General features: G+C 40.8%; 60 protein-coding genes, 6 pseudogenes and 1 riboswitch (1 of these 67 only partly in view). Of the genes and pseudogenes, 24 read left to right on the top strand and 42 right to left on the bottom strand.

Annotation, left to right across the window (positions count from 1 at the left end):
* From P4S65_RS11750 to P4S65_RS11695, 13 genes are all read right to left on the bottom strand, one after another.
* Positions 1-1,443 carry the 5' portion of a phage tail tape measure protein gene (locus P4S65_RS11750; protein ID WP_337120212.1) on the bottom strand. It extends 1,239 nt beyond the left edge of the window, so 1,443 of the gene's 2,682 nt are visible here — the first part of the coding sequence; the start codon lies at positions 1,441-1,443; its stop codon lies off the left edge, out of view.
* A gap of 3 nt (positions 1,444-1,446) precedes the next feature.
* On the bottom strand, positions 1,447-1,590 hold the full coding sequence (locus P4S65_RS21915; protein WP_404936135.1) for a DUF6890 family protein: 144 nt from the start codon (positions 1,588-1,590) through the stop codon (positions 1,447-1,449).
* A 23-nt stretch (positions 1,591-1,613) separates the two neighbouring features.
* Positions 1,614-1,901 carry a putative phage tail assembly chaperone gene (locus P4S65_RS11745; protein WP_007378140.1) on the bottom strand — a complete coding sequence of 96 codons (288 nt, stop codon included), beginning with the start codon at positions 1,899-1,901 and terminating at the stop codon, positions 1,614-1,616.
* Positions 1,891-2,523 carry a hypothetical protein gene (locus P4S65_RS11740; protein WP_337120211.1) on the bottom strand — a complete coding sequence of 211 codons (633 nt, stop codon included), beginning with the start codon at positions 2,521-2,523 and terminating at the stop codon, positions 1,891-1,893. Before P4S65_RS11740 ends, P4S65_RS11745 begins: the two co-directional genes overlap by 11 nt.
* A complete protein-coding gene (locus P4S65_RS11735) occupies positions 2,523-2,972 on the bottom strand; it encodes a phage protein (protein WP_033040793.1) in 450 nt (149 codons plus the stop codon). Before P4S65_RS11735 ends, P4S65_RS11740 begins: the two co-directional genes overlap by 1 nt.
* A gap of 10 nt (positions 2,973-2,982) precedes the next feature.
* The gene (locus P4S65_RS11730) at positions 2,983-4,083 is read right to left on the bottom strand and encodes a DUF2586 domain-containing protein (protein ID WP_337120210.1); all 1,101 of its coding nucleotides are present in this window, start codon (positions 4,081-4,083) and stop codon (positions 2,983-2,985) included.
* Between the two features lie 21 nt (positions 4,084-4,104).
* A complete protein-coding gene (locus P4S65_RS11725) occupies positions 4,105-4,542 on the bottom strand; it encodes a hypothetical protein (protein ID WP_337120209.1) in 438 nt (145 codons plus the stop codon).
* Positions 4,515-4,736, bottom strand: a complete 222-nt coding sequence (locus P4S65_RS11720; protein ID WP_337120208.1) for a hypothetical protein — start codon at positions 4,734-4,736, stop codon at positions 4,515-4,517. Before P4S65_RS11720 ends, P4S65_RS11725 begins: the two co-directional genes overlap by 28 nt.
* Positions 4,729-5,202 (bottom strand): phage tail protein, encoded by a 474-nt coding sequence (locus P4S65_RS11715; protein ID WP_337120207.1) that lies wholly within the window; start codon positions 5,200-5,202, stop codon positions 4,729-4,731. The genes P4S65_RS11720 and P4S65_RS11715 overlap by 8 nt, the downstream gene beginning before the upstream one ends.
* Positions 5,199-5,636, bottom strand: coding sequence for a phage head protein (locus tag P4S65_RS11710; RefSeq protein WP_337120206.1), 438 nt, complete (start codon positions 5,634-5,636; stop codon positions 5,199-5,201). Before P4S65_RS11710 ends, P4S65_RS11715 begins: the two co-directional genes overlap by 4 nt.
* A 111-nt stretch (positions 5,637-5,747) precedes the next feature.
* Positions 5,748-6,476 (bottom strand): phage terminase small subunit, encoded by a 729-nt coding sequence (gpM, locus tag P4S65_RS11705; protein WP_337120205.1) that lies wholly within the window; start codon positions 6,474-6,476, stop codon positions 5,748-5,750.
* A gap of 84 nt (positions 6,477-6,560) precedes the next feature.
* On the bottom strand, positions 6,561-7,598 hold the full coding sequence (locus P4S65_RS11700; protein WP_337120204.1) for a phage major capsid protein, P2 family: 1,038 nt from the start codon (positions 7,596-7,598) through the stop codon (positions 6,561-6,563).
* Positions 7,599-7,641: 43 nt separating this feature from the next.
* Positions 7,642-8,523: a GPO family capsid scaffolding protein gene (locus P4S65_RS11695; protein WP_337120203.1), complete on the bottom strand. Its 882-nt coding sequence runs from the start codon at positions 8,521-8,523 to the stop codon at positions 7,642-7,644.
* A gap of 205 nt (positions 8,524-8,728) precedes the next feature.
* On the opposite strand from P4S65_RS11695, the pseudogene P4S65_RS11690 reads away from it, so the two are divergent.
* From P4S65_RS11690 to P4S65_RS11675, 4 genes and pseudogenes are all read left to right on the top strand, one after another.
* Positions 8,729-10,502 (top strand): annotated as a pseudogene (locus tag P4S65_RS11690) (terminase large subunit domain-containing protein).
* Positions 10,502-11,569, top strand: a complete 1,068-nt coding sequence (locus P4S65_RS11685; protein WP_008135637.1) for a phage portal protein — start codon at positions 10,502-10,504, stop codon at positions 11,567-11,569. The pseudogene P4S65_RS11690 and the gene P4S65_RS11685 overlap by 1 nt, the downstream one beginning before the upstream one ends.
* A complete protein-coding gene (locus P4S65_RS11680; protein ID WP_337120202.1) occupies positions 11,566-11,892 on the top strand; it encodes a phage holin family protein in 327 nt (108 codons plus the stop codon). The genes P4S65_RS11685 and P4S65_RS11680 overlap by 4 nt, the downstream gene beginning before the upstream one ends.
* Positions 11,892-12,350, top strand: a complete 459-nt coding sequence (locus tag P4S65_RS11675) for a hypothetical protein (RefSeq protein WP_337120201.1) — start codon at positions 11,892-11,894, stop codon at positions 12,348-12,350. The genes P4S65_RS11680 and P4S65_RS11675 overlap by 1 nt, the downstream gene beginning before the upstream one ends.
* 15 nt (positions 12,351-12,365) lie before the next feature.
* On the opposite strand, the gene P4S65_RS11670 is transcribed toward P4S65_RS11675, so the two are convergent.
* The 3 genes from P4S65_RS11670 to P4S65_RS11660 form a co-directional block, all read right to left on the bottom strand.
* On the bottom strand, positions 12,366-12,539 hold the full coding sequence (locus P4S65_RS11670) for a hypothetical protein (RefSeq protein ID WP_337120200.1): 174 nt from the start codon (positions 12,537-12,539) through the stop codon (positions 12,366-12,368).
* Positions 12,540-12,541: 2 nt separating this feature from the next.
* The gene (locus P4S65_RS11665; RefSeq protein ID WP_337120199.1) at positions 12,542-12,964 is read right to left on the bottom strand and encodes a hypothetical protein; all 423 of its coding nucleotides are present in this window, start codon (positions 12,962-12,964) and stop codon (positions 12,542-12,544) included.
* 115 nt (positions 12,965-13,079) lie between these two features.
* Entirely contained in the window at positions 13,080-13,316 is a 237-nt protein-coding gene (locus P4S65_RS11660; RefSeq protein ID WP_337120198.1) for a hypothetical protein, read from the bottom strand.
* Positions 13,317-13,567: 251 nt separating this feature from the next.
* On the opposite strand from P4S65_RS11660, the gene P4S65_RS11655 reads away from it, so the two are divergent.
* A complete protein-coding gene (locus tag P4S65_RS11655) occupies positions 13,568-13,741 on the top strand; it encodes a hypothetical protein (RefSeq protein WP_337120197.1) in 174 nt (57 codons plus the stop codon).
* Between the two features lie 107 nt (positions 13,742-13,848).
* Here the strand turns inward: P4S65_RS11655 and P4S65_RS11650 are convergent, their stop codons facing one another.
* A complete protein-coding gene (locus tag P4S65_RS11650) occupies positions 13,849-14,115 on the bottom strand; it encodes a DUF6953 family protein (RefSeq protein ID WP_337120196.1) in 267 nt (88 codons plus the stop codon).
* Positions 14,116-14,117: 2 nt separating this feature from the next.
* Positions 14,118-14,285: a YodC family protein gene (locus P4S65_RS11645; protein ID WP_337120195.1), complete on the bottom strand. Its 168-nt coding sequence runs from the start codon at positions 14,283-14,285 to the stop codon at positions 14,118-14,120.
* Positions 14,286-14,524: 239 nt separating this feature from the next.
* Between P4S65_RS11645 and P4S65_RS11640 the strand changes: the two genes are divergently transcribed.
* On the top strand, positions 14,525-14,770 hold the full coding sequence (locus P4S65_RS11640; RefSeq protein ID WP_337120194.1) for an ogr/Delta-like zinc finger family protein: 246 nt from the start codon (positions 14,525-14,527) through the stop codon (positions 14,768-14,770).
* A gap of 58 nt (positions 14,771-14,828) precedes the next feature.
* Here the strand turns inward: P4S65_RS11640 and P4S65_RS11635 are convergent, their stop codons facing one another.
* The 13 genes and pseudogenes from P4S65_RS11635 to P4S65_RS11575 all read right to left on the bottom strand — a co-directional run bounded on the left by P4S65_RS11635 (position 14,829) and on the right by P4S65_RS11575 (position 21,555).
* Positions 14,829-15,122, bottom strand: coding sequence for a helix-turn-helix transcriptional regulator (locus P4S65_RS11635; RefSeq protein ID WP_337120193.1), 294 nt, complete (start codon positions 15,120-15,122; stop codon positions 14,829-14,831).
* Between the two features lie 107 nt (positions 15,123-15,229).
* A complete protein-coding gene (locus tag P4S65_RS11630; protein ID WP_337120192.1) occupies positions 15,230-15,499 on the bottom strand; it encodes a hypothetical protein in 270 nt (89 codons plus the stop codon).
* A 91-nt stretch (positions 15,500-15,590) separates the two neighbouring features.
* Positions 15,591-16,217 carry a KilA-N domain-containing protein gene (locus P4S65_RS11625; protein WP_337120191.1) on the bottom strand — a complete coding sequence of 209 codons (627 nt, stop codon included), beginning with the start codon at positions 16,215-16,217 and terminating at the stop codon, positions 15,591-15,593.
* Between the two features lie 365 nt (positions 16,218-16,582).
* Positions 16,583-17,569, bottom strand: a complete 987-nt coding sequence (locus tag P4S65_RS11620; protein ID WP_337120190.1) for a hypothetical protein — start codon at positions 17,567-17,569, stop codon at positions 16,583-16,585.
* Between the two features lie 60 nt (positions 17,570-17,629).
* Positions 17,630-17,770 (bottom strand): annotated as a pseudogene (locus tag P4S65_RS11615) (hypothetical protein); the annotation flags it as partial.
* 2 nt (positions 17,771-17,772) lie between these two features.
* On the bottom strand, positions 17,773-18,867 hold the full coding sequence (locus P4S65_RS11610; protein ID WP_337120189.1) for a replication endonuclease: 1,095 nt from the start codon (positions 18,865-18,867) through the stop codon (positions 17,773-17,775).
* Between the two features lie 38 nt (positions 18,868-18,905).
* Positions 18,906-19,142 (bottom strand): hypothetical protein, encoded by a 237-nt coding sequence (locus P4S65_RS11605; protein WP_337120188.1) that lies wholly within the window; start codon positions 19,140-19,142, stop codon positions 18,906-18,908.
* A complete protein-coding gene (locus P4S65_RS11600; protein ID WP_337120187.1) occupies positions 19,142-19,693 on the bottom strand; it encodes a 3'-5' exoribonuclease domain-containing protein in 552 nt (183 codons plus the stop codon). The genes P4S65_RS11605 and P4S65_RS11600 overlap by 1 nt, the downstream gene beginning before the upstream one ends.
* The gene (locus P4S65_RS11595) at positions 19,690-19,983 is read right to left on the bottom strand and encodes a hypothetical protein (RefSeq protein ID WP_337120186.1); all 294 of its coding nucleotides are present in this window, start codon (positions 19,981-19,983) and stop codon (positions 19,690-19,692) included. The genes P4S65_RS11600 and P4S65_RS11595 overlap by 4 nt, the downstream gene beginning before the upstream one ends.
* Positions 19,984-20,015: 32 nt before the next feature.
* Positions 20,016-20,615 (bottom strand): DNA N-6-adenine-methyltransferase, encoded by a 600-nt coding sequence (locus P4S65_RS11590; RefSeq protein ID WP_337120185.1) that lies wholly within the window; start codon positions 20,613-20,615, stop codon positions 20,016-20,018.
* Between the two features lie 9 nt (positions 20,616-20,624).
* Complete coding sequence (locus tag P4S65_RS11585) at positions 20,625-21,038, bottom strand: hypothetical protein (protein WP_337120184.1); 414 nt, start codon at positions 21,036-21,038, stop codon at positions 20,625-20,627.
* Positions 21,039-21,047: 9 nt separating this feature from the next.
* Positions 21,048-21,341, bottom strand: a complete 294-nt coding sequence (locus P4S65_RS11580; protein WP_337120183.1) for a helix-turn-helix transcriptional regulator — start codon at positions 21,339-21,341, stop codon at positions 21,048-21,050.
* Positions 21,244-21,555: a YdaS family helix-turn-helix protein gene (locus P4S65_RS11575; RefSeq protein ID WP_337120182.1), complete on the bottom strand. Its 312-nt coding sequence runs from the start codon at positions 21,553-21,555 to the stop codon at positions 21,244-21,246. Before P4S65_RS11575 ends, P4S65_RS11580 begins: the two co-directional genes overlap by 98 nt.
* 152 nt (positions 21,556-21,707) lie before the next feature.
* Here P4S65_RS11575 and P4S65_RS11570 point away from each other — a divergent pair, with 152 nt between their 5' ends.
* From P4S65_RS11570 to P4S65_RS11555, 4 genes are all read left to right on the top strand, one after another.
* Entirely contained in the window at positions 21,708-22,346 is a 639-nt protein-coding gene (locus P4S65_RS11570) for a LexA family protein (protein WP_337120181.1), read from the top strand.
* A gap of 13 nt (positions 22,347-22,359) precedes the next feature.
* A complete protein-coding gene (locus tag P4S65_RS11565) occupies positions 22,360-23,295 on the top strand; it encodes a hypothetical protein (RefSeq protein WP_157823349.1) in 936 nt (311 codons plus the stop codon).
* Positions 23,296-23,588: 293 nt separating this feature from the next.
* Entirely contained in the window at positions 23,589-24,473 is an 885-nt protein-coding gene (locus tag P4S65_RS11560; protein WP_337120180.1) for an NAD-dependent DNA ligase, read from the top strand.
* Between the two features lie 16 nt (positions 24,474-24,489).
* Positions 24,490-24,777: a hypothetical protein gene (locus P4S65_RS11555; protein ID WP_337120179.1), complete on the top strand. Its 288-nt coding sequence runs from the start codon at positions 24,490-24,492 to the stop codon at positions 24,775-24,777.
* 44 nt (positions 24,778-24,821) lie between these two features.
* Here the strand turns inward: P4S65_RS11555 and P4S65_RS11550 are convergent, their stop codons facing one another.
* Together P4S65_RS11550 and P4S65_RS11545 are read right to left on the bottom strand one after the other, a co-directional pair.
* The gene (locus P4S65_RS11550; RefSeq protein ID WP_337120178.1) at positions 24,822-25,277 is read right to left on the bottom strand and encodes a hypothetical protein; all 456 of its coding nucleotides are present in this window, start codon (positions 25,275-25,277) and stop codon (positions 24,822-24,824) included.
* 111 nt (positions 25,278-25,388) lie between these two features.
* Positions 25,389-26,606, bottom strand: a complete 1,218-nt coding sequence (locus P4S65_RS11545; protein ID WP_337120177.1) for a tyrosine-type recombinase/integrase — start codon at positions 26,604-26,606, stop codon at positions 25,389-25,391.
* A 138-nt stretch (positions 26,607-26,744) separates the two neighbouring features.
* Between P4S65_RS11545 and sbcB the strand changes: the two are divergent.
* Positions 26,745-28,195, top strand: a pseudogene (gene sbcB / locus P4S65_RS11540) (exodeoxyribonuclease I).
* A 600-nt stretch (positions 28,196-28,795) separates the two neighbouring features.
* On the opposite strand, the gene P4S65_RS11535 reads toward sbcB, so the two are convergent.
* Complete coding sequence (locus P4S65_RS11535; protein WP_149605605.1) at positions 28,796-29,677, bottom strand: NAD(P)-dependent oxidoreductase; 882 nt, start codon at positions 29,675-29,677, stop codon at positions 28,796-28,798.
* A gap of 121 nt (positions 29,678-29,798) precedes the next feature.
* Between P4S65_RS11535 and P4S65_RS11530 the strand changes: the two genes are divergently transcribed.
* Both P4S65_RS11530 and P4S65_RS11525 read left to right on the top strand, forming a co-directional pair.
* On the top strand, positions 29,799-30,359 hold the full coding sequence (locus P4S65_RS11530) for a glutathione peroxidase (RefSeq protein ID WP_008134532.1): 561 nt from the start codon (positions 29,799-29,801) through the stop codon (positions 30,357-30,359).
* 87 nt (positions 30,360-30,446) lie between these two features.
* Positions 30,447-31,426 (top strand): annotated as a pseudogene (locus P4S65_RS11525) (2-hydroxyacid dehydrogenase).
* A gap of 95 nt (positions 31,427-31,521) precedes the next feature.
* Here P4S65_RS11525 and P4S65_RS11520 read toward each other — a convergent pair.
* Complete coding sequence (locus tag P4S65_RS11520) at positions 31,522-32,844, bottom strand: sodium-dependent transporter (RefSeq protein ID WP_337120176.1); 1,323 nt, start codon at positions 32,842-32,844, stop codon at positions 31,522-31,524.
* A gap of 141 nt (positions 32,845-32,985) precedes the next feature.
* Here P4S65_RS11520 and P4S65_RS11515 point away from each other — a divergent pair, with 141 nt between their 5' ends.
* A complete protein-coding gene (locus tag P4S65_RS11515) occupies positions 32,986-33,744 on the top strand; it encodes a 4'-phosphopantetheinyl transferase family protein (RefSeq protein ID WP_337120175.1) in 759 nt (252 codons plus the stop codon).
* Positions 33,745-33,790: 46 nt separating this feature from the next.
* Here P4S65_RS11515 and lysC read toward each other — a convergent pair whose 3' ends face one another.
* Both lysC and nhaD read right to left on the bottom strand, forming a co-directional pair.
* Positions 33,791-35,182, bottom strand: coding sequence for a lysine-sensitive aspartokinase 3 (lysC, locus tag P4S65_RS11510; protein ID WP_096792875.1), 1,392 nt, complete (start codon positions 35,180-35,182; stop codon positions 33,791-33,793).
* A gap of 75 nt (positions 35,183-35,257) precedes the next feature.
* Positions 35,258-35,430, bottom strand: a riboswitch (Lysine riboswitch).
* A gap of 101 nt (positions 35,431-35,531) precedes the next feature.
* Positions 35,532-36,778, bottom strand: a pseudogene (nhaD, locus tag P4S65_RS11505) (sodium:proton antiporter NhaD).
* Between the two features lie 222 nt (positions 36,779-37,000).
* Here nhaD and P4S65_RS11500 point away from each other — a divergent pair.
* From P4S65_RS11500 to P4S65_RS11485, 4 genes are all read left to right on the top strand, one after another.
* Positions 37,001-38,272, top strand: coding sequence for a hypothetical protein (locus tag P4S65_RS11500; protein WP_337120174.1), 1,272 nt, complete (start codon positions 37,001-37,003; stop codon positions 38,270-38,272).
* A gap of 3 nt (positions 38,273-38,275) precedes the next feature.
* Complete coding sequence (locus P4S65_RS11495; protein ID WP_024605891.1) at positions 38,276-38,824, top strand: condensin complex protein MksE; 549 nt, start codon at positions 38,276-38,278, stop codon at positions 38,822-38,824.
* Entirely contained in the window at positions 38,821-41,598 is a 2,778-nt protein-coding gene (locus tag P4S65_RS11490; RefSeq protein ID WP_337120173.1) for an ATPase, read from the top strand. The genes P4S65_RS11495 and P4S65_RS11490 overlap by 4 nt, the downstream gene beginning before the upstream one ends.
* 108 nt (positions 41,599-41,706) lie before the next feature.
* Positions 41,707-42,258 carry a DUF4136 domain-containing protein gene (locus P4S65_RS11485; protein WP_337120172.1) on the top strand — a complete coding sequence of 184 codons (552 nt, stop codon included), beginning with the start codon at positions 41,707-41,709 and terminating at the stop codon, positions 42,256-42,258.
* A 544-nt stretch (positions 42,259-42,802) separates the two neighbouring features.
* Here P4S65_RS11485 and P4S65_RS11480 read toward each other — a convergent pair.
* Positions 42,803-43,291, bottom strand: coding sequence for a peptide-methionine (S)-S-oxide reductase (locus P4S65_RS11480; RefSeq protein WP_337120171.1), 489 nt, complete (start codon positions 43,289-43,291; stop codon positions 42,803-42,805).
* Positions 43,292-43,631: 340 nt separating this feature from the next.
* Here P4S65_RS11480 and P4S65_RS11475 point away from each other — a divergent pair, with 340 nt between their 5' ends.
* Positions 43,632-45,485, top strand: a complete 1,854-nt coding sequence (locus P4S65_RS11475) for a TonB-dependent receptor plug domain-containing protein (protein ID WP_096792870.1) — start codon at positions 43,632-43,634, stop codon at positions 45,483-45,485.
* A 619-nt stretch (positions 45,486-46,104) separates the two neighbouring features.
* On the opposite strand, the gene P4S65_RS11470 is transcribed toward P4S65_RS11475, so the two are convergent.
* Positions 46,105-46,368 (bottom strand): YkgJ family cysteine cluster protein, encoded by a 264-nt coding sequence (locus P4S65_RS11470; RefSeq protein WP_008134548.1) that lies wholly within the window; start codon positions 46,366-46,368, stop codon positions 46,105-46,107.
* Positions 46,369-46,537: 169 nt separating this feature from the next.
* Here P4S65_RS11470 and P4S65_RS11465 point away from each other — a divergent pair, with 169 nt between their 5' ends.
* The 3 genes from P4S65_RS11465 to P4S65_RS11455 all read left to right on the top strand — a co-directional run bounded on the left by P4S65_RS11465 (position 46,538) and on the right by P4S65_RS11455 (position 51,988).
* On the top strand, positions 46,538-47,716 hold the full coding sequence (locus P4S65_RS11465) for an efflux RND transporter periplasmic adaptor subunit (protein WP_337120170.1): 1,179 nt from the start codon (positions 46,538-46,540) through the stop codon (positions 47,714-47,716).
* 2 nt (positions 47,717-47,718) lie between these two features.
* On the top strand, positions 47,719-50,868 hold the full coding sequence (locus P4S65_RS11460) for an efflux RND transporter permease subunit (protein WP_337120169.1): 3,150 nt from the start codon (positions 47,719-47,721) through the stop codon (positions 50,866-50,868).
* A gap of 229 nt (positions 50,869-51,097) precedes the next feature.
* Positions 51,098-51,988, top strand: coding sequence for a dienelactone hydrolase family protein (locus P4S65_RS11455; protein ID WP_337120168.1), 891 nt, complete (start codon positions 51,098-51,100; stop codon positions 51,986-51,988).
* A 12-nt stretch (positions 51,989-52,000) separates the two neighbouring features.
* Here P4S65_RS11455 and P4S65_RS11450 read toward each other — a convergent pair.
* Positions 52,001-52,938: pseudogene (locus P4S65_RS11450) on the bottom strand (LysR family transcriptional regulator).
* A gap of 133 nt (positions 52,939-53,071) precedes the next feature.
* Between P4S65_RS11450 and P4S65_RS11445 the strand changes: the two are divergent.
* Positions 53,072-54,097 (top strand): zinc-binding alcohol dehydrogenase family protein, encoded by a 1,026-nt coding sequence (locus tag P4S65_RS11445; protein WP_337120167.1) that lies wholly within the window; start codon positions 53,072-53,074, stop codon positions 54,095-54,097.
* A gap of 362 nt (positions 54,098-54,459) precedes the next feature.
* Positions 54,460-55,116 carry a nitroreductase family protein gene (locus tag P4S65_RS11440; RefSeq protein WP_182715806.1) on the top strand — a complete coding sequence of 219 codons (657 nt, stop codon included), beginning with the start codon at positions 54,460-54,462 and terminating at the stop codon, positions 55,114-55,116.
* 113 nt (positions 55,117-55,229) lie between these two features.
* On the opposite strand, the gene P4S65_RS11435 is transcribed toward P4S65_RS11440, so the two are convergent.
* Positions 55,230-55,631, bottom strand: coding sequence for a hypothetical protein (locus P4S65_RS11435; protein WP_096792864.1), 402 nt, complete (start codon positions 55,629-55,631; stop codon positions 55,230-55,232).
* Complete coding sequence (locus tag P4S65_RS11430) at positions 55,628-56,068, bottom strand: T6SS effector amidase Tae4 family protein (RefSeq protein ID WP_232525520.1); 441 nt, start codon at positions 56,066-56,068, stop codon at positions 55,628-55,630. Before P4S65_RS11430 ends, P4S65_RS11435 begins: the two co-directional genes overlap by 4 nt.
* Positions 56,069-56,236 lie beyond the last annotated feature (168 nt).

Here is a 56,236-nt window from a genome sequence, read left to right as displayed (position 1 = left end):
AATTGGGTTTGCCCAAAGCGCGGCATTGAATAACCATGTAGCCGCTTGGCCTGCGAGCATAACCGCTTTAAATGTACCCAAGGCAATGGCCGCCGCGCCCATCGTTGCAATGAGTGATAAAAAACCCAATACACGTAACGCAATGAGTGCGCCCTGCCATAATTTAGTTATCACAGTTAAACCCATTGTGAGCGCACCACTTGTTATCAGCGCCATTTTGTATAGGCCCATCATGAACATGACCACGCCATAAATAGAGATAAGCGCCACAATGCCCACTACAAGTGTTGCAATCACACTGGATAAAATCGGAAAACGCTCAGTTAACGAGACAATACCCGCAAAGCCTGCTGAGAGTAATTCTATAAAGGGTTCCACAACGGGAAGTAAACGACTGCCCATTGCCGTAGCGGCCGCATTAAACGAACCGCCTAATCTATCCCAAGGGCTGGCAATAATATTGGCCATTTCGATTGCTTTGGAGCTGTCTTGCACGTTTTCAAAAACGGTGATGCCGTCTTTTAGCTTATCAACTTTGGTACTCAATACATCAACGGCTTTTGCACCTTGCTTACCAAATATTTGAGTGAGTACGTCGCCACGCGCTACAGAACCCAGTGAGGATAAGCGGTTATTAATGCGCCCCAGCACTACGTCTATTGCTAGCATATCGCCGTTATCTGTGGTTAATTTTATGCCCAATGCATCTTGTGCTTTACCAATGCCTTGTAATAATGAGGCCGCTTGCGTGCCAGCCACAGAGCCTGATTTAGCAACCAGTTGCAGTTCACCCACTAACGCGAATTGTTGAGCTGAACTTAAGCCAATGTTTGTCGCGGTCGCCCCAAGGTTTGAAAACGCGGCTTGCATTTCTGCACCGGTAGTTTTGTAAAGCTGTACGGCGGTGGCGGTTTGCCCTGCGATTTGGTTTACCCAATTCGCTTTACCCATTTTATTGGCGGTCTTTTCGAAGATGCCATACATGGTGCCCATATAGCTGGTAATAGTGGCTGCGTCGGCTTTGGTTGCTACCGCTAGTATGTTTGACGTTTTGGTAAATTCAGATACCTCAAACCCATTTAAGCCGGCAATAGCTGATTGAATATCGTAAGCACTGCGGACGAACTCGGCCGAGTTACCCCCAAATTGAAAACCAAACTTATAGGCTGTTTTAGTCAGCTTTTGCAAGGCGTCGTCGGTAACGCCCAGTGATTGCACCTCGCCCAAAGCTGCTACGTGGTCAATTGCAGGCGCGAGCGATTTAGCAAGGGCGTAACCTCCACCCACGGCCGTGGTTGCTCCACGCATCATTTGATCTTGTGCAGCGGCGGTTTGCTGGCTCAGCTGATTAATTTTAGCCATGACTTTATTAACCGGGCCAGTGACTTTGTCAATGATCCCGATTGAATAAGTAAGCTTGTCTAATTTGCTGAGTGTTGCCATTAATTACTCGCCGCCTAATGCTGTGCAAATACCGTTATTTACGGCTGTTACAAAGTTTTCTTGCTGTGATGTTTCAAGGTAAAGCGCCTGTGCCAAGCTCTCGTCAGTGACTGGTACATTGCCAAAGTATTTAGCGTGGTATGCCAGTAACTGATCGAGCCTGCTTTTGCCTATTTGCTTGGCTCGGCTTTCGATTTTTTTACCGTAAAATTAAACTCAGGTTGGTATTCTTCAACAATTGCACCCACTAAAAATAACGCTGCACCCGGTTGCTGTACCAGCTCTTTGAGCTTTTTAGCGTCGGCTTCAACCACTGTGTTTAATAAAAAGTTAGTTGCTGGCTGCACCTTGTTATTTGGCTGAGTCGAGTTAATGTATTTGTTGTAGTCGGCGCCATTTACATTAAATGTGATTTCGCCAACGGGGGTTTCTAATGTGATTTTTTTCTCAAACGCCATGATCAATACTCTCTTTAATATCTGCTTGTTCTAGCAGTGTGTAGGTAAAATAAGGGCCGTACTTAGCTGCTGATTGCTCGCACAAAGCAATAAATTCATCAAAGTCATTGGGGTTTGCAAACACCTGGCAACCGGCTGACCACTTATCAACTTGGGTTGATGTGGTTTTGCTGTTTGCACGGTGGCAATTAATGCCAAAGTAACCTTGCTGTAGCTCTGCTTGGGGTGTGACGTCCGTGTCTAACTCGGTGTCTTTGTTGTTGTCACGTAGAACAACAACCGGTTTATGCTGTACAAGGGCGAGATACTTGCCCTGGTGATAACCCAACGTCCATAAGCTTTTATGCTGCCCTGCAACTAGCACTGCTGTGCCGTCTATGTTCATTGGGTTTTTACGCCAGTAAATACCGGCATCTGTTGTGGCTTTATACTGCTTTAACTGCCATTCGCTGTTTTGCTGATACAACACACAAATTGCATCGTTAAACGTGTTGGCACGGGTGTTTGTATGGCGAATGCCTATAATGTTTAGGTTTAATTCACCCTCAAATACTTTATGCCCACATGCTTGCAGGGTGCTTAGTAATGTTGTGGCAGTTAGTGTGCGAATGGCTTTAGTCATTACAAATCTCTCACTTCATCGTCAGTTAGGTATGGCACACCGTTAATTTTGACAAAATCAGGGCTAGTAATTGGACACTTGATTGATGTGGTGTCTTCTTCGCCACCATCGGCTTTAATGTTTAAAATTTCGTCCAGCTGCGGCAGGCAACCAAACGCTTCAACGTTCTTTTTACCTGCAGCTACTTCTGCATTAAACGCAATATCAAACGGTTCAATACCTTTCCAACTGCCTGCTTTTTCAGCTTGCGATTGCACGATTAACCAATTTTCATGATCAAGCTTTAGTGTTACTTCGCCTTCAACATCGCCATCAATAAAGCCCTTTGGAATACCGCGCACTTTTTTAACGGTGCGCCCATCAGTAATTTTGCAAGTCGCTTCCATAACATGAACCATCGAATCACCAATGAAGATATCGAAGTCTTTACCGCCTAGTACTTTTTGCATGTTTGCGCTCCTACTCTGCGTTATCTAACATGATCCCAACAATGATGGTGTTGGGTGAATCGATTGGTTTAACTTTAAGTACGACTTGTAAGGTGGTCGCATTCATAAACGTTAGGTTGATACTGTCGTCTTTTGGTGCGCGAATTAAACCAGGGAACTTATCGGCACCAATATTGATAGAGCGTGCCATGTCGCGCAGCGGTTTACCCATAATGCGTTTACCAAATTCAATCCCGGTGCTGCTGTTGTTTAAGCGACGATTCTTAACGTTTTGAATTCCAATAATGCGCACAGCACGTGCAGCCATATCAACAATGCGGCCAATTTCAATTTTTTGAAAATCACCGCCTTCAGCGTCCAGCATGTTTACATCGCCAAAATACGTACCATCAAAATCAGCATAAAACTGTGTACAACTAAAACGCAGCGCATCAAGTGTCGCCGTGGTTGAGTTGGTTAAGGGGTTGCCGGCGGCATCTTCTGGGTGTGGCATCAATGACATTGCCCCCGTAAGCACACGCATTGGGCTATCAGCAATAGTGACTGCGCTTTTACATAAACGCCCTGTTACTGCGCCTAGTTCATCACCGAATAGAAGCGGGATAACAGCCACACGATCGCCTACTACGCCATCGGTTAACGGTTGTAATGAAGTCACTAAATCAGGCCAACTTTGCTCAGCCGTTAAGCCAGGTGCTGCAAGTAAAAAGCGAACACGACGAGCAAGGCTCGATAAAATTTCAAGCGCTTTGGCTTGGTAGCTTTCAATGTCGGCTTTGCCTGTAACTGGCGTACAAATAACAATAATTTCAGGGCTAACATCCTGATCCATTGCTTTATCAATAAGGGCCATTACGTTATCGCCTGCGCCATGCGGGATAGCATAACCACTCACTAAGTCATCACCGTTGCGTTGCCATGCTTTTACTTGTGTTTTTAGTGGGGAGTCGGCGGCGCCGAACTCAACATCAAAATCACTTTGTGCATTAATAGATAAAATTTTGCCGTTGTTCTCACTCGCTTGACCGATAAACAACACACTGCGTTCAATCTGTTTCGTAGCGCCACTGCCTGTTTGTATGGCGGCAACGGTTACTTTACCTTGTGCCATGATCGTTCCTTTTGCTTTGCGCTACGCAACGTGCATAGCCTGGTTTAAAATAAAATTCATTTGCTGCTTTTCTTCGCCCTGCGTTTGCCCTAAAAATGAGCGGGCCGGCAAGTCAATTTGCCATGTACTCTTACTTGAGCTGCCCTTTAAATCGCGAAGTAAAAACCCTGCTTGGTTAATGCTTAAATTCTCTGTTATCCATTTAATGCTTGGGCGTTTACTGCCCTTGCCTTTACGACGCGGTATTTTGTAACCCTCGGCTATTAATGCCCTGGCTAAATTTCGCGTGGCTGGCCCTTCTTTATTTTGAGCCGCTTTACCTTTTGGCTTGCCTGCATCTAGGCTTATTCCCTCTTGGTGGGCGCGGGCTATTTTTCCGCTGTTGCCCCCTGAAAAATAAACACTGGCGTCGTTTGCACTGTGGCGAACCTTCATAAACTTTTTAAGCTTAGTGAGCATTTTCTTTTTTTACCACTTGCTCTGCCTTGCCATGTTTTGCCTGCTAAATCCGTTTGCTTGGTGATCCGCTCTTTACTGCTTTTATTCGTTGTTCGAATAACACGACGTAATATATTGCGCCGCTTATTAGGCTTGAGCTGTAAAAACGCTAATTGTTCTTTGCTGCGCCCTTCGTCAAATTTAACGTTAAGCACGGCTTACAGTGCCTTGCAGTAAAAATGATTCAGCAACCCATAGGCTTTGCTCGCCAAAGTCGTAACGGTTACCGTTTAACTCAAAAGGGCCGTTGTCTGTTTGTATTAGTTCTATGTCTTCACACAGCTGGTTAATAGTCAGCTCGACTTCATTGCTGTTGTCGTCGTTTACATCGGCGCTAAATTCAATATCGGTGCTGTCATAACGCCCGCCATTGTTTTGCAACCAAAACGATGCAAAGGCACAAATTAACGCAGCCGGCGCAAAGCATGGATTAATGCTGATCACCCCTGAGTAATAAAACCGCGCTGCCAATAACCCGTTACCATTCATTGTTTTACTACTTGGCTCTATGCGCCCGCCTTCTATCCAGCTATCAAACTGGGTATTAAGTGCCAACTTATGGCCTTGGTATTCAACGCTGGCTAAATGCTGTTTAAGCTGCTCGATTTTGCTTTTGCTCATAACAGCTCTACCGATAAATTAGGGCTTAGTGCTTGCAGTAAGCGCATGGCGTTTATGCTTTCGCGTTGCCAGTGTTCAAAGTTATCAATGGCTGATTGCGACTGTGCTGTTGCGTTTTCACGGTGTGTACTGCCAAGCTTGGATACCAATAAATTAGCTTTGGTTTTGCTATACACTGCATCGTTATAAAAAATGACTTGCTGTGCGTTTAGTGGCTCGCCATTGGTAAGCACTGCGCTTGCCAGCTCTTGGTTAATTTCGGTCTGTGCGCGCTTTAGCTTTTCAACAAGCAGCTCACTTTTGCTGGCGTATTCTTGGGCAACGGCGTAATGCTCTATAAAATAAGCCGTGCTTAATGTCGGGTAATAGCCATTGCCTGGCACATCAACATTAATGCTTTGTAAATCTGCTTGTGGCATACCGCTTAAATTCATATTGCACCTGTAAAAACACACACATTAAATTGGGTGCGGGCGCCACTTAGTCACACTGGCGACATAATTAATACTCGCACTGTGCTAAGTTGCCCGCTGGCGTTGGAGCTGTTACTCGTTAACCGTTGCTTTTAATTGCTTTGTTAACTTATCGACTAAACCTTTAACTCCAGCTTTGTCGTTAATGGCTTGGGCGTGCTCTGCAAATAACAGAGCATTACCATAGTTGTGCTGGGCTGCATCAACCTTGGCAGCAATGGCGTACAATTTACCGCCCACCACTTCAAGGCCGTTCCAGTCTTGGTTTTTTACGGTATTGATTAAGCCGCGTAGTACGTAGCTAATATCAAATAAGCCTTGCTGCTTTGATTCTGTTAGGTAGTAATTAGCGTCATCGTAGAGTTGGTCGATAACGAATGCAGGCCAATGTTTGGTATTAAATACCGTTGGCAGTGGTTGCTTTTGCTCAATCATAAACGGCAATAATTCAAGTGCTGCATCCCAGCGTTTTAAGTCAACCAACCAAATAAACACCCATGCTAAAACCGTGTTCGGGTGGCACTGGCCGCTTAGTCGATATTGATTGATATACCCTAAATAGTCTTGGCGTTCTAACGCTTCAGACTTGTAAGTTGCTTTATCTGCTATATCAGTAAATGTTTTTAATTGAGCTAAGTCAGATTCGATGGCTGCTGCATAAAGCTGGTACTCGGTTTGCTTAGTGATAGTGGTTGGCGCATGGGTACTCGTGGCTGTTGCCGCGACCGTTGGCGCTTTTTTGTCAGTGCTTGTTGGTACGCTGCTTGCTGCTTTGGCTAATGATTTTTTGACTAAGCTCATTTAAAAACACTCTTTAATGTGGTTAAAAAGACCGGCTCGAAAATTGGATTAAACAAGCCGGCCAAATGGGAATTTACCGAATATTTAAACCCAGGCGCTACCGTCTGAATTTGGTAACTTGATACTGGTTGATTCGAAATACATGACTTTTTCAAGGTCTTCTACGTAGTAGCAATCGTTTCGTGATAAGTAGTCTTCAACGCGTTTTTTCTTAGCGTTGTTTTCTACACTGGTACGCGTTGATCCTGTTTGTACGTAGTGACTTAAGTTGTCAAAGCTGGTGACTAAAATGCCACGAGCAGGGAAAAACGGAATTTTATATGTCATTAAACCGCCATAGGTATCAATCACCTGTTGCAGCTCAATCTTGGTTTTTTCACTTGGGGTATGTGCTTGCTTGGCGTACAGCTTATTTTTGTCTTGTGCTAAAAGCTCGTCGCCAATAATAGCCACCATGTTTGCACGTTTGTGCTCTGGAATACCTTGCAATGCATCGTGCACCGCTTGGTCTAAGTTTTCGTAATCGCCGCCAGCACCAATACGAATTTCGCCAGCGGTTGCGCCTTCACTAATTGCGCGCTCGGGTGCATCGCGGCGAATTAGTTGTAGCCAGCCAATGTTTACATCGTTCATCATTGGATAGGCTGTAATATCTGTGGTATCAGCTACGCGCGTACCATTCCAACCAATTTTAATAATGTCGAGCGCAATAGCCTGGCGTACGTGATTGCGATAACGATTATGAAAATCAGGGAACTTAGACCACTGATCCATTTTTACCCATGTGATATGAATGTCGCATTCAACGGGGTAACAACGGTATTCACGTTTAGCGAGCTTTGATACGTCGCGAGTTTGTCGCTCTTTGGTGTCGTCGGTTTCAACGCCTGCACGACCTGTAACGCCACCGTCTACACTCATGATCACCGATTGACCAACTAAGTCGTCTACCGGTACGGTGTTGATCATCTGTAAAAATTCAGCCGATTCATAAACAGCATCATATAAATGCTGCTCAGTTGTAGGCTCAACGTTGAACTGTTCACTCATTGATGTAACGCCGTAATTAACGGCCATGCCTGCCATAATGGCGACAAATAATTCTCTAGTTCTGGTTTTCATATTCTTTCCTGCGTTTAGCTAAGTTAAGTTAGGGTGAGTGTAATTAGTACAAATTACTGTATTTACCCTCTTCGCCTTCGGGTTCTTCGTCGGCGTCAGTGGTATCACCCGCAGGTGTTTTCAACGCTTTGGTAAACTTGTCGTTTAGTTCGTCCAATGCTGTTTTTGTTTTTAATAGCTCTTCTTTTACTTGAGCTAATTCAGTGTTTTCATCATCAGCTGGCGGCGTTTCTTCACCTTCCACTTTTGTGGTTGAAAACGAATCAAGCTTTGTGGCTAAGCCGTCTAGTTTTTTAGCAAACTCACTAAGCGGTGTGCCCAGCGCATCTTTTAATGCAGTGGCTAATTGTGTTTCGTTCATGTCGGGTTCTTCCTTTGCGAATAGTCGTTTAAAAAATGGTTTTTTAGGTGCGGCGTCGATAGGCTCACATGATCCTAAATCAACTTTTAATAAAGAGACGTCCGTGTCATCTGGCTTACTCTTACTACTGAAATGGATACGGTCGGTATAACAACTGGCTGGGTAGTCGGTCACGGCTAAACCGGTTAGGTAGGTTTTACCTGTGCCCATAAAATCGCGGCTAATTTCGATACTAAAATAAACAGCTTGATCTGCTTTGTTCAGCTCTACAAACCCTTGATTGGGCGCAAGCACTGCGTATAAGCACACAACGCCCTCTTCGTTTTCATAGGCTGCAACGCTTTCTACATCGCCCAACATGCCGGGAATATCTACGTTATGAAGATTTTTAGCGGCCCAACCTGACCAGTTAAATTCGTGATCAATATTAATACGTGCACCGTATTTACGCGGGTTATAGGTTTCTACAATGTCGGCTACGTCTTGCTCTGATATTTCGCGGCCGTCAACGGTCATACCTACAGCGGCAATCGATAACGGTTTAGTACGTAGTTGACCTGGCATAAACAACCCTTTTTAAATATGTGCAAATTAAGCGTATTGCTTTAAAGTGATTGCAGTTTGCACCCTCTTTTTATTCCTTTCCAACGGTTTAACTTTTTGAAATTCCTATATTTAACTTTTAGGAATGGACAGGTTTTTGACTGACAGATTAAGCATTTTATAACGAATACACTGCCGCTATGGATTAATAAAAGCGGCGCAATAGATGGCGAACTACGGACCAGAGATACGCAAAAAAGCACAAGATTTGTATGTTGTTGAGGGCTACACGGTGGACGAAATAGCCGAGCTTGACGACATGCCCAGTGCGCGTAGCATTCGCCGTTGGTCGGAGGCTGGCAAGTGGGAGGACATGTGCCCAAGCTATAACGCCGAAATGGCCTTTAGCAAACGCATTAATGTACTGGCCGATAAAGACGATAAAACCGATGCTGACTATAAAGAGCTCGACTTTTGCACACGCCAGTTGTGCGCACTTAATAAAAGTAAATTAGCCCCAGCCCCAAAACAGCGCGCAAGTAATGACGACCCCGCCAACAATAACAGCGGCAACAGTCATAACGGCAATGACAAAAAATCGAAGAAGAAAAAGAAAAACGATTGCTCTGGCATTACCCTTGAAATGCTCAACGAGCTTAAAGACACATTACTTTATCCTCACCAAAAACATTGGTTTGATAACCAAGACCACCGCACCCGTTTTATATTAAAACCACGCCAAATTGGCGCTACATTTTATTTTGCATTCGAAGCGTTTGTTGACGCTGTGGTAAATGGGCGCAATAAAATATTTATATCGGCGAGCCGCGACCAGGCCGAAGTATTTAAAGCCAATATTGTGGCGTTGGTGCGTGAGCATTTTAATGTTGAATTAAGTGGCTCACCCATGGTGCTTAATTTAGCCGGCGGTTAAACTAATATTTAAATCAACTAATGCCCGTACTGCACAATCTGAGTCCGGCGATTTATATATTGATGAAGTGTTTTGGATACCTAAATATAAGTCGCTGCACGGTTTGGCGCAGGCTATGGCAACGCATAAACATTTACGAATAACGTATTTTAGTACGCCATCGGTTACCAGCCACGAAGCCTACGACCATTGGAACGGTAAATGGTACCGCAAAACAAAAGCGTGTAACGATCCCGAATTTGCTATTGATGTAAGCCATAAAAACTTAAAAAACGGTCAGTTGTGTGACGACGGTATTTGGCGTCAAATGCTCACGGTTTACGATGTAGTAACCAGTGGTTTTGACCGCATTGATATTGGCGTACTTGAAAACGAATACAGCGTAGATGAGTTTAATAACTTGTTTATGTGTAAGTTTATTGATGATGCACACAGTGCATTTAACCTTAAACAGCTTATGAACTGCGTGGGCGACTCGACCAAGTGGACCGACTTTGATTTAGCCTACGAGCGCCCATTTGGTCTGCGCCCTGTTGTAATTGGTTTTGACCCTGCCCGCTTTGGCGATAAAGCCAGTGTTGCCATTTTAAGTGCACCCATGAAGCCAGGCGAAAAGTTTTTACTGCTAGAAGCACTTGATTTAAGCGGCAACGACTTTGAAGCCATGGCAAACGAGATAAAACATCTCACCGAAAAATACAACGTTGTGCATATTGGCGTAGATACCACAGGCATTGGTTACGGCGTGTGGGAGCTTATTACTAAGTTTTACCCTAATGCTGAGCCGATTCATTACAACCCTATTATTAAAAACCGCATGGTAATTAAAGCCATTAACGTTATTCAAAACCGTCGCCTTGAGTTTGACCAGGACGCGGTAAATATTGCCAGCTCATTTATTAATATTCGCCGCAAAGTGGTGGGCGATCAAATTACCTATGCCACAAACCGCACCGCTACCACAGGCCATGCCGATATTGCGTGGGCAATTATGCACGCTATGTTATTTGAACCACTCGACGGTAACGCCCATAGCCGTCAAACATCTGTAGGAATTGCAGCTTAATGAGTAAACCACGATTACAAGTAAGTAACGGCCAAGCGCCAAACTACAACCAACGCACAGCGGTAACCGATACGTTTAGCTTTGGCGATCCGGAGCCGTGTTTAGACAACCGGCTAACCGATTACGTTGGGGTGTTTAGTGACAGTAACGGCATTTACGCCCCGCCCATTAATTTGCAAGGCTTGGTTAAACTGCTGCGTGTAAATGCCCAGCATGGGCCAATACTCTACTTTAAACGCAACATGATTTTAAAATGGTATAAGCCTAACCCGCTTTTAAGCCATCAAGCCCTTAGTAAGTTTGCGTTTGATTTGCTGTGGAGCGGTAACGCCTATTTGCAGGTTATTAAAAATTCATTTGGGCAAGTTATTAAACTACGCCACTTGCCTGCACTAACTATGCGTTATACCGATAAACGCGGTGTGTACGCACAATTAAGTAATCGCAGTCATGAGCCTATTTACTTTAATGAAGGCGAAATAATACACGTAAAAGAATACGACCCCGGGCAAGGCATTTATGGCATACCGCAATATTACGGCGGTATTCAGTCGGCGTTGCTTAATGAAGATGCCACGTTATTTCGTCGCCGTTATTACAAGAACGGTGCGCACATGGGCTTTATATTCTCAATGGCTGACCCTAATTTAAGCGCTGACGATGAAACCGCCCTTAAAAATGCCATACGTGACAGCAAAGGTGTGGGTAACTTTAGAAGTTTGTTTTTTAATTTTCGCAGTAATAAAGCCGATGCCGAAAAAGCGATAAACATTACACCAGTGGGCGACATATCAACAAAAGACGAATTTGAGCGCATTAAAAAAATTACGCTTAACGACATGCTCAGTATGCACCGCGCACAAGAAGCACTCAGCGGCCAATCATCTGGCGACAGCCCGGGCTTTGGTGATTTAGATAAGATTACCCGTGCCTATTACAACAACGAAGTTGTGCCCCTGCAGCAAGACGTATTAGGCATTAATAACTACTTGCCTGCCGCGCAGCATATTGAATTTAAAGAGCCTGAGTATTCAGACTTAAACCCAACACCTAAGGAAGCCGCATGAGCTGGATAGATGTAACAGAGTTTATTAAACAATGGGGGCGTTTATTTATGTTGAGCTTTTTAGCAGCCGCTATTCAAATGTATTTAAGCAAAAAGCAATTTACGTTCTTTCATTACTGTATGAACGTGCTCGTTGCTATTTTTGCAGCGTACTTAGCCGCTATGTTTTGTGAGTGGCGCGGGTTTGACGAAAACCTAAAAACAGACGTGATTGGGGTAACTGCCTACGCGGCCCCGCATTTACTCGAAGGGTTCGACAAGCTAATTAAAGCCTTTAGCAAAGACCCAAAAGCATTTATTAAATTAATCAGGGGGATAAAATAATGGGATGGATTAAATCAGTATTATCATTTATCACAGACCCAATAGCCGATTTAACCGGCGGCTATGTTGAGCGTAAACGCATCGCGGCAGAAATGGCCGCTGATGTAGCACGCGCTGAGAACAACTTTAAAATTGCGCAGTTTAACGCCAAAGCAAAGCGCTGCATGCAAGCCGAGCAAAACGACGCGGACTATGACTTGCTTGTGCTGAAGAACCGCGACAAAACCATTATGGATGAAGTGATCATTCTATTCTTTCTGGGGTTGTTTGTGTGCCATTTTATACCAGCCATGCAACCGTATATGCATAAAGGCTGGCAAGCAATGGGCTATAAAGGCGCGCCCTGGTACTTTGAATTTGTGATTGTAGGTATTGCGGTTTCAACGCTTGGGTTAATGCGATTGTTTAGAGCGTTTTGGGGTGGTAAGGGCAAAGGTAATAAAAGCGCTAGTAAATGACTAGCGCATTAAACTTTAATGCTGTGAGTTATCGATTTTAGAAATTAATGTATCAAGCACCATTAAATCATTAGCCTTTTCCATATATTCATCGCTATCTTCATCAAGCTGTTTAAGCTCTACTGTTTCTTTTTCAACCCTACTTTTAAGAGTACTTTTAATTAATCTAAGTTCTAATTGTGAAAACATAATTATCCTACATCTTGATTTGGTACACCGATAAAACAAGGAATAGCCATCGAATCTAATTGATTTAACTTATCTAAATACAGAGTTACGGGCATATCGTATAGAGGGCGAATAGTAAAATGATTTTTACCTAGCGATCCCCCATCATCTAGTGAAACATGCAGGCCTTGCGGCATTTTAGACTTAGCTGGTAACTTCCACCACAGCGTACCAAATTTAGGGTTTCGGTAATTAAATAGTGATAAGCCACCCGATTTACTGTCAACAAAGTCAATATCATTCTTTTTGTAAACTCTTACATCCCAAGTCTGTTCTTCCTCTCTTGGTGGTGTAGTACGAATATAGTCAAACTTAGCTTTTGTTTTACGGCCAAGTCGAAAAAGGTCAAATGGCAAGGTGACATAAAATTGAATTGGGGTATGCATAATCAAGTTCCTTATGATTTTATTTAAATAGTCGATAGTAAATTACATCAAATTAACGAGAATATCTAGGCAATAGTGTTCACCCAATTTACCTAATCACCTCAAATGCTATTGTTTACCAATCTAGCTCTTTAATCTTTTCAACTTTACTAGCAACAACTTCAAGACGCTTAAGTGCCCTTGTAAAATTTGGCCCAGGCACACCATTAAGTGTTGCTGCATTGGTTTTGCTAATACCGCGAACTAAGTAATCACTGAGTGCTGCTTTTATATCTTCACTGGTGCTTTTACCAAACGACAATAGTGCATCTAACCGCTCTTGGCTTTGTGAGCCTTTGTATAAATAATTCATAATTTATTTATCACTTAACTGATAATAAATTAATGATATTTCAATGTCAGGTAAATCTCCACCTATTTGATCTTTTTGTTGTCACTTTATGTCAAACATTGTCACAGCTTTGACATCCAGATCTTTTTTAAGTATCTCTCAGATCCTTTTAGTGCAAGGCCTAGCTAAAAATAGCATGTCACAACAGTTGTCAATTTGACGCGTTTTTTGCACGAAAGCGGAAGGCGAGGAGGAGTGAATTTTTTAGCCTTTTGGTTCTCAGCCCACACTTTTCGTCGAGCCTTGGCGACCCGACTAAATACGATGCCATGTATTTTAAAAACGAAACTAAACCGCTGATTAAATTAATGAGTGATGAAGTGGCAAGGAATCCTGAAATTGGCAGTAAGTTACAGCTAAATTTTGATTTAGAGCCGAGTGCTTAATAGGTAGTAAATAATAGACTCTGAAGATTTAAACTTTATTCATTTCGTTTAAGACAAACAAAATTAAGCGCTAGTTTAAGCCTAGCGCTATTTGGTTGTATGCTGAGTTATCCTCTAGCAGTACGAGAAGCTTCGTCCTCTTTGACTCTTAGCCTCCAGTACTTCCCCGCTGAAACCCAAACAACTGTTTTTGCGTTTAGTTTTTTAAACTCACTTAAAATTATACGTGCGAGAACTTGGTTTCCATCAGAGTTTTCTTGAAGATGCTCTTCATGTTTGCTTCTGATTAGCATATCAACAACATCGTCTTGATATAAACAACCTTCTTTTTCTATTAAACTTTGCATCCAATGGGCAACTTCACTGGCTTGCATAATTAATTTTCCTTTTTAACCATCTCTAGCGACTCTTCAGGAAAATCGCCCCTCTCTAGTTTTTTACCTGCAAACCACTGACATTTAAAGCCAACTATGCCTTTACCCTGAACTGTCATATCAGGTCCCCCAGACTTAAGTTTTACAATATCACCTGCTTTCAAGCTCATCACTTTCCCTCTTAATTATATAAATTGACGAATGCCAACCCTTATTATTTCATGCTCTATTAATAAACTATTTAATTAGTTGCCACCAGTTTTTTTATTTTTTAAATTCAGATCAATTACAGGCTATATAAATTAAGTTTATTTTATATAGCCTGTAATTTTAACATAGATGCTTATTTGTCACGCCTCAATATGCTGTATATAATAACAGTGTTTTTTATTAACCATTGGTGAATATTATGGCGCGGGTTACTTGTCCAAATTGCGAAGCTAAAGCAACGATCACATCGCGTGAAACACAAAGCGCGCATGTGGTTAATTTATATTGCTCGTGCACCAATACAAAAGAGTGCGGGGCTACGTTCCGTATTACCCAATCGTTTGATCACTTCTTAAACCCGCCTTGCAAAACCACTGCGCAATTAGCCGCATCGCTTATTAAAAACTTACCGCGTGAAGAGCAACTTTCATTGTTAGAACTTTAAATTTTATGCATTAAAAAGCCCGCAACATTGCGGGCTTTTTACTAATTAGTATTTAATTTCACACAGCGTGTAATAGTTCGCGTGTCTTCTGCACATTAGCTTGTGCTTCCAGGTTGAACAATATCTGTTCATCTATATTAAATACATTATGTAACTTTGCAGCCATTGCTGGGGTTAGTGCTCCGCCAGCTAATAACCGAGTTACTGTTGATGGGCTAACATTTAATTGTTGCGCGGTTTTACTTGCGCTTAACCCACGTTTATCAATGAATTTTTTTATATAATGCCCTGAACCTTTTGGTGGTTCTAACATATGAGCGATTCGCTCCATACCTACAGTTGACCGTGACATATTTTCTTCCTTATTTCCAAATAGTAAGTGATTTAATTACTTATTGATAAACAATACTAAGTGCACTAAAATTGGTCTGAGTCTGCCCCCGAAGGGGCATCCCTCAATCAATCATAACTTTTAAGTGTCACCATCACTTCATCATTGTTATTAAGTTCTACCATTAAACATGCAGCCACATGTTGGTAGTTAAGCTTAATAGCAATGTTAAAGTGCATATCGTCTACCAGCTCTACATCATCACCCAGTAAAGAAACCAAAGCTTCTATATTTGGTGCAGCTTGTAATGCATACATCGCATCACTTACTTCACTCAATACCGGTTCACGTAATGAGCCGAGCGTTATGATTGAGGTTTCTTCGAAGCGTACTTCCATCGTTAATCCCTCTAATCATTGTTATTGACCATATGGCCAGTTTTAATAATACACCACCTTTGCGCATTGCGCAAGAGTGGCTTTGTGGATATTAATGATTCACAAAACGTTGAATACTGCTTAGTTTGTTGCCTTGGGTTTCTACTATGTGAAGCAGTGATCGTAGTTCTTGCTCTAGGCCTGTTACGTCTTTAACGGTTATTGGTGTGTTGCTGCGTTGGCACTGGCGCAATATGGTGAATAACTGGTTCATACGTAAACGCCAGCCGCAATCAAACATATCTCTAAACGGAATAAACATACTTAAGCGCATTTCAGGAAAGTCTAATATTGGTAATTCGCTTAGGGTTGGCAACGTGGCAAGCTCTGGTTCGTTACGTTTGCTGTGTAAAAATACGCGGTTTACTTCTAATTGAAATTTTGGGCTGATCCAGCCTGCGTAAGAAATGGCTAATAGTTCGTGGGCGAATGTGCCACGATTAGAACCGCCGTTGTTCACTTCTAGAGCAGACCCCGAATTCGGGGTCTGCTCTATTTTACCTAAGCTCAGATCCGAATTTAACTCTAAAATTAATTCTTTGGTAGATACGTTCGACAACCATTTATTTGGCGCTTTGTGCTTACCTAGCCCACTGGCTTTATGCAGTGCGTTTAAGTTTACGCGGTTGTAGTGATCAACAGGGATTAGGGTATTTGAAATAATAAGTTGGCTTGTCATGATAATGACCTCACATGTCTAAATAAAATATCTAAACCACACAAAAGTTCGAATTTTTGGGTGGCAAGCTAAAGCGAGGTTCGAACTACCGCGACACATGAAACGGTCCACCGAAGTGGCCTCACTCCAGCTCACCATAATATGGGCGTGCTAAAGCGTGAGCATTAAAAAACCAGCTAAAAAGCTGGCGACAATGCACCATGAGTCGTTGCGGGGTTCGAATCCCGACACTGGATTTTGCCAGTGCCTTTTTACTATAGCCCCGCACAAGGCGAATTGTCAATTAGGTTAGTTTTATCTCCTTCAATCGTTTTATATTTTTTACGTTTATCTGTACCCGTCAATTAAGTAACTTACGGGTACATTTAGGCCATTAAGTCGGTTGACCACCAATCGTTACTGCTGATTGCTGACGCACTGCCTTGTTTAACTAAAGTAACTAAGTCCCAATCACCAATTGTCACTAGGCCGTTTTCGTTTGTAGTTGTATTAAGCGCTTGGCGCCCTTCTAGCTCTGCATATTGATAAACAAGGTCTACGAGTTCGCGGGCTTGTTTCCAATGATCCTCTGTTACGTGCCAGCTACCCGATTTTTGGGCAAATGCTTTTGCTCGGTATTCAATATCGAGTTGCTTATTTTGTTTTAATTGGGCGTTTTCATCTAAAACTTGAAGTTGGCCGTCTCTTACTTGGTAAATATGGCCGTTTCTCGCGATCCTTTTACCTGCAATCAGATCCTTTTTAACCTCTTCAATGTCCTTTTTGTCACACCCGATCATATCTAGTATTAACTCGGCGCTAGAGCCCACGGCTATAGGCGTACAGTTATTACCACTAGACCAAGATAGGTCGGCTGCGCCGACGTTGGTGTTATCCTTAGCATTGAGTTTTTCGGCTGTGCCTTTGAGTTGCCTGGTCCATTCGATAAGGCGTGTTTTTAAGCTGGTTGCATCTGTTACGTTGTGCACGTTATTAAACAAACGCGTAAGTACGGCTTTGTAATCAATATTGGTCACAACGCCTTTAATGCGGCGTACTACTTCGGCGTAGTCGTTGCCCATTGGGGTGTCTTCGTACATTGATTTAAAATTAGCGGCGCGGCCAATACACATGCCGCCCTGTAGTTTTACGTAGTCTTTCCAGTTTGCTGTATCTGCCGCGTAACGAATAGGCTCTATTACTTCGTCTTTTACAGCGGTACGCATGCGGCGCAGCTCGCGGTAAACAGTGACACTTGGCGAACCCTGAAATTGAAACTGGCGAATGTTCCATGTGCTAGCCCAGGCTAAAACGGGGTTAGCTTGCTCTTGCAGGTTTTCACCTGTTTCAGCGTCTACGTGATCGGTCAGCATGTAGCCATCAATGTTTTTACTAATGTATTTAGCAATGTAGGCCGCTGCACTGCCCTTGCTTTTATCGAGCTTTACAGCGTCAAAGCGTGGGCTAAATGTGCGGTAAAATTTGGTAGGTGCCTTGTGATTTTTCGCCTTAAACTTTTTAGGTTCTCTTTTTTCAGCTTTGGCTTTTTCGGCTTCTTCTTTATTGCGCTGTATAGCTACTTCGTTGGCCTTTTTTTAGCAAAGCCCCACGCACTGCGCTTTTGTTTATACAGTTTGAATAAGTGAGTTTTCTCAGTATGAGCACGATATTTAACACAGGCCTCAACGGTTTTTATGTGTGTGCCATGGGTGTTTATATCTACAAATTTGTTGAATACTTTTGCTCGGGTAAGCTCTGGGCCATATCGATCGTAAAGCTCGCTTTTGTCTTCTTGGATAAAGTACCAACGTAAAATAGCGTTGATTTCTTGAAGCTTATTTTTTGGCATAAATAACATCATGTGCCAATGCGGGCAACCGTCGGCGTGTGGCTCAACTACGCGCACACCAAAGTATTTAAGGCCACGGCGATTAAGCTTAGAACGGGCGCGCGCCCATGTTGTAGTTAAATAATTTTGCGCATCTTTAGGCGTTGAACCATCCCACGTACTTGCATTAGCATGAAAACGTGCCGGGCACGTAATGGTGTAAAACATAGCAACATAGCCCATTTCGTCGGCTAGTTCCTCAGTTTCACGAATGCGTAACATTAATTCGTTGCGGCGGTTAGCGGGGTTTGCCATGCCGCTTTTTACGGCTTCGATTAAACTTATTACGTCGCCGTCGCTGCTTTGTAGTTCCATCATTTCTAAGAACTGACGGCCACTGGCTTGGGCAAAGCTAAATTCAAGCTGGGCTTGTTTTGATGAATACGGGCTAATACCACGGCGTTTAGGTTTTTTACTGTTTTTATCGTGGTATAGGTCTTTACCCACTTGGCCTGTCGCAATTTCTAGCAGCTCTAAAAACTGCTTGCGCAAGGTTTTTAATTGCCGAGCCCACCACTTATCGCAGTGCATTTTAAGCAACGCTATTTCAAAGCACGCTGAAGGTAGATCATCTTCTCGCATATTGTAAAATGGCACATTTACACCAAACGATTTTGCATGTTCGGCTACTGCTTCATAGGTAATACGTACTATTTTTTCATAGCTCAGTCGCTGGTGTTCTTCGCTCACATCAAGTGCAATTTGCACACACTCCATGGCAAGCGTGCCCGCGTGTTTTTTGGTTTTTTCAATACTACTTAAAATATGCCATGGTAGTGGCATATTTTGAGTAATACTAAATAGTACGCCAAAGCGAGGTTTTAACCTGGCAATAGTGCGGCGTAGCCATGTATTTGCACGGAACTGGCTACCCGCCTTTTTTGGTTATAACGATCGATGTACTTACGAGCCATGCGACTTTGTAAAGGCACAGGAACACTTTGCAAACCACGTGCTAAAAAATTGTGGTCATCAATATCATTAATAGACGAAATTAAGCCCTTAGCTATACCAGATAGTCTAAGGGCATCAAGATCGAGCGGTCTAGGGTTAGCCATTACAGTTCAAGCGCCTGCATCATGTCGATTGCAGCTTTGGCTTTAAGCTTTACAATATCTGTAGAGTGAAATGCATTAAAACCAAGTTCACCAATATTATGGGTTACTATTCTAAATAGAGTATTTAGGTCCATTGTTGAACTTGAATACCAATACCTGCCAGATATGTCCCCACTTTTACCGATGTAATCTAAAATCAGTTGGTGCAATATTCCTGCATCAGTAAAATCATCGCCTGTGCTCCAAATTATACGATCGCCAATTAACTCAATTTGACAAAGCCACTCAACAAACGAAACTAATGCATAATTAATATCTGATTCCCAATTCTCACAATCTGGGTAATTATTGCTCGAGTAAAACTTCCACTGAGAATTAAAGCTTTCTTTTATTGTTCCGTAACGTAACTCTTGCTCTTCTGACGATATAACCTCGTGAAAATCAGCGCCAATTACTCCAGTATGTGGGTTAAAAAATACCGCTGCAATTTCGACAACTACAGCGCTTGGGCGAGTATCTAAACGAGTTAAATGCACCATCACATTGTTCATGCTGCACCACCTTCTAACTCGATCAGCTCAGGTTCGCCATGTATCTGTGCCGCATCAAGTGCCATAGCCATTTGGTCGTAAACTGGCGCGTATACATCATGTACATCAACAATCATTCTCACTATTGGCAAAAAGTCAGTTAGGCAGTTTTCACACTCCATAAGCATTGCAACTGTTGGGCGTTTGTTTAAATTGCGAATAGTAAAGTTGGCTTGGTCGATAGCGTGTTCAATGATATTTCTTACTAAGTTCTGTTTTTTAAATAGATCTTGGTCTTTGATAGTGGTCATTTTTAATATTCCTTTGGGGGTTTTATTGGTTGTTATTTAACAACGCCAAGTGCTGAAAAGATTGTTCGAAAGTCTGCGGTTCTATTGCCAAGGTAAGTAATAAAACAGCCTTTAGGTGCGCCTTTTTTTACATTGCCTTGTGCATCGTTAAAGTGTGTACGGCCATCAATAAAGCAGCTTAAACCTGCGTTTAATAACTTTTGGCACCATGCCTCTGAGCTATTAACAAAGGTGATATTCATTGCTTCTTTAAAATTACCTTGTGCGTATTGGTCTAAGTAGTAATCAATCCAATCGCCGTTGCTGGCTATGTCTTCGGTAATACAATGGCCACGATACTTACTGTAAGTCGGGTCGTTACATATTTTTTTAACGCATTTTGGCTTACATGCTATTTCACCTTTATTGAATGGGTGATTTAACCAAACAGTATTAGCTATCCAATTGCGTGTTAATGCATCGTCTTCTTTAGTTAAGTAACACATTGCTTTTACTGACTTGTTAGCCACTGAACAACTTGCAGGGTCTAAATCAATAACTGGAAACATTTGGTGCACATACTTCAACACTTTAGCGGGCGTATAAAACTCAACATTGCCACTGTCTTGGTTGATTAGTTGATCAGGTGTCATGGCTAATCCCTAATGTGCTTGTTCTGTTTTTTGAGTATTTTTAGCAATGCTAAAATCTCGCTTTTGTAAAAAACGGCTTGGTGTCATGGCATTAGCATCAACAAAAGCAGTTACTATTTCTTGAAGCTGCAAAATAGCTTGATGTATTTTAAGTCGCTTTTCACGGTCAAATTGGTGATAGCTCCTTTCTAAATCACTTTTAGATAGTCCTGCCGAATAACACACAATTACTTGCTGCGGTTTACTCAAGTGCGTATACACATATTCAGCGGAATGACGATCGATGTTAAATAGCCCTCTAATTTCAGTAAGTCCTTTTGGTGTTGGTTTTACATCAACAACTTTTAACTGGGTTTTTTCAGGCTGTTTATTTACGTCTGTAATACCGCGTTTTTTTGCAATTTCTAATGCTGCATTTGCCATGGTTTTCTCCTAGTTGTTTACGCTTTGTTGGTGTTGCGTCCTAAATTTAATTAGCTCGTTTAAGCGATAATGATTAGTTTTGCCGAACTGAATTGATTTAGGAAAATCAGACAACTTCGATAAAATCCAAAACTTTTTACGCGCACATCCCAATACCTCGCATGCCTCAATGGTGCTAACTAGGCGGTCTTTTTGCTCTTCAAGCTCAGTGCGTAGTTGGTTGTTTTCTTGCAGTAATGCAAACAACACTGCTTTTGCGTCTGGGTGAATATCTAATAAAATAATTTGTTGTTCCGTGCTCATGCTGCATCTTCCTTTTTGCTTTTTGATGATCGGCTAATAAATCGTTTACCGATATTTCACCGTTAGTTAGTTCTGAAATACGTGGAATGTATTTCGCTGGGGCTTGGCAATGACGGTTAATCCAGTACCAAATGATGTTTTGTTTTGTACTTAACAACCTGGCGGCTTTTGTTTGCCCACCAATTATTTCTATTGCTTTCGCTACGGCACTCATATTTCCTCCAAGCAGTATTTATCAATTAAACCGATAATAGATATCAATTTAACCGATGCCAATATCGATTTAACTGATTAGACAAAATAAAATAAAAAGGCAATAATCAGTAAATATCACTTTAAGCGATTTTAATATTAGGAATTTAAAAAATGGATTTAGGAAAAAGAGTAGAAAAAAGACGTGTTCAGTTGGGAATGACTCAAGCACAGCTAGGCTTAATTGCGGGTTTAGCACAAAACTCTATTCATAATATTGAATCAGGCGAAACTAAACGCCCTCGTAAGATTGATGCTCTCGCCCAAGCACTCAATTGCACTCCAGAATATTTACTATTTGGAATTGGCGAAATCCAGAGTGATGCAAAAAATATAAATAACAACGTTGTGCCAGGACCAGCAATTAAAGCCACAGCCCCACTTATCAGCTGGGTGCAAGCCGGTGCTTGGTCAGAAATAAGTGAGATTAAAGCCTACGACGCAGAACGTTTTATGTGCCCTGTTAATTGCAGTGACCTAACCTTTGTTTTAAAAGTGCAAGGTATTAGCATGGAGCCAAAGTTTGATGAAGGTGATTTAATTTTTGTAGACCCTGAAGCTGAATGCATCCACGGCTCATACGTAGTAGCCCGCCTAGACGACGACAACCAAGCCACTTTTAAACAGCTAATTATCGAAAATGGTCACAAGTTCCTAAAAGCCGCCAACCCCAACTGGCCAGAGCAATTAATCCCAATTAATGGTAATTGCACACTAGTAGGTAAGGTCATATTTACAGGTAAGTCGTTATAAACAAGGAATTGTTATGAATAGTTTTTTTAAACGGTATTGGAAAATATTATGTCTATCTGCGGGTGTTTATCTTCTGTGGGTACTAGGGTGGCTCATTTACACTAGAACTCTTTGCCCTTCGATAATGAACCATATTAATGGAATCCAATGGAAACCATCTAATTTTTCTATTTCTTATGCTGCATCAGCTTTAGATAGCCTAATTTTCTTTACCGTAGTGGGTTTAGCCATCACTATCATTTCAATTAAGAGGCCAGAAGAAGAGAAATTGGCAACTAAAATAGAGTACATTTTTCCTGATGCTGACGCGGACTCAACTTTAGGAAGGTTTCTGGCGAGTAAGGTTTCGGCTTTAGCGTGTATTAGCCCTGTTACTAGCCGAATTATTACTATTAAAGAGATTTCTGAAGAAAATGAAACTGTTAAGGTGATGTCGAGAACTAACTGTATTATAAAAAATATCCATAACAACCATCATTATGCAACTGATTCAATGTCATTTGGTGTTAAATCTGACCCAGTAAAAGTAGATGGAGACTTAATAGGTGAAGTGAACGATATATCGATCTTATCTAATCTTGAAGATCCTAGTAAAAACCAACATATTCTTAGTGGTGCTTATCCTATAACAACATCGAGCCCTGAATTTTCGGAAACATTTTCATTAAAATTATCACCTGGTGAAGTTGTAAGTTATCAAACGTCAGCATGGCTTTGGCAACCTATTAAAGAATCTTTAAGGTTTACACCACCACGTTATACCGAAAGCCAAGATGTGACGCTTCACAATGAAACACAATACGCTATAGATTTCCGGGTGGGCATACCTAATGATGCTGATGTATCTTTTCAAATTCAACCTGGCCGCTCACATAATTTTAAAGTAGGCTCTTGCACCCCGGGTGAAAAAATTATTGTCCATTTTGAAAGCTGGAAACTACCTGATTAGTATTTAATTAGTATTTAATTAATATTGATAGTTATGATCTGTTGTCATATACTCAATACAAGCCTTATTTGGTGCGACATTAGTGCGACACCGTTAAATCTTTGGAGGTTGTTATGAAATCAAGTGAGTTTACAGGGCCATAGCCCAACAGTTTAGATATTTAAAAGCCCGCTAATGCGGGCTTTTTGTTGTTTGGCTTCTTATTAATATCATTGCTGTAAAAATACACAGTACCACTAAGTTTACAATTTACCTTATATTAAACTAACATTAATATTTAGATGGATTTAACTATGCTTGATAAACACGGACAACCAACCGCAACTAACTTTAACCTCGCTCAAAATGTAGCTAAATCACTTCTTTCTTTGCAAGGCATTTTAAAAGGCTTAATAGCTGATAAGCAGCTAAATGAACTTGAATTAATATTTTTAAGCACTTGGATAAAGTCACATAGACAATTAGAACGTGACGGGGATGTGTTGGATTTACTTGATAATATTGATGATATTGTTGCTGATGGAATAATTACGGCTGATGAATTGGCTGACCTTCAAGCACAAATTGAAGATATTATTGAATGCGGGGTGCTTGCTCCTCAATGCGTTGAAGACTTAACTAATGAGTTACTTGGTTTTGTATCTGGTATTAGTGCTGACAATATAGTGACCCTTGATGAAATGACTAGCCTTGTAAATTGGCTTAATGATAACCCTAAGGCTGTTGAATGTTGGCCGGGCAATGTGCTTCATAAAAAGCTTACTGATATTTTAGCGGATAATATTGTTGATGCAGAGGAATTGGCTGATTTAACCCAAACTTGCAAAATGATTGCTGGTCAGCAGTTTTTAGAAACTGGCGCCGCTGCTGGTATGTCTACTGAGTTTTGTGCCCAGCCTTTAGATTGCTTGCCTGCTAACATAGAAACAATTTGTTTTACTGGTAAGTTTTTAATTGGAAGCCGTGCAACCTTGCAAAAACAAGCTAAAGACTTAGGGATCAAACCAATAAAGGATGTAACTCAATATTTAGATTTGTTGGTAATTGGCAGTTTGGCTAGCCCGGATTGGCGCTTTAGCAGTCACGGTCGTAAGATTGAACAAGCCTTAATGAACCAGCAAAAAGGCTGCACTACGTTAATAATTACTGAAGAAAACTGGTCTTCTTTAACTCACTGAAAATAAGGAATAACGAATGAATGGAAAAATACCGCGCTCAAACTTAAAGTATAATTATACCTGGAAGAGAGATAATGGTGATGGTAAATACACTGGAGTTCAAGATCGTATAAGAATTGATAAAGACGAAGGCTATGAAGTTCTCTATTTCATAGAGCGGTTTTTTAAAACTCAATTTGCTGAAAGTTTTCAGCCTACACTAGCTGATGTTCGTCGAGTTGAAGATATTCTCCATTTACCCGAACTAAGTAGTGTTGTGATGCGTGATCAACTAGTGGTAGAGGTAGCTGATAGATTTAGATAAATTACAATCACTAAAAAGCCCGCTAAGTGCGGGCTAATTGATTGCTAATGTTTATGCCTTCTCATTAGGGTTTTTGACTTCCCTTTAAGTGATCTAGCATTACTTTTGACTTTATCACCTGCTTTTTTGTAATTTAATGTGTGCAGAGAGTCAAATAAACTTCTATATTCGTTTTCTTCAAAATTTACAGATGGAAAATAAAGTTCTATTATCATCTGCATCTTAACAATTGCATTATCTATTGTTTCACCGTACTGCATTATACCTTCATGCTCATAACGATGAGCATAATATGAATGAATCAATCTATTACCAGCAATCTCATATTCAATAATTAAAGAATGAAACTCTTCTATTTTTTTATATATATTTCTTTTCTTGCTCGTTTTGTTAAAAAGTACTGATTTAGTAAAACGACCACTATCGCCATTGCGGCAGTAATAACGATTGTTATTAATTGTGCTTGTTGAGCTTTTTCCACAAAAATTGAACAGAGCCATTCGAACATAATTGAACCTTATTACACATTAAAACATTGCATTTAATCTAGCTCACCCTGAAGGTCGCTATTATTGATTGAGCGGGGTGGTAACAATAAAAAGATTATTAAATCACTTATTTTGAAGCTTAGATATTATTGCATCATCAATCAGCTGGCAATATAACTCGTAGGCTTCGGCCTGTTCTTTTATCCAATCATGTTTGTTGTATACAGCCATTACACCCCGCATTGTGTGACCTAGCATTTTTTCGGTTACGTGCGGCGCTATACCGTTTTCACTTAACAATGTAGATATTGAGCGACGTGCATCGTGCGGTAGAAACTTAGGTATTTTATACTTAGTAAACAAGTGATCCCACATTCTACAGCAATAGCGATTAATGCTGTGGGTGGTCATTGGTTTATGTGGATTACCGCCAGGTATTAAATAGCCATTTCGGCCGTATATCATTGCAAGCGTATTTAATATGCTTTTCATCTTGGTTGAAATAGGCCTGCGGATGGCTTTATTTGTTTTTGAGTTTTCGGGCGGTACCGTCCAAATGTTGTTTTCAAAGTCGAAATGCTCCCATTTGGCTAAACGAACCTCTGATTGCCTAGCCCCTGTTATATAAATTAGCTGAAGGCATGCTTTAGTTGCGGGTGTAGCTTTTGAGCTTTCTATTTGTATCCAAAGCTTTGCAATTTCATCAAAGCGCATAACTCGCTGGCCAACTGATGCTTGTTCACCGATATCATTTATATTTAATGTAAGTACGGGATTAAATGGCTTAACTTCGCCGCGTTTTTCAGCCCAGCCAATAATCGATTTAATACGCACTAAGATAGTGCCGGCTGTTTTAGCGCTACCTAATTTTTTTACGTCATCAAAGTAGGTTATCCAATCTTTAATGGTCATTAAATCAAGTGGCATATTTTTATCATTAAGTATTGGTACAATCCATTTACTGACTTGGTTTGTGTATAAAATTTGTGTTTTTTCTTTTAGGTCGGGTACTTTTTTATCTAGCCACGTTGCAGCAACTTCTGCCATTGTAGGCAAGCCCTTGGCATTGTTACGCATAAGCTTAAGTTCTAGGCGTGGGTCTTTACCCTGGCTCAACCAATTTTGAAAAAGCGGTATATAGTCTTGTGCTTCTTTAATGCTTAGCCCAGGATAACGCCCTAGCGTAATAATTACCTGCTTAGTATCAACACGACAACGGTATTGCCAAGTGATGGTCCCCTTAGCTGATACCCTTACACTTAAACTATCTCTATGCGATAATACGCACGGTGTTTGATTTTTACCTAGCAGCTTTCTTAATTTGGTGTCACTGATCGCCATTTAATTTTTTATACACAGTTATCAAAAAATTTATACACAATACTATACACACAATGCGCCAATTACAAGAAACTCGAAAATACAAAAAGAAACTGAGTAGCGCTAATAACCCGTAAATATAAAGGACTAAGACATAGAATGAATAATGAAAGCTATCAAGAGAATCAAGCAACAATCTATTGGCACGACTACGAGACTTGGGGGCGAGCCCACAAAAAGATAAGCCGAGCCAATTTGCGGGTATTCGTACCGATCTTGATTTAAATATTATTGGCGAGCCGCTTATTGAATATTGTAAGCCGCAAGCGGATTACTTGCCTCACCCTGAGGCGTGTTTAATTACGGGTATTACGCCGCAAGTGGCGATGAAAAAAGGCTTGGTTGAGGCTGAGTTTATAGCAAAAATTCATGCCGAATTTAGCGTGCCAAACACCTGTGTTGCCGGTTATAACAGTATTCGGTTTGATGACGAAGTAAGCCGTTATAGCTTTTACCGTAATTTTTACGACCCATACGAGCGCGAATACAAAAATAATAATAGTCGCTGGGATATTATTGATTTAGTACGTGCTTGTTACGCGCTGCGCCCTGAAGGCATTGAATGGCCGTTAAAAGAAGACGGCAGCCCAAGCTTTAAGCTAGAACATTTAACGGTAGCTAATGGTATTGAACACGCCGCTGCGCATGATGCACTAAGCGATGTAACCGCCACTATTGCACTGGCTAAGCTAATAAAAGAAAAACAGCCAAAGCTGTATAACTTCTTTTTTGGGCTGCGTAATAAAAAAGCTCTTGCTGAATTGGTTGATGTATTTAACATGACGCCGCTGGTGCATACCACATCGCGCATACCTGCAACACAAGGCTGTACAAGCTGGGTTGCACCAATGAGCTTTCATCCGGTAAATAAAAACGCGGTTATTTGTTTTGATTTAACTCAAAACCCGCAAGTACTCATTGATTTAAACGTAGAAGAGTTACGCAAACGTTTATACACCAAACGTGTTGATTTAGCCGAGGGTGAATTACCTGTTGGCTTAAAATTAGTGCATTTAAACAAGTGCCCTATTTTAGCCCCAGCTAAAACGTTATTGCCTGAAAACGCCGCCCGCCTAGGGATTAACCGCGAGCAGTGCTTAACTAACTTAGCTATTTTAAAAGCCAATACCGACCTTCGCGATAAAGTAACGGAAGTGTTTAACGAGCAAGGTGATTACAGCGCAACAACTAACGTTGACTACTTACTTTACGATGGCTTTACAAGCCATGCCGACAAGGCTAAGTTTGCGATTATTCGTGATGCAAAACCAGATGAATTGGCTGGGTTGAAGTTAGACTTTGAAGATAAAAAGTTTAATACATTGTTGTTTAGATACCGCGCCCGTAACTGGCCTGAAACGCTAAACCAGCAAGAGCTTGACCAGTGGCGCCAGTATTGCCAAAACAAGTTAATGCATGGGGAAGATCAACCATCGATTAACGCGCAAGATTTTATGATCACCCTTGAAAACCTAGCGCATGAACATGACGACAGCGAAAAAAATCTTACAATTTTAAAGGCGCTGTATAACTACGCACAAAGCATGTAATTCGGTGTAGACGTAGAGCTTGCTCACGTGAAAAGCGCAGCTTTTAATATCTTTATCATTTTAAAAACTACGTTTTTATACGCAAGCAAGCTTGGCGTCTACAAGTAAAAATCACAGCTACACTTTGGCGGTAGACGTCGAGCTTGCTCACGTGAAAAGCGTAGCTTTTAATATCTTTACCATTTTAAAAACTCTGTTTTTATACGCAAGCAAGCTTGGCGTCTATAAGTAAAAATCACAGCTACACTTTGGCGGTAAGAGTCGAGCTTGCTCACGTGAAAAGCGCAGCTTTTAATATCTTTGTCATTTTAAAAACTGTGTTTTTATACGCAAGCAAGCTTCGCGTCTACAAGTAAACTCATATCTACACTTTGGCGGTAAGAGTCGGCTTGCTCACGCGAAAAGTGCAGCTTTTAATATCTTTATCATTTTAAAAACTGTGTTTTTATACGCAAGCAAGTTTGGCGTCTACAAGTAAAACTCACCGCTGCACTTTGGCAGTAGACGTCGAGCTTGCTCACGTGAAAAGTGCAGCTTTTAATATCTTTACCATTTTAAAAACTCTGTTTTTATACGCAAGCAAGCTTCGCGTTTACAGCGTTACTTTTTATGTAGCGCTTCAATGCGTGCTAGTAAGCTTGAGGTGTCGTATCTGCCGCCGCCAAGTGCTTGTACATCGGCGTAGTATTGATCGACCGTTGCAGTCATTGGTAAAGTAGCGCCGTTGTTTTTAGCTTCATCGAGTGCAATGCCTAAATCTTTACGCATCCAATCTACGGCAAAACCAAATTCATATTCACCCGCCCACATTGTTTTGTAGCGGTTTTCCATTTGCCACGAACCGGCTGCGCCTTTAGATATTGTTTCTATTACTTTTTCACCATCAAGCCCAGCTTGCTTGGCAAAATGTAAGCCTTCGGCTAAACCTTGTACTGCGCCAGCAATACAAATTTGATTAACCATTTTACAAAGTTGTCCCGAGCCAACGCCGCCTAACAGTTGGCTAAAACGGCTAAACGCCGCCATAACTGGCTGCACTTTAGCAAATACGGCTTCACTGCCACCTGCCATAACCGTTAATACGCCATTTTCGGCGCCAGCTTGTCCGCCCGAAACTGGCGCATCTATAAAGTCGACATTTTGTAGTTCAGCTTTTGCAGCTACTTCGCGGGCTACTTCAGCAGAGGTTGTGGTGTGATCAACCAAAACAGTGTGCGGCAACATGCCCGCTAACACGCCGTCGTTGCCATACACTACTGAGCGTAAGTCGTCATCGTTACCAACACACATAAATACGATGTCAGCATTGTTGGCAGCTTCGCGCGGGGTTGGTGCAAAGCTTCCTGAGTGTTCTGCAGTCCACGCTTGTGCTTTAGCTTGAGTGCGGTTATAAACGCATACGCTGTGCCCTGCTTTTGCTAAATGCCCCGCCATTGGGTAACCCATTACGCCTAAACCTATAAATGCGACTTTCATTGACATAAAAATGACCTATTTAACTGATAACTTAGAAACTAGGCTTAGATTATGTCAACCGGCTGATAAAAAAGCGAATGAAAATCTTTATAAAATTTCCTTAATCGGAAATGTAAGTAGGTAACCTATGGATAGTATTTATCAATTTAATGCACCACTTTACAACAGCGAAAGCTTTCCTCTTAGTAAGCTACAGGGAAAAACCATACTGATTGTTAATACAGCGAGTAAGTGTAATTTTTCGGTGCAATTAAGTGCGCTTGAAAAACTATATCAAGAATATAAAAGTAGCGGATTTACAATATTGGCATTTCCGTGTAATCAGTTTGGTCAAAATGAGCCGCTTGATAATTTAGCCATTAAAGACTTTTACCAAGATCAATTTAATATCTCGTTTGAGATATTTGGTAAAGTAATGGTAAATGGGCCAGAAACTCACCCGTTGTTTAATTATTTGAAATCACATACTCGGGGTATTTCACAAAACCGTGCAATTAAGTGGAACTTCACTAAGTTTTTAATTAACTCGCAAGGTCAGCAGGTTGCTCGCTATGCGCCGCGTACTAAGCCCGAAACACTTAAACAAGTAATAGAAAGCAACCTACTGCAAGCAGCAAAGGTAAACACAGCAAAAAGTGATAAAAGAATATCGCCTAAAACACCTATATTTACTTCGCTTAAAGCTTAAATTAGTAGCAGGAGAACTAATTAGGCACGTTTTTGTAAAGTAGTTTAATGTTACTATTATTTTTCCTTAAGCGTCGGAGCTATTACCATGAACATTGCTTTTTTTAGTACTCAAAAGTACGAACTGCCTTTTTTGAACAAAGTACACGCGATAATCGTGATATAAAAATAACGTATTTTGAGCAAGCTCTAAGCGAACAAACGGCTATTTTAGCAAACGGGTTTGATGCCATATGTGTATTTGTAAACGACACCGTAAACGCCACTGTTATTGAACAACTGGCAAGCCAAGGCATAAATACTATTTTGCTACGTTGTGCAGGATTTAATAACGTTGATTTACCTGCAGCAAAAGCACATAACTTAAAGGTATTGCGCGTCCCGGCTTACAGCCCTGAGGCCGTAGCCGAGCATTGTATTGCACTTATGCTAACGCTTAGCCGTAAAACCCATAAAGCGTATAACCGCGTACGCGAAGACAATTTTGATTTAAACGGATTGCTTGGTTTTAACTTACACAATAAAACCGTGGGTATTGTAGGTTGCGGTAAAATTGGCCTTGCGCTGTGCAACATTTTAAATGGCTTTGGCGCTAAAGTATTAGTGTGCGACCCCTACGCACAACCTGGCAATTATACAATTACCGATATAGACACCTTACTTAGCCAAAGCGATGTGATTTCTTTACATTGCCCACTGAACGAGCAAACTCATCATTTAATCGATGACGAGGCATTTAGTAAAATGAAAACCGGCGTTATGCTTATTAACACCTCTCGTGGTGCACTGCTTAACAGCAAAGCCTGTATTAATGCGCTTAAAACTAAAAAATTAGGGTATTTAGGGCTCGACGTTTACGAGCAAGAGTCGGAGCTGTTTTTTAAAAACCACAGCGACGAAATAAACCAAGACGATATATTTTCGCGTTTAGTGAGCTTTAAAAATGTATTAGTAACGGGGCATCAGGGCTTTTTTACCCAAGAAGCACTCACCGAAATAGCAAACACAACTCTACTTAACGTGCTTGAAGTAAGTGAAGGTAAACCTTTAACTAATGAGGTTTTATAAAGACATAAGCTATACCTAAATTACAGGTATAAAAAAGCGAAGTGCGTTTTAAACTCACTTCGCTTTATTAATCTATTTTTAGGGTTTAGATAAAATTATCCAAAGGCAACGTTTGCAAATACCAAGGTCATTAATATTGGGCAAACAAAACGAATATACTGAGCAAACCAGTAATGTACGCCTGTTGTTGCTTGGTGTAATTTATTACCGCGCTGCCACATCCACCCTACTGTAATAAAGTAAAATAAACCCATAAGCGGTAATTGGTATTGAGTAAATAGCATAATTACCAAACCAAATAACCAATCAAAATTTAGTATAATTGCGCTTGCACACACAAGTACAACGGCGCTTACTGCCCACGTTGCTTTGCTGCGACTAACGTTATGGTTTTCGACTAAAAACGCTACCGGAATTTCGGTAGTCGATATAGTTGACGTAACCGATGCGATAGACATTAATACAAAAAACAATAAACCAACTAATAAGCCAATTTCGCCCATGGTGCTAAATAGCGCAGGTAAAATAGCAAAAATTAGCTGCCCTTCGCCAATCAATTTACCGCCACTAAATACCTCTACACCGTTGTGCTGCGCCACATAAATAGCAGGAATAATAAGTAACCCCGCTAAAAAAGCAACACCAGTATCAAGTAGTGCAACACCTGCTGTGAGCTTTGGTAAATTAGCATCTGGTTGTAAATACGAGCCGTAAATCATCATACAACCCACACCTAGTGAGAGCGAAAAGAACGCTTGCCCCATTGCGGCAATAATTAAATTAGGGTCGAGTATTTGGCTAAAATCAGGAATTAAATACGCGGCAAAGCCTTCGCTTGCGCCATCGAGTGTTGCAATGTAGGCAATTAAACCAACTAGCAGCACAAGTAACAGTGGCATTAAACGGCGCGACCAAGTTTCGATTCCCGATTTAACCCCTTTTAAAATAATACTGGCTGTTAAAATAAGCATAAGCGGCGTAAATACAAAATTACGCAGCACTGAGTCACTATGTAAAAACTCGCTTGCGCCTGTGAAACCTAAAAAGGTTGTTATGGGTTCAATAGCGTATGAGAGCATCCACCCAGCTACTATTGAGTAAAAACTTAGCATAACAACTGCGCCCGCAAGGCCTATATAACCTGCCGCAGCACCAACCTTATGGTTAGTGTTTTGCCATGCATCGCCCAATGCTTTTACAGGATTAGCTTGTGCTTTGTGACCTAAATAAAGTTCGGTATACAGCGCAGGAAGCGCAAGTAAAAATATAACAATAAAGTAAACCAGTAAAAATGCACCGCCGCCATGGTTGGCCGCTTGCGTAGGAAAACCCCAAATATTACCTAAACCCACTGCTGCGCCAGCAGCGGCTAAAACAAAACCAAGTCGGCTTTGAAACCCATCACGCACTTGTGCCATACATCTACAAATCTGTTATTATTTTGATTATTGTGAATTAAACCATATTTCATGCCAGCTGAGTAATAAAATTGTACCCAGCCTTTATTAGTGGCGTTAACCGCTCACAATATCAGCGACTTCTTTTGCTTTAGGGCTTTTATGACTGAACACTATTTTAAAAACGCCTTGAGTATTACTTCAACTCAATTGGCAAATTTGTCTTTAGCGAGTAACAGTATTTTATTATTTAATGCTAAAACACTTGAGCTTAGTGACTTTAATTTACCCGATTGCTTAAGCCCATTTGAGTTAACTATTATAAACCGCCGTAAAAGCCCGCCAGCTAAGCAAGAGTATTTAGCGACGCGGTTATTGTTAAAACACCTTATTAAAGTAGCGCAGCCGCAACATGCGCACGTAGCCCTTAATAAAATGAGTACCGAATTTGACGAGGCAAGCTCAAAGCTGCAAATACATGTGAGTGGTGATGTTATTAATACCTGTATTTCGCACTCGCATGGTTTAGTTGGGGTCGCGCTAAATCTTGATAAAAGTGAGTTTGGTTTTGATATTGAAAAAGTAAGCCTAAAACGTCCGTTTGAAAAGCTTGCTAAGCATTTTTATCATAATGATGAAATTACACTTATTACCAAGCCTACTAATACCCAAGCCCAAGCAGATACGTTTTTTAGAATTTGGACATTAAAAGAGTCACTTGCTAAAGCCACCAGCCGCCCTATTGCAAAATTACTTAGCCCCAATGTGTTTGACGAATTACATAGTGCAAAGCTGAGTGCTTGCAGTAATCGCGTTACTGTAGCTGATAGCAGTGACAGCAATGTTTGTTTTGATGTGAGTGTGATGCATAAAAAAAGCACCGACTGGCGATGCTTTTTATTAACTGATTTTGTTAAGTAACTTTATTAAGTGACTTTACTAGGTGATTCCCCTTAATAACAGTTACTTACGCAGCAAAATCGTTTTCTAATAAACGGCTATGAATAGATTGTACTACGTTATCTGACTCAGTTTGCTCTACTAAAAAGCACAGGTTGTGCTTACTAGCACCGTGACAAATTAATCGAATGTTAAAGTCTTTTAGTACACTCATTAAGTTCATTTCGTGTTGGCGTAATTGAATCTCAGAGCCAATAAGTGCCACCAATGTTAGGTTGTTTTCTACCGAAACATGGCAAAACTCTGCAAGCTTATCTAGGCATTCTTGATCAAGCTCTGGGCGCGAGGCGTTTTGCGCGTTATCAAGCGTTATAGCTACACTGATTTCTGATGTGGTTACCAAATCTACCGATATATTGTATTCACTTAATAGTGTAAATACGCGTGCTAAAAAGCCGCTTGCTAGTAGCATTTCTGGGCTTTTGAGCGTAAGCAAAATTTGGTTTTTACGTTGCGTTACTGCGCGTATACCTGGTTGCTGCGATTTTTCACGCTCAATCCACGTACCGCCTCGCTCAGGCTCTCGGCTAGAACCTACAAACACGTTAATGTGGCTACGGCTTGCTGGTAAAATAGTCGCTGGGTGCAATACTTTTGCGCCAAAGGTTGCCATTTCAGCGGCTTCGTCAAAACTTAAGCGTGCAATCGGCGTCGCTTTTGCGCACAAACGCGGGTCGGTGCTAAAAATGCCCACTACGTCGGTCCAAATATGCACACTTTTAGCGTTAATTGCTTCAGCTAATAATGCAGCGCTGTAGTCTGAACCACCACGTCCTAGCGTTGTGGTGTGACCGTATTCGTCACTACCAATAAATCCCTGAGTTACAATTACTTGAGTGTCTAATAACGGAATTAAATGCTCTTTAGCAGCTTGCGCTGTGGCTGCAACGTTGGGCGTTGCTTTGCCAAATTGGCTGTCGGTTTTAAGCACCTTGCGCACATCAAAGCGATCGGCATTTAAACCTTGTAAACGCAGTACCTGAGCAAACAAATACGACGATAAACGCTCACCAAAGCTAAGTAGCTCATCATGTTGCTGATCGATTGTCAGTGGCTCTTGAGCCAATGTTTGAAATGCTTTTAGGGTTTCGCTAAAGCCAACCGCTAAATCGGCATCTAGCGATAATTCATCTAAAATAGTTTGTTGAATAGCAAGCACGCCGTTTATGTGTTCTTGGCGCTCACTTGAGGTAATGCTTGATTTACACAGTGCAACTAAGTGATTAGTTACGCCGGCACTGGCGCTCACGGCAACAATACGTACGCTTTTATCTGCAACAATAATTTCGCTACAGCGACTCATCGCTTCAAAATTTGCAACACTGGTTCCGCCAAATTTGGCAACGATGTAATCTGATTTTGCGCCTGATACTGTTTGTGGCACTGATTGGGTAGTCATTTAGTCTCCTTTCGCGGTATCCAAACCGCAATAAAACAAGAAGAACTTGGCAAAGGAATGCTTGAAGATAAGTCCACTGCCAGAAGCTCTCCACCTATATTGGTGACAGTTTTGAGGATTCAGCCCCATAAACCGAAAAACAATGACGACGTACCATTATTTTCCTCGGCGAGTACTTCCCTCCTTAATGATCATCGGCTTTCGTCGCCTAACATTAAGTACCTAAGTATCGCACCTCTTCTGAATGCTTTATTAACCAGTGGCTAATAAAACAAAACCCCACTAAGTAGCGGGGCTTTGAAAGTTATCGTTTAGACGTCTAGCTGTCAAGCATTTAATAATTTATGAGTTAAATAAAACTGCCCATGTAATACGAGCCCGCATATCCAACCGTGTAACAAATTAATAAATGCAGCGATAAACGCAAGTAGCTCATAAAGGTAAGTGCTTTAACTTTGCTCATGGCAATAATGCCCGCAGCCGAACCAATAATAAGCATTGAACCGCCCACGCCCGTTGCATACGTAAACGACAACCAATGTTGTTGGCTCATTACTATATCGGCTTTTAATAATGCAGCAGTAAGCGGTACGTTATCGACCCCTGCTGATAATATGCCCATTAAGTAGTTTGCGTATTCTGGTGCCATTACCGTGTATAAGTCGGTAAATTTACTCAACATACCTATTTCTTTAAGTGCGCCTACAAGTAAAAGTACACCTACAAAAAACAATAATGTGTCGTATTCTATATCGCGAACAAAATCGATTATGTCTTTGTTTATGTCTTTTTTGCGCATTAAAAATTGCGCCACTAAAAACATCACTGATAAGCCAAACAAAAAGGTTAATAGAGGCGGTACGCTGTAAATTACACTCAGCGTAAGTGTGCTCACTACGGTAGATAAAAATATAACAGAAATGGTAATGTCGGTTTTTTCAATGCGGGTTTTACCTGCACCAGCAAACCCAACACGCCCTTTCATACCGATAGACAGTAACGCGGCTAGCAACATAACGCTTGCAAGTGCTGGCGCTATAAGTAGTAATAAATGAGCAATGGTTACTTTGCCATCTAAAAATATCATTAGTGTGGTTACGTCACCTGTTATTAGCGATACCCCACCTGAGTTAACCCCAAACACAATAAGCGTGGCGTATTTAATGAGTTTTTTAGGTTCAAGTTTTAACGACATAACAACCGCAAGCGATATAAGCGTCGCTGTTACGTTATCTGAAATCGACGAAAACAAAAACGCAAAACCACCCACCAAAAACATGAGCTTTTTTCGCTAATACTTTTTGGCATAACACGGTGCACAATATTTTCTATAAACCCCTTTGAATTTAAATACGCTACAAAGGTCATTGCAGCCATTAAAAATAGCCATAATGAGGCAATTTCTAAAATATTTTCATTTAAGAGGTGTTGAATCGTATCGGGGCTTTGCCCGTGTAGAGGGTATATAAAAAGAAGAATCCAGCAAAGCGTACCAAAAAACAGCGTGGTTTTAGCTTTATTGACATGGATTATATCTTCTATAACGATCAGTAAAAATGCAATCGCTATCAGGGTTAGAATAATCGAGGAAACCATGGTAGTTAAACAACCTTTGATATAGTTTTAAAGAACACACAAATAACATTCCATTTCATGTGCCTATTTTCGGCGCGAATTTTAGCACTGCCTCTATGCAAAAACTATTATTAAATGGTCTTAAAAACGAATACTATATACAGACAAGGTTAATTAAAAATACGTAATAATGAGTCTTCTAAAAGAACTCAATAATAAAATACTAGGATGTTGTAACCCCTTATGATCCCAGCTAAAAAGCTGCTAAACACCATAACCGAACATTGGGGTGTATTAGAGCTATTATTTAAACGTTTTAAAATGGCTGACTTTAGCCTAAAAGACGTACAAAACGCGATTAAGCAAAAGCAGCCTACGTGGTCAAACGAACGCATTTATAAAGAAACAAATCGTTTGTTAAACCAAGATATTTTAATTCCGCTGGCTAAATCCTCTCAGCTTGAAATAAATCGTGCTATTGCTGATTTTGCTACGTTTTTACTGCAAGAAGAGCATTTAGGTTTAGCACAAGAAATTAGCGTACTAGTAGAGGACCTAGCTCGTTTAGGCAACCGCCTAGATAACGCTGGCGAAATAGAAGACTTTGACGACTTACGCCGCTACAGCCGCATTATGGATGATCGGGTGCGTAAAATAATGAAGCTCTATACGCACAACGAAAACGCTATTTTAAATATTGTTGAACAAGCCAAATCAAATAATGCGGTGCAATCGCTGCAAAAGCGTTATAAAGCGGTAATAGAAGCGTTTGACGAATACATAGATCCAATGCTTAAAATGGTTGATATTCGTGGTGAATTTCATGCGTGTTTTACCCTCATTGAAGAGCAAATAAGTAAGCAAATACTGCACATTGAGCGCTCAGGTAAAGCGTACAACGACAAACGTATGCTTGAGCAATTACGTACCCGTATACTCGAAATGCATTTAGTGGGTCGAGAAAGCTTACGTAAAAGTGCCGATATGCTTATGCCGCTGCGCGAAGAGTTACGCCGTAATAACTTAATTACTCGCCAAGCAGCTAAAGTACTCGGGCTTGTGCGTAAAAATGGCGTAGACAACATGCTAAGTGCGGTGCAGCCACATTTTGTAAGCGACGCACAGCGATATTCACTTGGTCAGCAACGCCATATTGTGGCTTACATGGCAAGCTTGGTTGAATTTGAACACGAAGAATACCAATTGCCAGATCAACAAGACGTGCCTGCATTTGTTACGCCTAATATTCCTGACTACAACGATGTTAAAACCAGCTTTGCTAAGCGCTTTAATAAAAAACGCAAAAAGCCGCAGCCCTTGCTGCAATTTTTAGACGAAAGCTATCCAGATCTCGATGCCGACGAAATGCTATTTTTGTATCAAAAATTAGTCAGCGACTGCGATATTAAAATAATTCAAAGCGATGAAAAAGCCCGCGTAAAAATTGCCGGTCAGCACTTTTCTTTATATCCATTTAATTCAGAGCCTCAGCCAGATCCAAAGGCAGGTAAATAAACCATGACACACATAAACTTAGACGAGCTAACCCATCTACAAGCCATTAATAAAAAATTAGTAGCGGGTTATCACATTTGCGAGCAAGACAACGTAATGTGGCAAGAGCTTGACCAACACATAGAAGACTACACCGCCCTATTTACCGCCCTGGGTAACGATTTAAAACACGACAGCCGTGGCTTTTATTACTTTGGTAGCGACGAAAGTACACCCAATATGGGCAAAATATCTCGCGCTATCGCGCTCACTATTTACATTTTAATTGAGCACTACGCCAATACGGGTAAAGACCCAATGCGCGCATTGTTTGACGACGTAAACGATTTAGAGCTTATGCAAACGCTGGTGCAAATTAACAAACATTTGTTTGATCAGCTTGAGATATTTTCGGGATCTGATTTGCGCAAAGACGTTTACCTGCGCATGGTGCGCCTAGGTTTAGCCCGTGAAGTAGAAGGCGGCTTTATGCTACAAGCGCCAATTCACCGCTATATAGATGCATTAATGGAAGTAAACGAAGAAACCTATATTACAGAGGACGAGGAATGAAAAATCTATACGGACTGAGTAAACTCGCCCTACTTAACACCGCAGGCTATGCAAAATGTGTGATCCCGCTTGATAAAAGCAGCTCTATTTGCGCGCCCAATAACACAGGTAAAAGCTCGGTTATTAACGCTCTGCAGTTTCCGCTTATTAACGATTTGCGCTTAACCGAATGGGACGGACACGATTTAGATGAAACTCGTAAATTTTATTTTTCATCCGATCAGTCGTACATTTTACTAGAAGCTAACTTGCCTCATGGCTCGGTAGTAATAGGCGTTGCGGGACTTGGTAAAATTGCCGGTTACGCGCATCAGTACTTTTGTTATCAAGGAAAGCTTGATTTAGAGCAGTACACGCAAGGTAAAACTATTATTAAATTTACCAAGCTGTTCAACCATTTAAAATCGCTTAACTACAACCCTATTGAGTTAAAAGCACAAGAGCTAAACGCGCTACTGACTGGCGGCGCAACCCCATTTGACGGCGACATTAACTTAAAAATGATCCCGCTTAATAATGTGCAAGACTCCTCTATTTATAAAGAAATATTTAGACGTATTCTTAACTTACACAAATTAGGCGCAAGCGACGTAAAACGCTTTATGTTACGCGTGTTTGAACGTCATATGTCGAACTCTAAAGTCGACTTTTATGAAGTATGGCGTCGCTCGTTTGATAAAGTAAATCGCTCAAAACGCGAATTAAAAGCCCTTGAGTCAATGCAAGAGCCAATAGCAGCGCTTGAATCAATGCTTGAAAACCAAACCGTGCTTAAAGGTAAATTAGCCGCATACGCACCTAAAATTGACCAAGCACTGATTGATTTTGATACCTATCAAGAATCGCAACTTAATGAGCTGGGTATAGCGCTTGAAGATATAGAGCACGAAAAACACGAGTTTGAGCAAAAGCAAAGCCTATACGTACAGCAATCGCGCGACATAGAGCGCAGACAAACACAAATTGAGCAGTGGTTTTTAGATTACGATGCGCTTAAAAGCGAATTTGAACTGGTAAATAAAGCCACCCTTAAAACCAGCCTGACTCAGTTAAAGCAAGATTACGAGTCGCTTTCGCACTCTATAACCAGCGCACAAGGGCAAAGCCTACATACGCTTGACTACCGCATTAGCGAAACACAAAAACAAATTAAGAGCTTAAAGCTGCAACTTAAAAACCTTGAGTTTAATTTGTTTACCCGCATGCGCGAAGACCTCTCGTTAAAAGAAGTAGAGGAAATATCACGGATTTTAAACCCAGATATTCTCTCGTTTGCAACCACCACTAATGGCGATATAACCATTGATGACGAAGATGCGTTTGGTGAATTTTTATCGCTACTTAGCGAAAACGTTAAAGGCGGTGTACTAACTCTGCCAGGTGCGAGCATTAAGCTTAAAAAGCTCTCGCCTGTGCAAATGCAAAGCGGCGAAAACAAAGAGCAATTAACCGCTCAGCTCAGTGCACTTGAGCATTCACTTAAAGAATTTAAACAACAACGCGATGTTGCAGCAAACGTTGCCGACAAGCAAAAAGAAAAAGACGCGCTATACGATGAGCTTATGAGCGCTGAGAGCGCCCTAAAACGCTTAGAACAGTTTGATATAATGCAGCAGTCGGTTGAAGCGCAAGCCATGCTAAAAGAGCAGTTATTAGCTGAGCGCGAACAAGTTGACGACTACCTGCAAGATATTCAAAAAAATAGTGGCTCAATTGCCGATCGTCGCTCGTTAATTAAATCGAAACAAGAGCAAATTAATCGCCAAACTGAGCGCCTACGCCAAGTTAAAAGCGAGCGAATTGACCACACGCTTGATTTATACAGCGGTAAAGTAACCCCGTACATGATTGATATTACAGTCGACTTTGATAACTTAAGCGACCTTGTACATCACTTTAATAAAGACTGCCAAGAGCTGCGTAATTTTGACATAAACGTGCGCAACACCTATTTGCATGTATATAACGCGGGTATTACTAAATTCGACAACGAAAACGACGAATATACTAAATACCAAAAGCTAATAAGCGCCTTTCATAATATTGATAATGAACGCGATGCAGTTGAGCGCCAAGCGCGTGTTGCGCTTACCGAAGTGGCCGCAACTATTAAAGGCTTGCGAGAAGATTTAGACCGCCTTCGCCGCGAAATGAACAGTTTTAATAAAGGCATAAGCCAGCACCGAATTTCAAACCTGCAAGCGTTTAAAATTAACGTCATACCGCGCAAAATGCTGGTTGATAGTATCGATACCATTATCAGCACCTCGCATCAGTTTGAGCAAGGTGACACGCTTGATTTACTTAGCCAAGAACCTTACAGCGAAAGTGCGGTAAACGAAGCGAAAGATCACTTAATTAAACTCGCATCAGATAAAGCGGGTTTAACACTTACCGATTTATTTGATATTCGATTTGAAGTGGTTAACCGCGCAGGTGAAACAGAGCACTTTGAAAAAATAGATTCGGCGGGTTCAAACGGCACACGTATTACGATTAAGTTATTGTGTGGCATGTTATTTATTCGCTACTTATTGAGTGACCAAGAACAAAACCTATACCGTATACCAATTTATATAGATGAAGCGGCCGACATTGACCCACAAAATCAAAAAGCAATTATAGAAACCGCACTAAGCTTTGGTTTTGTGCCTATATTTGCCTCAGTTAAGCCACAAATAAGTTGTGACTACATTGTGCCGATTCGCTCGGTAAAAGACGGTGCACAAAACTGGGTGGATGAAAAAGATTGGATAGAAGTTGAACACAGTTAATTGGCCATTAAGGCTCGGCTATTAAACTAATATTTAGGACGTTTAAATGATACACATTTAAACTATGTGTGTTATTTTAAATTAATGCATTTTATTGGAGCAAACGTAATGAAAAATATACTTATTGTTGCAGCGCTAGCACTACTTACAGCCTGTACACAAACCCCAGATTGGGATTACGATAAATCAGCTAACTTTAGTAATTTTAAAACATTTGCTTGGGTAGAAAACGCCAGCCTAACTAAAGACACAAATAACTACCAAATTAATGGTCTAATGGAAAAACGTGTTCGCACTGCCGTAAACGCAGAGCTGAGCCAAACATTAGGTATGAGCTTAGTTGATGCAGCACAAGCTGATGTGCTTGTTAATTATCATGCATCGGTAGACAAAGAGCTTGAAGTAGATACATTTAATGTAAACTACCGCCCGCATTGGGGTTATTGGGGTACTGGTTTTCAACGCGATACAACCGCGCGTGAATACGAAGTGGGCACACTGATTATTGATATTGTAGACCGTGAATCAAACCAACTAGTATGGCGCGGCGCAAAAGAAGGTCGATTAAAGAAAAATCAATCACCAGAAAAGCGTGAAGCATCAATTAATAAAACAGTCAGCGAAATTTTAAGTAACTTCCCGCCGCAAAAACAGCTGTAAATTAAAATTAGCTATAAGTAAATTTTAAAAAAGCTCACAGTACGTGAGCTTTTTTGTAGGTGTGTATTTTTGGGCTTACAGACTTAAGTAATTACGAGCTACGCTCGTCACGTCAGCAAGCTGCACGTCTACAAAAACACCGATTAATCTTTACCTGTAAACGCTGAGCTTTATTTTACCTGTAGGCGCTAAGCTTGCTTGCGCGAGAAGCGATAGCTTCTAATTACTTATATTTATAGCGCTATATTCCATCTTAAATTACGAGCTGCGCCCGTCACGTCAGCAAGCTGCACGTCTACAAAAAAACACCGTGTCAAACTTTACCTGTAGACGCTAAGCTTGCCTGCGCGAGAAGCGATAGCTTCTAATTACTTACTTTTATAGCGCTGTATTCCATCTTAAATTACGAGCTGCGCTCGTCACGTCAGCAAGCTGTACGTCTACAAAAACACCGAATTAAACTTTACCTGTAGACACTAAGCTTGCTTGCGCGAGAAGCGATAGCTTCTAATTACTTATCTTTATGCCCTTACTCCACTCTAAATTACGATTTATACTTATGCAATAGCTCAAGCGGTATGTGGCAATAATCATCAGGGTAATTAGTTAAACGGTCTTGATGCTCAGGATCACTTGGTACATAGTTCGTTAGCAGCTCTACCCCTACCACAATTTTATCAGCATCATTTCGCTGGCTTATATAATTGCTAGCGACATTTAAATGATCTTGGCTTTTGCTATAAATGGCAGTGCGATATTTAGGGCCTACGTCATCCCCTTGTTTATTAATGCTATACGGGTCAATAATTTCAAAAAAGAAGCCAAATAGCTCGTTTAAGCTAACCGCTTTTGGATCAAAAATGACCTTTACGCATTCGGCATAACCATCGTAATCGCCTTGTGTATTATCATTTTTTCCATTAGCGCGCCCTGCTTCAGTACTTATTATGCCTGGTAAGTGCTTTAAAAATTCTTGTACGCCCCACAGGCAGCCACCAGCAAAGTAAATAGTATTATATTCTTTAGTATCCATTATAAATGTTACCTAATAAGTAATTATACCGATTGCATTAAAATAGTGTTCTATTATAGCGCCAAGAAAATAGCGCAATAACAAGGCGAAAATTATGACATATAGTTGTTCTATATAAATAATTTTTAACGCAGTGAGTGCGCTATTTAATACGATAGAATGACCATGTTTTTAATAAAGTCGGTATTACGTAAATGGTTATCAAATGCAGTTATTAGCAAATTAATGTACAATCGCGCACAAAATGACTGCTGTTACATTTAGTTATTTTATCATGCTCAAATATAAGCTTTGAAATTAATTGTAACCGCAGCTACAAATAAAAAATGATGAGAAACACATGAATCGCACACCACACCTTATAATACCTGCAATATTATGCAGCGTTACTGCATTTGCTAATGCTAATACGCTATCTGATGAGTCGGCAATCGAGAAAATAACGGTTGAGGCCTCACCCACTGCAAATAAGTTGCCAGTAGGTACATTCGACTCGCCTATTTCTAATTTAGAATATGACCCTCGTGTTGATTTACAATCGCGTAATATGGCTGAGGCGCAGGCTGATGTAACTATACGCGGCGGTATTTTCGAAAACACCGGTTTTAGAGTAGGAAGCGCTACCCTGCTTGACCCGCAATCTGGTCATTATTTTGCTGAAATCCCCATTGCACCGCAAATGCTAAGCGGCCCAGATGTTTTAACCGGTGCCGATAACGCACTTTACGGTATGAATAGCTCTGTAGGTACGGTTTCATTTGGTTGGAAACCAATTATTACAGGCGGCAGTATATCGCTTGGTACTGGCACAAATGACTTTAATCTGCAAAGCATTCATGCTGCTAAAAACACACAACTTGATAGTTTAGTTAACTATACTCTGGGCTTTGAAGGTGAGTATTCTCACTCGCAAAGTGATGGAACCATTGATAATGGTGACCATGACTTTTCGCGCGCCTCAGCTCGCGTGCAATTAGCAAGCGAGGACAGCCAAACCGATTTATTTTATGGCTCGCAAGATAAGTTTTTTGGCTGGCCTAACTTGTACACCCCTTTTGGCGTTAACGAAACTGAAGATTTAGAAACCCGCCTTTGGATGCTTAATCACAAGCAAAGCTACGCTGATAACAGTAACTTTGAAGTATCGGCGTATTATCGTACCCATGACGATCACTATATTTACTCGCGCGAAAATCCTAGTGCATTTGAAGCTTTTCATAAAAGCGACGTTAAATCGCTTGGACTTTCGGGTCGCCATGCACAAAGCGATGCACTGGCAATAAATTACTCAGCACAATTTATTGATGACTCGATTGAATCAACAACACTTGAAAACAACTTTACCTCACGAAAGTATTATAAATTAAGCGTATTGCCTGAATACCAAATGGTGCTTGAGGATAATAAACAACTTACATTTCGTTTAGGTGCTGCGTTTGACGATACAAATAGAGACGACTCTGAACTGTCACTCATTGGTGATGTAACGCTAAATACACAAAACAGCGAAGGTTTTGAGCGCACGTTTTATTTATCTTATGCACAAGCAAGCCAAGTTGCAGGCTATACCGCCATTGGCGGCAGTGATTCTGGTGGATTATTTAGAAGTAATTACAACCTTAAGCGCGAAACCACTTCAAACTTGGAGCTAGGTTTATTACTTGAAGAACAAAGCTGGCAGTTAAACTCGGCTATTTTTTATCGCAAAGATAATAACTTAACCGATTGGACCTTTAACTTTGATTCAACTTCAGCGCGCTTTGCAAACCCAGTTGATATTGATACTGCAGGGGTTGAATTTTTAGCGACTAAGCACTTTGATACAGCAAAACTTATAGCAAGCTACACCTATTTACATAAATCAGAAAACTACGGCGTAGCCGATATTGATGCCAGTTTTTACGCATTAAACTTTCCTGATCACCGTTTAACACTTGGCGCTGTGTACAACCCAACTGATATTTTAGAATTTAGAATAGATAACGAATGGCGTACACAACACAAAAATGCACTTAGAAACGGCAATGACAACGCGTTATTTACCCAGCTAACGCTTAAAATAACGCCGCCACAGTTGAGTAATTTATTTATCACCTTAGCGGCAGATAACTTATGGGATGAGTCGTTTGAAGAAATACCTGGTACACCTGGGCGCGGTGAACAATATACGTTAAGCGCAACGTATAGCTGGTAACTAGTAACGTAAGCAAGCTTCACGTCTACAAAACAGACACAAACCTACACCTTGGCGGTAGACGTAGAGCTTGCTCGCGTGAAAAGCGCAGCTTTTAATTATTTAGAGTCCAGCGACTTTTACCGTCTTTGTGAACCTTATTGACGGGCAATGCCCGTAACGTAAGCAAGCTTCACGTCTACAAAACAGACACAAACCTACACCTTGGCGGTAGACGTAGAGCTTGCTCGCGTGAAAAGCGCAGCTTTTAATTATTTAGAGTCCAGCGACTTTTACCGTCTTTATGAACCTTATTGATGGGCAATGCCCGTTACGTAAGCAAGCTTCACGTCTACAAAACAGACACAAACCTCCACTTTGGCAGTAGACGCAGAGCTTGCTCGCGTGAAAAGCGCAGCTTTTAATTATTTAGAGTCCAGCGACTTTTACCGTCTTTGTGAACCTTATTGACGGGCAATGCGCGTAACGTAAGCAAGCTTTACGTCTGCAAAAACAGACACAAACCTCCACTTTGACAGTAGACGCAGAGCTTGCTCGCGTGAAAAGCGCAGCTTTTAATTACTTAAAATAAATACACAGTAATAAATAAGTGTAAATATATGTGTATTTTAATAGCTCACTAAGTGAGCTCTTCGAGCTCTGTAATAAGCGCTAGGGCTTGCGCGTTTGTTGACCCGCACACATCAAACGTGGCGCTAAAATCGCTACACACTTTAGGCCGACTTTCATCACCAAATAACTTACATAAATTACGTTCGTCCAGCTGAATACAGCGCTCTCCGGCTTTTTTACCATTTGGCATACCTGGAATAGGCGAACTAATACTTGGCGCAATACAACATGCGCCGCAGCCTAGCCTGCAATTCATCGATTCGGTTTTCATAATTTCCTCTGAATAAAAAACACTTACTTTAATTTCTTTTTAGGAACTTAATTAGTCGCATAGCGAGTTGTAACACACATATGTAATGCTTTGTTACATCTTAAAACAGCTTGTAAACACTTTATTGCGTATTATTGCTCTGTCACCACCAATTATGAAGGAATGCCTTGTGGCTACTACAAAACAAATAATACTCCCAATCGCTGTTTTAGCAGGCGGCATTGCGCTAGCTATAGCCTTTAAGATGATGAAACAGCCACCTGAAGAAAAGCCAGAGCAAGATTTACGCCCTTTAGTAGCAACACAAAGCGTACTTTTAGATTCTATAACGCTCGATGTTAAATCGTACGGCATTGTTAAACCCAAGTATCGTACCGAGCTAATAGCACAAGTTAGCGGGCAAGTTATTTCGGTATCGGATCAATTTGTTGAAGGCGCGTTTGTAAAGCAAGGCGATATTTTAGCACGAATTGATGCAAATGATTACGAGGCAGACTTTATTGAAGCGCAAGCGGGTTTAGCACAAGCAAGCTCAGCACTTGAAATAGAACGCGCGCAAGCACATGTCGCTCAAGCTGAGTGGGAGCGCATTAAGTCAGACTCAAGCGACGCTATTGCATCAGAACTTTATTTACGAAAACCACAGCTGGCAGAAAAATTAGCGCGTTACCGCTCTGCTCAAGCAAGTGTTAAGCGTGCTAGCCGCAATCTTGAGCGTACTTATATTAAAGCCCCTTATGATGCCATTATTAATGAGCGCACAATTAGCTTGGGGTCAGTAGTAAACCCAGGTAATAGTTTTGGCGCACTAAGCGCAACCTCAGTTGCAGAGGTACGTTTACCGGTTGCCGATCAAGAACTGCAATATTTAAAAAATGGCGGCGTAGGTTCAAATGTTACATTTAACGCAGAATACGCAGGTAAACAAACAATGTGGCAAGCCAAAGTAATTCGCACCGAAGGTGTGGTTGATCAAACAAGCCGCATGAGCTACTTGGTTGCACAACTTGCAACACCTTATGGCGATAAAACACGCCCTCTTCGTTTTGGTTCGTACATTAACGCTACCATTGAAGGTCGCCCGCTTGATAACGCAATTATTGTTGCGCACCACTTAGTTAAAGATAATAAAATTGTAATTTTAAATGACGATTTAACATTGTCGTTTAAAACTCTCAATATTATACGCGAACAAAACGGCATGATTATAGCCAGCCAAGGGTTAAAAAATGGCGAGCAAATTGTTACCTCAGCGCTTGAATACCCAACTGAAGGTATGGCAGTAAAAATTGAAGATATTGCGCTTGATAAAACTGATGTAACTCAACTTGCGCTGAAAGAGGAATAATCATGAACACTCGTGAAACAGGGTTAATAGCATGGTTTGCCCGAAATCCCGTTGCAGCCAACCTACTAATGATATTTATATTAGTAGGCGGTATTTTAATGGCGATGACCATTCGCAAACAAATGTTCCCACAGTTTGAAAGCAACTGGATAAGCGTACAAGCAGTTTACCCAGGTGCAGCCCCGCAAGAGGTTGAAGAAGGCATAACCATAAAAGTTGAAGAAAACCTCGAAGGTATTGAAGGCATTAAACGCCTAATTACGTACTCTAACCGTGGTTTTTCACAAGCGTGGATTGAAATAGAAGAACAATACAATCCACAAGAAGTACTTGATGAAATTAAAGTACAAGTTGATTCAATAAACACCTTTCCTGCGGGGATGGAGCGCCCTGTTGTGCGCCGCGATAAATTTGAGCAAGAGGTAATGATACTCGCGCTTTACGGCGACATGAGTAACTACCAGTTAAAAGAGCTTGGCAACGATATAAAAGACGAGTTACAAGCACTGCCTCACGTTAACCTTGTTAATTTTAACGGCGGCTTAGAGTACGAAATTGGTATAGAAGTCAGCCCTGATAAACTACGCGAGTACGGCTTAACATTTAGAGATATTGCAGGCGCGGTGCAAAACTTTTCGGCAAATATGTCGGCGGGGCAAATACGCTCTGAAAATGGTTATATTTCGATGCGTGTTGAAAAACAAGCCTACCGTGGTTTTGAGTTTGAAAAACTGCCACTTATTACCCTTGCTGATGGCGCACAAATTTATTTAGGCGATGTAGCAACTATTAATGATGGCTTTGAAGAAGGTCTACAATATTCAAAATACAATGGTAAAAATTCACTCTCGTTTGAAGTAAACGCATCAAAAGATCAAGACATTACCGATGTAGCAAAAGTCCTTAAAAGTTACATGGCAACTAAAGAGCCACTTTTACCAGCAGGCGTTAAGCTCTCTCCTATTGTTGATTTAACTTACTACCTTGAAGGTCGACTCGATATGATGGTCGATAACATGATTTGGGGTGGCTTGTTAGTAATGATAGTGCTGGCACTATTTTTACCGCTACGCTTAGCATTTTGGGTAATGATGGGCTTACCGGTGTCTTTTCTGGGCGCCTTTTTGTTTATGCCTATTGGCTTTTTAGATGTAACAATTAACCTAGCCTCTCTTTTTGCGTTTATACTTGTACTCGGGATTGTTGTTGATGACGCCATAGTTGTGGGCGAGTCAGCCAGTGCCGAAATAGAAAAATACGGCCACACACTTGATAACGTAGTACGCGGTGTTAAACGTGTTGCGATGCCAGCGACCTTTGGTGTACTAACGACTATTGCGGCATTTTTACCACAAACACTCGCAACCGGCCCTGGTGCTGCTTTTTCTAAAGCCATTGGTGGCGTTATTATTTTATGTTTGATTTTTTCACTCATTGAATCAAAACTAATTTTACCTGCGCATATTGCAGCAATGAATCCACGTAAACCAAACCCTAAAAATCTATTACATCGCTTACGTATGGTGATTGATAGCAGTTTAAAAAGCTTTGTAAATAACTACTACCTTCCTTTTGTTGGCCGCTGTATTCATTATCGCTATACAGTGATTGTCGGTTTTATGTGTTTGCTTATTGTAAGCGCAGGTATGTTTGCAGGTGGTTTAGTTAAGTTTGTACCAAACCCTAAAATACCGCACGACTTTCCGCGTATTGATATAGAAATGAACCTTGCCTCATCTGAGCAAGCAACGCTTGAAACCGCACGTAAAATAGAAAGCGTGTTGTTAAAGGTCGATCAGCAACTACAAGAGCAATACGGTAAACCGATGATCCGCGATTTATCAGTAAGTCTGCGCGGGCGAACGCAAGCAAATATTATGGCCATTTTGGTAGAGCCTGACTTACGCCCTATCGACACCTTTGCCCTAAGTGCATTATGGCGCGAGCAAATGCCCGCCCTACCAGGCATTAAAACCATGACCATTCAAGACAGTATAATGAATGGCGGTCGAGATGATGGCGACGTTAGCTTTAAACTTGAAGGCAAAAATGCTGACGAGCTAAAAGAAGTGGCTGGTAAATTAAAAGCCAAATTACAAACAATGGAAGGCGTTGGCGACGTAAACGATTCAATGCAAAGCGCTACCGACGAAGTGCAACTTGATTTAAAACCACTCGCTTACAGCATGGGTTTAACGCTTGCTGATGTCGCATCGCAAGTAAGCTTTAGTTACTACGGCTTAGAAGCGCAGCGAATATTGCGTGAAGGCGAAGAAATTAAAGTCATGATCCGCTATCCAGAAGACGAACGTAACTCAATAAGTGATATCGCAAGTGTGCGTATTATCACACCTACTGGTGCTGAAGTTCCGTTAAGTGAAGTAGCCGAAGTTAAACTAGTTGACGGTGTAAACCGTATTCGCCGCGAAAACTCTAAACGTACTGTAAACGTATGGGCTGCGGTAAATACCGACCAAGCCGAACCATTTGCAATTGCAGAAGAAATTCGTGATGAGTACTTACCAACATTACTTAAAAGCTACCCTGGCGTTACAAGTGATGTAGCTGGGCGCATTCAAGAAGAGATGGATAGCGCTTCAGAGCAGCTTCGTGATTTTGGTATATCAATGATGATTATATTTGCCTTGTTAGCCATTCCGCTTCGCTCTTACTCGCAGCCACTTATTATAATGTCGGTTATTCCGTTTGGTGTAGTTGGCGCGATGTTTGGGCATATGATTTTAGGTATGACCATGAGTAGCTTATCTATGTTTGGCATTATTGCTGTAGCGGGTGTGGTCGTAAATGACTCCCTCGTTATGGTCGATTTTGTAAACAAAGCCCGCGCTGAAGGTGTTTCGATTAAGGATGCTGTAATGCAAGCCGGTGCTCGTCGCTTTAGAGCAATATTACTTACCTCAATCACTACCTTTATTGGTGTAATGCCAATTATTTTTGAAACGAGTTTACAAGCTAAAATTGTTATCCCAATGGCAGTATCACTTGCTTTTGGTGTGTTATTTGCCACAGTAATAACACTGATACTTATACCGTGTCAGTACGTTGCACTAGAAGATGCTAAACGATTAGTTCGTAAAATGCGTGGCAAGCCGCCACTAGTAGATGCCCAACCAGCGCCTACAAATAGCTAAATTAAGTAACATCCCAACCAAAAAAGCTCGGCATATTATGCCGAGCTTTTTTATTTTTAGCTTAAAGGTAATATTCGCCTATTTGCTAAGACTGTCTCTACTACCCATTGTTTAACAAGCAGGATTTATTAACAATCCTAATAATTGAGAGAAATATTGCTCGTTTTTTATCCCTAATACGTTATGGTATTTAAATAATAAATAGACATAATAAAGTTAAGGAACAGCCATGAATACATCCCCCTCTGATCACATTCCTCAAGAAGCCTTTGATTGGTATGACGAATACGCCCACGGTTTAATGGACCGACGTACTTTTATGAAAAAACTCGGTGGCCTTGCTGCACTTGGCTTTTCGATGGCTGTACTTACATCAGCATTATTACCTAATTACGCATTGGCTGAACAAGTATCATTTAATGACGATGATATTAAAGCAACATACGAAGAATTCGATTCGCCAGACGGGCACGGTAAAGGCAAAGGTTACTTAGCAACCCCTAAAAACATAGAAGGTAAGCTCCCTGTTGTTCTTGTGATACACGAAAACCGTGGATTAAACCCATACGTAAAGGATGTAGCAAGACGCTTAGCGAAGATAGGCTTTATTGCATTTGCACCCGATGCGCTATTTCCACTGGGTGGCTACCCTGGTAATGATGATGAAGGACGCGCTGTGCAAAAAACCATGGATCGCGCTAAAATTCAAAACGATTTTGTTGCCGCAGCGCACTTTTTAAAATCACATGCTAACAGTAACGGTAAGTTAGGCGCTGTCGGTTTTTGTTTTGGTGGCTACATTGTTAATTATTTAGCGGCAGTTGATAGTAATTTAATCAGCGCTGGCGTGCCTTTTTACGGCACTCCCGCCAGTGAAAGTTTACGTAAAAATATTAAAGCACCGTTAATGATTCAATTAGGCGAGCTGGATAAACGTGTAAACGCGTCGTGGCCACAGTACGAACAAGATTTAAAAGCTAATAACGTTGAATACACTATGCATATGTATAAAGGGGCAAATCATGGTTTTCATAACGACTCTACAGGTCGATATGATAAAGACAATGCCGAGCTTGCATGGCAACGTACCGTTGAGTTTTTTAATGAAAAGCTAAGTTGATCTGATTGCGTATTAATCCTTTAATACGCTTTTATCAATAATGCCTTTATTGACCAACTGCTGCAAAATAGCTTGGGATTTTGCTCTACATACATCACGTAGTAAACGCACCGCAGGGGTTATTGACTGCCTACTTGGGCAAATAAGCCAAAGTTCACCATTAACATGTTGATAATTTGGCATTACAGTAACCACCCTGTCATTGAGTAAATCGTCGGCCATATCAAGAGCCGACTTTACAGCTAAGCCCTTACCCGCAACGCACCAGCGCCTGACTAAATCGCCATCGTTTGAGGCGCGCCTACCATCCATTTTAACTTTATATTTTGACTCACCATCACTGAATTCCCACGTATTATTTATAATATCCTGCAACTGATAAAACAAACCTTGATGCGACGCTAAATCATCGGGATGCACAGGGCTTCCATTTTGTAAGAGGTATTCTTCGCTAGCACACAACAAGCGCGGTACATTACAAATTTTAAAACCATAAACGCTAGCATCATTAGGCGAGCCATAACGAAGCGCTATATCAACTGAGTCACGGTAAAAGTCGATATTACTATCACTTATATGCGTTCTTAAACTTAGCTTTGGATAAGTGTCCATGAGTTCATCAATCCATGGGATCACTAAGTTACGGCCTAAGTCAGATGAAAGGGCAACGCGCAACTCCCTTCAATTTCGTCATGCTCACCTTTTAGATTTTGCTTTGCAAGCTCAAGTACAGCTAAAGCCTGCTCACATTGTGGTATGTAGCGCTCCCCAGCAGCCGATAACCTTAAATGACGTGTTGTACGAACAAATAGCTCACTACCAAGGGCTGCCTCAACACGTTTAATAGCAGCGCTTGCTGTGGCTGTACGCATATCTAACTTAGCAGCTGCGAGCGTAATACTTCTAAACTCAGCTACTTTTAAAATAAGTTTTAAATCTTCTATGTTCATATTATCTATTTTTATTTGATAATGATTCAACAATTATGCGGTTTATCTATATTAAAGCAAGGTCTACTATATATCCATCAGCTAGCCAAAGCATGGCTTGCACCTTATATGTAAACAAATTAGGACACTTATTATGAAAGCCATTGGTTATAAAAAATCTCTTCCTGTTTCTAATCCTGAATCGTTAATTGATGTTGAATTACCACAGCCAGTTGCAACAGGTCGTGATTTATTAATTAAAGTTAAAGCTATTGCAGTTAACCCTGCCGATTATAAAGTGCGCCTATATATGCTACCAACAAACGGTGAAGTAAAAGTAATTGGTTGGGATGCAGTTGGTGAAGTTGTTGCAACAGGTGAAGCTGTAACGGCATTTAAACCTGGCGATGCGGTTTATTACGCAGGTGATATTACCCGCCCAGGTAGTAATGCAGAATTTCAATTAGTGGATGAGCGCATTGTAGGGTTCAAACCACAAAGCTTAAACGATGCTGAAGCTGCTGCATTACCCCTTACTGCAATAACAGCGTACGAATTATTATTTGAGCATTTAAACATTGTAAAACAAGCAGCTGATTCAACAACAAAATCAGACGAAGTTATTTTAGTAACAGGTGCCGCAGGCGGCGTTGGTTCTATTTTTATCCAGCTTGCTAAAGCGATTACTGGCGCAACTGTGATTGCCACTGCATCGCGTGAAAGCTCACAAGCATGGGTTAAAAAACTAGGCGCAGATTATGTTGTTGATCATACAAAACCATTACCCGCTCAAATTGATGCATTAAACATTGGCTCGGTAACACATGTAGCAAGTCTGCACAGTACTGATACTTATTTTGAAGCGTATACAGAGGTACTTGCACCCTTTGGTAAAATTGCAATGATTGACGATCCTGAGTCATTAGATGTTAGTAAATTAAAAATGAAGAGCTTATCGCTACATTGGGAATTTATGTTTGCCCGCTCAATGTTTAATGCCAAAGATTTAATTGAGCAAAGCAAGTTATTAAATCATGTTGCTGAGTTAATTGATCAGGGCCATATTCAAACAACGATTGGTAAAAATTTAGGCGTTATAAATGCGGCTAACCTGCGTATTGCACACGCAGAACTTGAAGAAGGTCGCTCTATTGGAAAAATAGTGTTGGAAGATTTTTAATTCCATAAATACTAAATACGCGCTGCCTGAATTAATTGAAGGCACCAATGTAATTGGTGTCTTCAGCCAATATTTCGGGGTGGCTATGGCTGTATTTATATTTATTAAAGAAACTATTACCTAATAATATTTGATAATGATTCAACCATATACCTGTTTATCATATTGTAATAACCCACTACTATCCGTACCTAGCTATATTGATAGGCCTTACTTTACGTAGATATCAATTGAATCAAATAAGTAGAGTGATTTAAAAACACGATATTATTTTTGTAATAAATTTTTAAAAGGGTTTGTTTTTACTAAAACTGACTCAACATAGTAAATACTGGTAAAACACCTACTCAATGGAGAAACTAATGACTCACCCTATTCTTAATGACTTAGAAAAGCGTTACACAGCAAAACGTTACGATGCAACGAAACGTGTATCTCAAGACGATTTAGCCGTTATTTACGAAGCTATGCGCCTATCTCCATCATCTATTAACTCGCAGCCTTGGAAATTCATCGTAATTGAATCAGATGAGGCTAAAGAGCGTATGCATAGTACATTTGCTAATAAATTTGCGTTTAACCAGCCACATATTAAAACAGCTTCGCATATAATATTATTCGCTCACAATCCTAAATATACCCGCGATGACTACGCACAAGTTATTGATGCAGATATTAAAAATGGCCGTACTAAAGCAGAAAATCGCGAACAAGCTTTTGGTGCTTATGCGTTTGTTGATATGAATACTGATGAGCAAGGCGTTAATGAAGAGTGGACTAAAGCACAAACTTACATTGCACTGGGTAACACTATGCATGCCGCTGCACGTTTAGGCATTGATTCAACTCCAATGGAAGGCGTAGATGCCGAGCTGATTGGCGAAGTCTTTGAAAAAGAACTTGATGGTTACGTATGCGACGTCGCATTAGTACTTGGCTATCACGATAGCGCTGAAGATTATAATGCTAAGCTACCTAAATCTCGCTTGGCTAAAGAGCAAGTTATTCAGGTTTTATAAGTAATACTATATTAATAACAGTTTTCAATTAAACCACTTATTATAATAAGTGGTTTTTTATAATCCGTAAGGTATATGGAGTAAGCGAGAAAACTGTACTACTCTTTCATAGATTAATATTGGACAAATTGTTGATAAAACTTTTCATCTAAACCAATATCAGGACACACTAAACCTTTATCTTTCAGTTTAGATAGAGAAAATTTATTACTAACGACTATAACAGCCTGATATTCCAGTGAACATCTATCACTCTCTTTTACTGACCATCTTTTTAATTTCTCTAATTTAGCCGGGGCTCCAGAAATAATATAAATTTTACTTTCATTAAATTGAAAAAAATTTTTCTTGCCATTTTCAGTTTTGACTAATGAGCATGGAGGTGACAACTGTAGTTTTTCACTATTATTGTCCATTGAAACTTCGCAAATTTCAGCATCTAAAAGTATGCCAGCGTTTATATTTGAACAAGAAAATAAAAGTAACATAGAGCTAAATGTTAATTTATTTCTCATACTAAAATTTCCCAAAACCAGATCTCATCACCTAAATTCAGCCAATCTGTGTTACCACCCTTTAGGTACTCCCCATCCCACAAGTCAATGTGATCAGTATTACCCCAGCCATTCATTATAAATATAATTCCTTTTTTATCTTTCAACTTGGATAAAGCGCCCCCTTTAATTACTTTTTTAGTACCAAATGCAGTGCTACGAGGAGAGTCAATCCAATTTGCAAGCTCCTGAGCTGCCAAGATATGTCTAGGACTATGCTTTAAACCAGGGTAGCACCGGCGTTGAGGATACATACTATCAAAAGACGAAGTATCTATTCCTGACTTTTCTAGCGCAACCCCCATGCGAATAGCGCATTGATTTCCAAACAGAGATTTATCACAAGGTGCGTCAGGATATGGATGATTAGACCAAAGTTTATTAAATTTAACGATCATATTATTAATTCCTTTTATATAAGTTAACGTCAATATAGCATGGCATTAACTCGCTTACAAAAGCAAAATAAGCCGTACTATCTTTCACTTATACTATAACGTTAGCACTGACAGTTAACATGTAATGTCACACACTTTAATTAGCCTCTCAAATAAAGTCTGGAAGTT

It is taken from the genome of Pseudoalteromonas sp. B131b (assembly GCF_037162545.1).
Taxonomy (GTDB): domain Bacteria; phylum Pseudomonadota; class Gammaproteobacteria; order Enterobacterales; family Alteromonadaceae; genus Pseudoalteromonas; species Pseudoalteromonas fuliginea.
Note: the sequence above shows the minus strand (reverse complement) of the source record. Positions and strands in the feature narration are given on the sequence as shown.

Bases quoted from the DNA above. Each gene is read 5' to 3' on its own strand.
- P4S65_RS11455 (WP_337120168.1), top strand. From the start codon at position 51,098: ATGAATACATCCCCCTCTGATCACATTCCTCAAGAAGCCTTTGATTGG.
- P4S65_RS11725 (WP_337120209.1), bottom strand. From the start codon at position 4,542: ATGCTCACTAAGCTTAAAAAGTTTATGAAGGTTCGCCACAGTGCAAAC.
- P4S65_RS11485 (WP_337120172.1), top strand. From the start codon at position 41,707: ATGAAAAATATACTTATTGTTGCAGCGCTAGCACTACTTACAGCCTGT.
- P4S65_RS11595 (WP_337120186.1), bottom strand. From the start codon at position 19,983: ATGACCACTATCAAAGACCAAGATCTATTTAAAAAACAGAACTTAGTA.
- P4S65_RS11680 (WP_337120202.1), top strand. From the start codon at position 11,566: ATGAGCTGGATAGATGTAACAGAGTTTATTAAACAATGGGGGCGTTTA.
- P4S65_RS11580 (WP_337120183.1), bottom strand. From the start codon at position 21,341: ATGAGCACGGAACAACAAATTATTTTATTAGATATTCACCCAGACGCA.
- P4S65_RS11475 (WP_096792870.1), top strand. From the start codon at position 43,632: ATGAATCGCACACCACACCTTATAATACCTGCAATATTATGCAGCGTT.
- P4S65_RS11430 (WP_232525520.1), bottom strand. From the start codon at position 56,068: ATGATCGTTAAATTTAATAAACTTTGGTCTAATCATCCATATCCTGAC.
- P4S65_RS11650 (WP_337120196.1), bottom strand. From the start codon at position 14,115: ATGCAAGCCAGTGAAGTTGCCCATTGGATGCAAAGTTTAATAGAAAAA.
- P4S65_RS11640 (WP_337120194.1), top strand. From the start codon at position 14,525: ATGGCGCGGGTTACTTGTCCAAATTGCGAAGCTAAAGCAACGATCACA.
- P4S65_RS11695 (WP_337120203.1), bottom strand. From the start codon at position 8,523: ATGCCAGGTCAACTACGTACTAAACCGTTATCGATTGCCGCTGTAGGT.
- P4S65_RS11590 (WP_337120185.1), bottom strand. From the start codon at position 20,615: ATGACACCTGATCAACTAATCAACCAAGACAGTGGCAATGTTGAGTTT.
- P4S65_RS11710 (WP_337120206.1), bottom strand. From the start codon at position 5,636: ATGAATTTAAGCGGTATGCCACAAGCAGATTTACAAAGCATTAATGTT.
- P4S65_RS11515 (WP_337120175.1), top strand. From the start codon at position 32,986: ATGACTGAACACTATTTTAAAAACGCCTTGAGTATTACTTCAACTCAA.
- P4S65_RS11660 (WP_337120198.1), bottom strand. From the start codon at position 13,316: ATGAATTATTTATACAAAGGCTCACAAAGCCAAGAGCGGTTAGATGCA.
- P4S65_RS11665 (WP_337120199.1), bottom strand. From the start codon at position 12,964: ATGCATACCCCAATTCAATTTTATGTCACCTTGCCATTTGACCTTTTT.
- P4S65_RS11500 (WP_337120174.1), top strand. From the start codon at position 37,001: ATGATCCCAGCTAAAAAGCTGCTAAACACCATAACCGAACATTGGGGT.
- P4S65_RS11460 (WP_337120169.1), top strand. From the start codon at position 47,719: ATGAACACTCGTGAAACAGGGTTAATAGCATGGTTTGCCCGAAATCCC.
- P4S65_RS11735 (WP_033040793.1), bottom strand. From the start codon at position 2,972: ATGCAAAAAGTACTAGGCGGTAAAGACTTCGATATCTTCATTGGTGAT.
- P4S65_RS11685 (WP_008135637.1), top strand. From the start codon at position 10,502: ATGAGTAAACCACGATTACAAGTAAGTAACGGCCAAGCGCCAAACTAC.
- P4S65_RS11435 (WP_096792864.1), bottom strand. From the start codon at position 55,631: ATGAGAAATAAATTAACATTTAGCTCTATGTTACTTTTATTTTCTTGT.
- P4S65_RS11630 (WP_337120192.1), bottom strand. From the start codon at position 15,499: ATGGAAGTACGCTTCGAAGAAACCTCAATCATAACGCTCGGCTCATTA.
- P4S65_RS11645 (WP_337120195.1), bottom strand. From the start codon at position 14,285: ATGAGCTTGAAAGCAGGTGATATTGTAAAACTTAAGTCTGGGGGACCT.
- P4S65_RS11745 (WP_007378140.1), bottom strand. From the start codon at position 1,901: ATGGCGTTTGAGAAAAAAATCACATTAGAAACCCCCGTTGGCGAAATC.
- P4S65_RS11675 (WP_337120201.1), top strand. From the start codon at position 11,892: ATGGGATGGATTAAATCAGTATTATCATTTATCACAGACCCAATAGCC.
- P4S65_RS11700 (WP_337120204.1), bottom strand. From the start codon at position 7,598: ATGAAAACCAGAACTAGAGAATTATTTGTCGCCATTATGGCAGGCATG.
- lysC (WP_096792875.1), bottom strand. From the start codon at position 35,182: ATGACTACCCAATCAGTGCCACAAACAGTATCAGGCGCAAAATCAGAT.
- P4S65_RS11670 (WP_337120200.1), bottom strand. From the start codon at position 12,539: ATGTTTTCACAATTAGAACTTAGATTAATTAAAAGTACTCTTAAAAGT.
- gpM (WP_337120205.1), bottom strand. From the start codon at position 6,476: ATGAGCTTAGTCAAAAAATCATTAGCCAAAGCAGCAAGCAGCGTACCA.
- P4S65_RS11575 (WP_337120182.1), bottom strand. From the start codon at position 21,555: ATGAGTGCCGTAGCGAAAGCAATAGAAATAATTGGTGGGCAAACAAAA.
- P4S65_RS11440 (WP_182715806.1), top strand. From the start codon at position 54,460: ATGACTCACCCTATTCTTAATGACTTAGAAAAGCGTTACACAGCAAAA.
- P4S65_RS11635 (WP_337120193.1), bottom strand. From the start codon at position 15,122: ATGTCACGGTCAACTGTAGGTATGGAGCGAATCGCTCATATGTTAGAA.
- P4S65_RS11530 (WP_008134532.1), top strand. From the start codon at position 29,799: ATGGATAGTATTTATCAATTTAATGCACCACTTTACAACAGCGAAAGC.
- P4S65_RS11545 (WP_337120177.1), bottom strand. From the start codon at position 26,606: ATGGCGATCAGTGACACCAAATTAAGAAAGCTGCTAGGTAAAAATCAA.
- P4S65_RS11715 (WP_337120207.1), bottom strand. From the start codon at position 5,202: ATGAGCAAAAGCAAAATCGAGCAGCTTAAACAGCATTTAGCCAGCGTT.
- P4S65_RS11560 (WP_337120180.1), top strand. From the start codon at position 23,589: ATGCTTGATAAACACGGACAACCAACCGCAACTAACTTTAACCTCGCT.
- P4S65_RS11600 (WP_337120187.1), bottom strand. From the start codon at position 19,693: ATGAACAATGTGATGGTGCATTTAACTCGTTTAGATACTCGCCCAAGC.
- P4S65_RS11740 (WP_337120211.1), bottom strand. From the start codon at position 2,523: ATGACTAAAGCCATTCGCACACTAACTGCCACAACATTACTAAGCACC.
- P4S65_RS11520 (WP_337120176.1), bottom strand. From the start codon at position 32,844: ATGGCACAAGTGCGTGATGGGTTTCAAAGCCGACTTGGTTTTGTTTTA.
- P4S65_RS11535 (WP_149605605.1), bottom strand. From the start codon at position 29,677: ATGTCAATGAAAGTCGCATTTATAGGTTTAGGCGTAATGGGTTACCCA.
- P4S65_RS11585 (WP_337120184.1), bottom strand. From the start codon at position 21,038: ATGGCAAATGCAGCATTAGAAATTGCAAAAAAACGCGGTATTACAGAC.
- P4S65_RS11620 (WP_337120190.1), bottom strand. From the start codon at position 17,569: ATGCTGACCGATCACGTAGACGCTGAAACAGGTGAAAACCTGCAAGAG.
- P4S65_RS11605 (WP_337120188.1), bottom strand. From the start codon at position 19,142: ATGGCTAACCCTAGACCGCTCGATCTTGATGCCCTTAGACTATCTGGT.
- P4S65_RS11480 (WP_337120171.1), bottom strand. From the start codon at position 43,291: ATGGATACTAAAGAATATAATACTATTTACTTTGCTGGTGGCTGCCTG.
- P4S65_RS11470 (WP_008134548.1), bottom strand. From the start codon at position 46,368: ATGAAAACCGAATCGATGAATTGCAGGCTAGGCTGCGGCGCATGTTGT.
- P4S65_RS11555 (WP_337120179.1), top strand. From the start codon at position 24,490: ATGAATGGAAAAATACCGCGCTCAAACTTAAAGTATAATTATACCTGG.
- P4S65_RS11610 (WP_337120189.1), bottom strand. From the start codon at position 18,867: ATGCCACTACCATGGCATATTTTAAGTAGTATTGAAAAAACCAAAAAA.
- P4S65_RS11490 (WP_337120173.1), top strand. From the start codon at position 38,821: ATGAAAAATCTATACGGACTGAGTAAACTCGCCCTACTTAACACCGCA.
- P4S65_RS11730 (WP_337120210.1), bottom strand. From the start codon at position 4,083: ATGGCACAAGGTAAAGTAACCGTTGCCGCCATACAAACAGGCAGTGGC.
- P4S65_RS11565 (WP_157823349.1), top strand. From the start codon at position 22,360: ATGAATAGTTTTTTTAAACGGTATTGGAAAATATTATGTCTATCTGCG.
- P4S65_RS11445 (WP_337120167.1), top strand. From the start codon at position 53,072: ATGAAAGCCATTGGTTATAAAAAATCTCTTCCTGTTTCTAATCCTGAA.
- P4S65_RS11495 (WP_024605891.1), top strand. From the start codon at position 38,276: ATGACACACATAAACTTAGACGAGCTAACCCATCTACAAGCCATTAAT.
- P4S65_RS11570 (WP_337120181.1), top strand. From the start codon at position 21,708: ATGGATTTAGGAAAAAGAGTAGAAAAAAGACGTGTTCAGTTGGGAATG.
- P4S65_RS11550 (WP_337120178.1), bottom strand. From the start codon at position 25,277: ATGGCTCTGTTCAATTTTTGTGGAAAAAGCTCAACAAGCACAATTAAT.
- P4S65_RS11625 (WP_337120191.1), bottom strand. From the start codon at position 16,217: ATGACAAGCCAACTTATTATTTCAAATACCCTAATCCCTGTTGATCAC.